This is a genomic window from Vibrio anguillarum (genome assembly GCF_003390515.1).
GTDB lineage: Bacteria > Pseudomonadota > Gammaproteobacteria > Enterobacterales > Vibrionaceae > Vibrio > Vibrio anguillarum.
Map to the genome: position 1 here is coordinate 1,392,983 of NZ_CP031479.1, position 57,671 is coordinate 1,450,653.

42 protein-coding genes and 2 pseudogenes (2 of these 44 running past the window's edge) are annotated in these 57,671 nt (G+C 45.6%); 24 read left to right on the forward strand and 20 right to left on the reverse strand.

Annotated elements, in window-relative coordinates; genetic code table 11:
• A protein-coding gene (locus tag DD616_RS10525; RefSeq protein WP_231140417.1) for a bifunctional diguanylate cyclase/phosphodiesterase crosses the window boundary here: on the forward strand, window positions 1-1,909 show its 3' portion. It extends 839 nt beyond the left edge of the window; the window shows 1,909 of its 2,748 coding nt (coding positions 840-2,748); its start codon lies beyond the left edge, outside the window; it ends in the stop codon at window positions 1,907-1,909.
• 58 nt (window positions 1,910-1,967) lie between these two features.
• Here DD616_RS10525 and cdd read toward each other — a convergent pair whose 3' ends face one another.
• The 6 genes from cdd to DD616_RS10555 all read right to left on the reverse strand — a co-directional run bounded on the left by cdd (window position 1,968) and on the right by DD616_RS10555 (window position 8,048).
• A complete protein-coding gene (cdd, locus tag DD616_RS10530; protein WP_047688268.1) occupies window positions 1,968-2,855 on the reverse strand; it encodes a cytidine deaminase in 888 nt (295 codons plus the stop codon).
• A 208-nt stretch (window positions 2,856-3,063) separates the two neighbouring features.
• On the reverse strand, window positions 3,064-3,744 hold the full coding sequence (locus tag DD616_RS10535) for a CidB/LrgB family autolysis modulator (RefSeq protein WP_010319624.1): 681 nt from the start codon (window positions 3,742-3,744) through the stop codon (window positions 3,064-3,066).
• Window positions 3,744-4,076: a CidA/LrgA family protein gene (locus tag DD616_RS10540; RefSeq protein WP_033197434.1), complete on the reverse strand. Its 333-nt coding sequence runs from the start codon at window positions 4,074-4,076 to the stop codon at window positions 3,744-3,746. Before DD616_RS10540 ends, DD616_RS10535 begins: the two co-directional genes overlap by 1 nt.
• Before the next feature lie 124 nt (window positions 4,077-4,200).
• A complete protein-coding gene (gene sbcB, locus DD616_RS10545) occupies window positions 4,201-5,625 on the reverse strand; it encodes an exodeoxyribonuclease I (RefSeq protein ID WP_208872265.1) in 1,425 nt (474 codons plus the stop codon).
• Window positions 5,626-5,776: 151 nt separating this feature from the next.
• Window positions 5,777-7,144 (reverse strand): L-cystine transporter, encoded by a 1,368-nt coding sequence (locus tag DD616_RS10550; RefSeq protein ID WP_026028454.1) that lies wholly within the window; start codon window positions 7,142-7,144, stop codon window positions 5,777-5,779.
• Window positions 7,145-7,364: 220 nt separating this feature from the next.
• Window positions 7,365-8,048 (reverse strand): NAD(P)H-binding protein, encoded by a 684-nt coding sequence (locus DD616_RS10555; RefSeq protein WP_013856632.1) that lies wholly within the window; start codon window positions 8,046-8,048, stop codon window positions 7,365-7,367.
• A gap of 217 nt (window positions 8,049-8,265) precedes the next feature.
• Here DD616_RS10555 and DD616_RS10560 point away from each other — a divergent pair, with 217 nt between their 5' ends.
• Window positions 8,266-10,224, forward strand: coding sequence for a methyl-accepting chemotaxis protein (locus DD616_RS10560; protein ID WP_013856634.1), 1,959 nt, complete (start codon window positions 8,266-8,268; stop codon window positions 10,222-10,224).
• A gap of 45 nt (window positions 10,225-10,269) precedes the next feature.
• On the opposite strand, the gene DD616_RS10565 is transcribed toward DD616_RS10560, so the two are convergent.
• Genes DD616_RS10565 through DD616_RS10575 form a run of 3 tightly spaced genes read right to left on the reverse strand, consistent with a single transcriptional unit; the run spans window position 10,270 to window position 15,864 of the window.
• Window positions 10,270-12,405 (reverse strand): type I secretion system permease/ATPase, encoded by a 2,136-nt coding sequence (locus tag DD616_RS10565; protein WP_208872266.1) that lies wholly within the window; start codon window positions 12,403-12,405, stop codon window positions 10,270-10,272.
• Between the two features lies 1 nt (window position 12,406).
• The gene (locus DD616_RS10570; RefSeq protein WP_094150530.1) at window positions 12,407-13,759 is read right to left on the reverse strand and encodes an HlyD family type I secretion periplasmic adaptor subunit; all 1,353 of its coding nucleotides are present in this window, start codon (window positions 13,757-13,759) and stop codon (window positions 12,407-12,409) included.
• A complete protein-coding gene (locus DD616_RS10575; RefSeq protein WP_208872267.1) occupies window positions 13,756-15,864 on the reverse strand; it encodes a peptidase domain-containing ABC transporter in 2,109 nt (702 codons plus the stop codon). The genes DD616_RS10570 and DD616_RS10575 overlap by 4 nt, the downstream gene beginning before the upstream one ends.
• 302 nt (window positions 15,865-16,166) lie before the next feature.
• Between DD616_RS10575 and rtxH the strand changes: the two genes are divergently transcribed.
• From rtxH to btuD, 12 genes and pseudogenes are all read left to right on the forward strand, one after another.
• On the forward strand, window positions 16,167-16,502 hold the full coding sequence (rtxH, locus tag DD616_RS10580; protein WP_013856638.1) for a protein RtxH: 336 nt from the start codon (window positions 16,167-16,169) through the stop codon (window positions 16,500-16,502).
• A gap of 15 nt (window positions 16,503-16,517) precedes the next feature.
• The gene (gene rtxC, locus DD616_RS10585) at window positions 16,518-16,979 is read left to right on the forward strand and encodes an RTX toxin-activating lysine-acyltransferase RtxC (protein WP_017044044.1); all 462 of its coding nucleotides are present in this window, start codon (window positions 16,518-16,520) and stop codon (window positions 16,977-16,979) included.
• A 22-nt stretch (window positions 16,980-17,001) separates the two neighbouring features.
• Window positions 17,002-25,336, forward strand: a pseudogene (gene rtxA, locus DD616_RS17500) (MARTX multifunctional-autoprocessing repeats-in-toxin holotoxin RtxA); the annotation flags it as partial.
• Between the two features lie 236 nt (window positions 25,337-25,572).
• Window positions 25,573-26,955, forward strand: a pseudogene (locus tag DD616_RS17505) (anthrax toxin-like adenylyl cyclase domain-containing protein); the annotation flags it as partial.
• A 189-nt stretch (window positions 26,956-27,144) separates the two neighbouring features.
• Window positions 27,145-31,611, forward strand: a complete 4,467-nt coding sequence (locus tag DD616_RS17510) for a C80 family cysteine peptidase (protein ID WP_370685858.1) — start codon at window positions 27,145-27,147, stop codon at window positions 31,609-31,611.
• Between the two features lie 192 nt (window positions 31,612-31,803).
• Window positions 31,804-32,832, forward strand: a complete 1,029-nt coding sequence (cobT, locus tag DD616_RS10605) for a nicotinate-nucleotide--dimethylbenzimidazole phosphoribosyltransferase (protein WP_208872268.1) — start codon at window positions 31,804-31,806, stop codon at window positions 32,830-32,832.
• A complete protein-coding gene (locus DD616_RS10610; RefSeq protein ID WP_088728912.1) occupies window positions 32,832-33,632 on the forward strand; it encodes an adenosylcobinamide-GDP ribazoletransferase in 801 nt (266 codons plus the stop codon). Before cobT ends, DD616_RS10610 begins: the two co-directional genes overlap by 1 nt.
• Window positions 33,632-34,231 carry a bifunctional adenosylcobinamide kinase/adenosylcobinamide-phosphate guanylyltransferase gene (gene cobU, locus DD616_RS10615; RefSeq protein ID WP_094151088.1) on the forward strand — a complete coding sequence of 200 codons (600 nt, stop codon included), beginning with the start codon at window positions 33,632-33,634 and terminating at the stop codon, window positions 34,229-34,231. Before DD616_RS10610 ends, cobU begins: the two co-directional genes overlap by 1 nt.
• Window positions 34,228-34,830 carry a histidine phosphatase family protein gene (locus DD616_RS10620; protein ID WP_208872269.1) on the forward strand — a complete coding sequence of 201 codons (603 nt, stop codon included), beginning with the start codon at window positions 34,228-34,230 and terminating at the stop codon, window positions 34,828-34,830. The genes cobU and DD616_RS10620 overlap by 4 nt, the downstream gene beginning before the upstream one ends.
• 223 nt (window positions 34,831-35,053) lie before the next feature.
• Window positions 35,054-36,082: a succinylglutamate desuccinylase gene (locus tag DD616_RS10625; protein WP_047691738.1), complete on the forward strand. Its 1,029-nt coding sequence runs from the start codon at window positions 35,054-35,056 to the stop codon at window positions 36,080-36,082.
• A 139-nt stretch (window positions 36,083-36,221) separates the two neighbouring features.
• Complete coding sequence (btuC, locus tag DD616_RS10630; protein ID WP_176428660.1) at window positions 36,222-37,217, forward strand: vitamin B12 ABC transporter permease BtuC; 996 nt, start codon at window positions 36,222-36,224, stop codon at window positions 37,215-37,217.
• Entirely contained in the window at window positions 37,204-37,959 is a 756-nt protein-coding gene (gene btuD / locus DD616_RS10635; RefSeq protein ID WP_010318604.1) for a vitamin B12 ABC transporter ATP-binding protein BtuD, read from the forward strand. The genes btuC and btuD overlap by 14 nt, the downstream gene beginning before the upstream one ends.
• Before the next feature lie 228 nt (window positions 37,960-38,187).
• On the opposite strand, the gene DD616_RS10640 is transcribed toward btuD, so the two are convergent.
• The 3 genes from DD616_RS10640 to DD616_RS10650 all read right to left on the reverse strand — a co-directional run bounded on the left by DD616_RS10640 (window position 38,188) and on the right by DD616_RS10650 (window position 40,757).
• The gene (locus DD616_RS10640) at window positions 38,188-38,763 is read right to left on the reverse strand and encodes a nucleoside triphosphate pyrophosphohydrolase family protein (protein ID WP_208872270.1); all 576 of its coding nucleotides are present in this window, start codon (window positions 38,761-38,763) and stop codon (window positions 38,188-38,190) included.
• A gap of 143 nt (window positions 38,764-38,906) precedes the next feature.
• Window positions 38,907-39,473: a DUF1415 domain-containing protein gene (locus tag DD616_RS10645; RefSeq protein WP_026028307.1), complete on the reverse strand. Its 567-nt coding sequence runs from the start codon at window positions 39,471-39,473 to the stop codon at window positions 38,907-38,909.
• 69 nt (window positions 39,474-39,542) lie between these two features.
• Entirely contained in the window at window positions 39,543-40,757 is a 1,215-nt protein-coding gene (locus DD616_RS10650; protein WP_208872271.1) for an MFS transporter, read from the reverse strand.
• 154 nt (window positions 40,758-40,911) lie between these two features.
• Here DD616_RS10650 and DD616_RS10655 point away from each other — a divergent pair, with 154 nt between their 5' ends.
• Window positions 40,912-41,781: a LysR family transcriptional regulator gene (locus DD616_RS10655; protein WP_026027359.1), complete on the forward strand. Its 870-nt coding sequence runs from the start codon at window positions 40,912-40,914 to the stop codon at window positions 41,779-41,781.
• A 23-nt stretch (window positions 41,782-41,804) separates the two neighbouring features.
• Here DD616_RS10655 and DD616_RS10660 read toward each other — a convergent pair whose 3' ends face one another.
• A complete protein-coding gene (locus tag DD616_RS10660; protein WP_010318599.1) occupies window positions 41,805-42,032 on the reverse strand; it encodes a glutaredoxin family protein in 228 nt (75 codons plus the stop codon).
• A gap of 165 nt (window positions 42,033-42,197) precedes the next feature.
• Here DD616_RS10660 and DD616_RS10665 point away from each other — a divergent pair, with 165 nt between their 5' ends.
• From DD616_RS10665 to DD616_RS10675, 3 genes are all read left to right on the forward strand, one after another.
• Window positions 42,198-42,701: a M48 metallopeptidase family protein gene (locus DD616_RS10665; protein WP_010318598.1), complete on the forward strand. Its 504-nt coding sequence runs from the start codon at window positions 42,198-42,200 to the stop codon at window positions 42,699-42,701.
• Window positions 42,701-43,735 carry a 23S rRNA (adenine(1618)-N(6))-methyltransferase RlmF gene (gene rlmF, locus DD616_RS10670; RefSeq protein WP_208872272.1) on the forward strand — a complete coding sequence of 345 codons (1,035 nt, stop codon included), beginning with the start codon at window positions 42,701-42,703 and terminating at the stop codon, window positions 43,733-43,735. The genes DD616_RS10665 and rlmF overlap by 1 nt, the downstream gene beginning before the upstream one ends.
• 62 nt (window positions 43,736-43,797) lie before the next feature.
• Complete coding sequence (locus DD616_RS10675; RefSeq protein WP_013856654.1) at window positions 43,798-44,019, forward strand: hypothetical protein; 222 nt, start codon at window positions 43,798-43,800, stop codon at window positions 44,017-44,019.
• A 22-nt stretch (window positions 44,020-44,041) separates the two neighbouring features.
• Here DD616_RS10675 and pilW read toward each other — a convergent pair whose 3' ends face one another.
• Both pilW and metA read right to left on the reverse strand, forming a co-directional pair.
• On the reverse strand, window positions 44,042-44,755 hold the full coding sequence (pilW, locus tag DD616_RS10680) for a type IV pilus biogenesis/stability protein PilW (protein ID WP_019280938.1): 714 nt from the start codon (window positions 44,753-44,755) through the stop codon (window positions 44,042-44,044).
• 145 nt (window positions 44,756-44,900) lie between these two features.
• Window positions 44,901-45,842, reverse strand: a complete 942-nt coding sequence (gene metA / locus DD616_RS10685; protein ID WP_013856656.1) for a homoserine O-acetyltransferase MetA — start codon at window positions 45,840-45,842, stop codon at window positions 44,901-44,903.
• A 137-nt stretch (window positions 45,843-45,979) separates the two neighbouring features.
• Here metA and DD616_RS10690 point away from each other — a divergent pair, with 137 nt between their 5' ends.
• Window positions 45,980-46,354, forward strand: coding sequence for an ATP-binding protein (locus tag DD616_RS10690; protein ID WP_029388298.1), 375 nt, complete (start codon window positions 45,980-45,982; stop codon window positions 46,352-46,354).
• Between the two features lie 4 nt (window positions 46,355-46,358).
• Here DD616_RS10690 and DD616_RS10695 read toward each other — a convergent pair whose 3' ends face one another.
• From DD616_RS10695 to DD616_RS10715, 5 genes are all read right to left on the reverse strand, one after another.
• Window positions 46,359-47,495, reverse strand: coding sequence for an ABC transporter permease (locus DD616_RS10695; RefSeq protein WP_013856658.1), 1,137 nt, complete (start codon window positions 47,493-47,495; stop codon window positions 46,359-46,361).
• Window positions 47,488-48,636: an ABC transporter permease gene (locus DD616_RS10700; RefSeq protein WP_208872273.1), complete on the reverse strand. Its 1,149-nt coding sequence runs from the start codon at window positions 48,634-48,636 to the stop codon at window positions 47,488-47,490. Before DD616_RS10700 ends, DD616_RS10695 begins: the two co-directional genes overlap by 8 nt.
• A gap of 5 nt (window positions 48,637-48,641) precedes the next feature.
• Entirely contained in the window at window positions 48,642-49,616 is a 975-nt protein-coding gene (locus DD616_RS10705) for an HlyD family secretion protein (RefSeq protein WP_017042989.1), read from the reverse strand.
• Entirely contained in the window at window positions 49,613-51,049 is a 1,437-nt protein-coding gene (locus DD616_RS10710) for a TolC family protein (protein ID WP_094127064.1), read from the reverse strand. Before DD616_RS10710 ends, DD616_RS10705 begins: the two co-directional genes overlap by 4 nt.
• Before the next feature lie 144 nt (window positions 51,050-51,193).
• Window positions 51,194-51,448 carry a hypothetical protein gene (locus DD616_RS10715; RefSeq protein WP_013856662.1) on the reverse strand — a complete coding sequence of 85 codons (255 nt, stop codon included), beginning with the start codon at window positions 51,446-51,448 and terminating at the stop codon, window positions 51,194-51,196.
• 360 nt (window positions 51,449-51,808) lie between these two features.
• On the opposite strand from DD616_RS10715, the gene DD616_RS10720 reads away from it, so the two are divergent.
• The 5 genes from DD616_RS10720 to pulA all read left to right on the forward strand — a co-directional run.
• A complete protein-coding gene (locus tag DD616_RS10720; protein ID WP_017044817.1) occupies window positions 51,809-53,428 on the forward strand; it encodes an ATP-binding protein in 1,620 nt (539 codons plus the stop codon).
• Window positions 53,425-54,105: a response regulator gene (locus DD616_RS10725; protein WP_013856664.1), complete on the forward strand. Its 681-nt coding sequence runs from the start codon at window positions 53,425-53,427 to the stop codon at window positions 54,103-54,105. Before DD616_RS10720 ends, DD616_RS10725 begins: the two co-directional genes overlap by 4 nt.
• A gap of 157 nt (window positions 54,106-54,262) precedes the next feature.
• Complete coding sequence (locus tag DD616_RS10730; protein WP_013856665.1) at window positions 54,263-55,042, forward strand: substrate-binding periplasmic protein; 780 nt, start codon at window positions 54,263-54,265, stop codon at window positions 55,040-55,042.
• A gap of 24 nt (window positions 55,043-55,066) precedes the next feature.
• A complete protein-coding gene (locus DD616_RS10735; protein WP_026027355.1) occupies window positions 55,067-56,041 on the forward strand; it encodes a chemotaxis protein in 975 nt (324 codons plus the stop codon).
• A 488-nt stretch (window positions 56,042-56,529) separates the two neighbouring features.
• On the forward strand, window positions 56,530-57,671 hold the 5' portion of the coding sequence (gene pulA, locus DD616_RS10740) for a pullulanase-type alpha-1,6-glucosidase (protein WP_208872274.1). It continues 4,900 nt past the right edge of the window; 1,142 of the gene's 6,042 nt are visible here — the first part of the coding sequence; it begins with the start codon at window positions 56,530-56,532; its stop codon lies off the right edge, out of view.

Sequence of the window (57,671 nt, forward strand, 5' to 3'; positions counted from 1 at the left end):
TTATTTGATTTTGGCGATCATCATTGCGGCCGGCTTTGTCGCCGTGGCTACTTTTGCTCTGTTTCGCAGCAAGGTAGCCAAACGGTTTGAGAATTTTGAGCGTGGGATCAATCAGCTGATTGAAGAGAGTGCATTCTCTTCACAATCGAATGATAAACAAGATGAGTTTGAACGAATTACCGAACTTGTCCGTTCACTTGCTGCCTCATCCTCCTTGGCGGAAGATAGGCTTAAAGAGACGTTACAGAAATTTGATGCACTCTATCAAAGCCAAAATCTCGGAATGTTGCTGGTGGTTGATCGCTTCATTGTCGATGTGAACCAAGCCTTGTTGGATATGCTTTCTTATTCTAGAGATGAGTTGGTTGGAAAGGTTTTAGATGAGTTTTGTATTATACAAAATGATGTGGTGTGCAGCAGTGAATTACTCTACCAAAATATAGAACAAGGGATGCGTGAATTTGAGGGACATGTTGTTACAAAGGGTCAGCAGCGTTTAGAGTGTCTTATCGAAGCTACATTGATAGAACAACGTGGGCATCGCTCTATCATGCTATCGATTACTGATATCAGCGAGCAAAAGCAGCAAGAGCAGCTTATTTACGACCTTACCCATTCTGACCCAGTTTCAGGTTTACTTAATCGTCCAACGATGATGAGACAAGTCCAGCCTTTGATTGACAATCCGACCGAATGTGGTGGGTTTTCCGTGCTCTATCTACGGGTTAAAAGACTAAAAGAAATTTCAGAAGTGTACGGACACAGTGCTTACGATATGGCCGTTAAACATTTTTCGGCTACGCTTAGAAACCGTTTCAATACGTCCATAATGGGACGAATTAGTGAATATGAATTTATGGTGTGTGAGTTGGGTAACGGGGCAACCTCTTTTTTGATTCACAGAGGCACTAAGCTTATCGATAGTTACAAGAGGAAGACTGACATTGGCGGCTTGGAACTCGATTTGAGTGTGGAAGGTGCTGTGATTGATTCACAATTGACTATCGATTCTTTTGAAACTTTGGTTCAAAGTGGTTTTTATGCCATTCAACAAACAGAGAAAGCTGGAGCCAGCCTGGTTGTTTCAGTGACACAAGAATTGTTTGTTCATGCCCAGAAGTCGTTAGCGATCAATCGAGATCTTATCTCTGCCGTGAAAGATGGTCATATTATTGCTTACTATCAGCCGATTGTTCGTGCAGACAGTGCTGAAATCATTGGCTTTGAAGCTCTAGCTCGCTGGGAACACCCTCAACTTGGTATGGTTTCGCCAGCCGTATTTATCCCTTTGGCTGAGCAACGTAAAGTGATCATTGAATTGGGAGAGCAGATACTAGGCCAAGCCTGCCAATTTATTAACGAACTGCAAACGCGGTCGCAATTTTCGTTGGGTAAACGGCTAAGTATTCACGTCAATCTTTCTAGCCCGCATTTCTACAGTAAAAAATTGGTCGGGTACTTATCAGTATTGATTGAAAAATATCAAATTGAACCGGGACAATTAGTGCTCGAATTGACGGAAAGTATGTTGTTGGGGGCTGAAGAAGAGACGATCAAACGCATGGATGCGATAAAAAAACTCGGTATACAGTTGGCGCTTGATGATTTTGGTACGGGGTATTCCTCGTTTAGTACATTGTGTGATTTTCCATTAGATATAGTGAAGTTAGACCAGTCTTATATTTCCACATTGGAATCCAATGACAAAGCCAAAACCTTGGTGCGCAGTATTATCAATATGTCGCAAGAGCTAGGCTTAACTACCGTGGCTGAAGGGGTTGAAACTGCTTCGCAACTGCGCAAACTCAAAGTCTGGAATATTGATGAGATCCAAGGCTTCTATTTTTACAAGCCGATGAGTAAACAAGAGGTGTTCGATAATTTGTTGGGCGGAAAGGATATGCGGTAAAACCTGCACCATCAAAAGGAAAAAATCCCCATGCGTTGGGGATTTTTCACTAGAGCGCCTAAACCACAAGATAGGAAAGAGGAATGTCTGGGTTAATTACTTCCAAGGTGGCTTGAGTATCGGCTAAATGGCTAATACTGCCATCAGACATCTCAACTAATGCGGCTGCGACAATATTATCAAAGCGTTGGCCATCCATCATTAACTGAACAAGAGCAACTTGCAATGGTGGTAAGCTTGGGTTGAATGCGGCATTTTCAGCATACGCACCGACGTAGGTTTTACCATTCTCAACTTGCAGGGCAACACCACTGAGATTGTTGGTATAGGGTGCGTAACTGTGGTTTAGGCCATTAAGGGCTAAGCCAATGAGTGGGTCATCTTCGCTAGTTGTTTTGCCGTGGTTAGCGTCTGCCATTAGACCAGAATCAACACCTAAATCAGCAGGACCAAATGATTCAGGTAGGTACTCTTGCAGTGACTTCTCATCACGCTGTGGTAGCTGAATGACAAGCGAGTCTGCGGTCGTAAGCTCATTCATAAACTGACGGCAGTGCCCACAAGGGCTGAAGTTGATGGTAATGTCAGCAACGCCTTGTTCACCTTTCATCCACGCATGGCTGATGGCACATTGCTCGGCGTGTACGGTTTGGCCTAATTGTGCACCGGAAAACTCCATATTCGCGCCAAAGTACAAACGGCCCGATAAACCTCTGACGATGGCTCCCACGTAAAAGTTTGAAAGCGGTACATAAGCATAGGCGGCCGCAAAAGGCAGCAGTGCAACGCGCAATTCCGCATCGTCTAAGCCAGAAAGAGAAAGCAGTTGGTTGAACTGTTCTGGTGATAGGGTTGCGTCAAAATCATCGCACAGCAGAATGGGCGACAAAAATTCTGCAACGGTTTTTGGCGTATCAGCTAGCGCCTGTTCAATACGGCTTTTCATAATGAGTCCTTATCTATGTATTGACGAATATTCTAGGCGAAGAATGAAATTTTACTGAGATTTAAGTCACGTAATGCAATGTAACGTAATTTTGGTTTTCACATTTAGAGTGAGGTCACACATGAAATCGATTACAGTCAGCCTTAGAGTGAGACACGTCTACAATCAAAATCCATGAGTAGACGTATCTTTGATTTCTGTTGGCACTCTATAGCGTGGATAACCACATTGAAAAAGCAAAAAAACTTGGAGCAAGTATCGATGTGATTACGCCGCACACGACTAATGCAAGTGAACTAAATGCTGCGTCACGTGGATCTTTTTCAGCGCAGGTTGCTGTGCCCAGCGCATGAGATACGGTGCCCATGGTTAAGCCTTTAGCAATGGGATGCGTGATGTTGAGAAGGTTATAGATAGGGTAGGCGAGAATCGCGCCAAACAGCCCTACAATGACCACTAAAACGGCGGCAATGGCTGGCTCCCCACCGAGGTTACTGGAAACTTCCATCGCAATCGGTGTGGTAACTGATTTACCCAGTAGGCTGGCGATTAAATGTATATCCGTTTGAAGATAAACAGCAATTAAGCTGGCTGTGAGCATTGACATAGCACTGCCCACCCCGCAGGCGAGGGCAATGATGCGCCAATTTGAGCGGATCTGAGGCAGTTGTTCATAGAGAGGATAAGCCAGCGCCACCACGGCCGGTTGCAACAGAAAGCTCAGCCACTGGTTATCAGCATAGTAACTGGCATAAGGGATGTTAAAAAATAGCAAGATAGGAATGATGATCACAAGGCTGAGCAGTAACGGATTCATTATGGCCGTTTTGCATTTTTTACTGATCCAACGTGTCAGGAAAAAGACCGCAATCGTGAGCAATAACCACATCACTTATTCCCCTTTTTCAAAAAACGATCCAGCCCTAAACCCAGACAAACTAATACGATCAGCGTACCGCCCACCGCGCTGGCAAGAATCGGGATGGCGTTACTCATCAATAAATCAAAATGCTCGATTAATCCGACACTGATAGGGACAAATAAAATGACCATATAACGGATAAAAAGACTGGCACTGGGTTTTACCCATTCGACAGGCACGAGCCCACTTGCCAATAAACTAAACAGAATTAGCATTCCGATAATACTGCCCGGAATGGTGATGCCAAGCCAATGTTGAAGATTGATACCTGCCATCAGGCAAAGGAAAATCAGCCCCATAGAGACCAAATATTTTGCAATGGTATTCACAATAAAAGTCGGTGCCTTGTTGTGCCTAAACTATTTTCGGAAATGGAATCGCAGCGTGTTGGTTTGAAACCTGACAGCGCGAAAACCTCGTACATTAACTCGCGATGTCTTCGACATAACGGTAAACGGATTTTAAAATAGCCATTTTCTTTTCGTCACTGCTGTGGGTGTGAACTAAGTTCTCTAAATTGAGCATGTACTCTTCAAGGTGGCTTTCGAAATAATCACGACAGTGAGTTGCCCAACGCCTTTGCTCTTCGTCACTTAATGTCAATGGGTAATGGCGAGCGCGGTAGCGAAACAGCAAGGGTTCGATGCGCTTATCGCTAAAACTAATGTCTAATGCGGCGAGATTGACTGGGTCAGCTTGGCGAATGATCTCCATCGCCGCTTTGTCGGCTGGAGAGAAGAAACCGTCGTAGAGTTGAGTATCGACATCGTCACTGTGCTTATATTCTCGCTCAATTGTGTAGAGGCCAATCAGCTTTTCTCTGATCTCAGGGTACTGCTTGATGAGCGCTAAGTGTTCAAGGCACAGGTTTCTATCGACCCCGATATGGTCTGCATTTTCGGCCGTTAATGTTTTGGCCGGCGCAAGGATAGGGCATTTATTGAGATGCACTAATTTGATGGGCACTGGCAATTCATCTTCTGCCAACTCTTCGCGTTTGGTATATAGACGTTGATGCAGTTCTTCGCTGCTTAAATCGATCAGGGGTTGAGGGTTTTTGGCAAGGTCCACCACAATAACCGCATTTTGATTGGTGGGATGCCAAGCAATCGGCACGATCCAACTGGTATATTGGCATTCTCGGCCTAACATACCCGATACGTGCATTAAAGGTGTCATGTTGACGATATCAATCAGATCATTGAGTTTGCGTTTATGGCGCATGTTAAAAAAGTAATCAAACAACTTGGGTTGGGCGGCTTTTACTTTTTTGGCTAGCTCAATGGTGGCGATAACATCGGCCATAGCATCGTGGGCATTCGCATGTTCGATGCCATTGGCAACTGAGAGATGCTCCAGCTTAAAACTGGTAAAGCCTTCGTCATTTTCGGGCCAGTTGATGCCTTCTGGGCGTAGCGCATGGCAGGCGCGCATCACATCAAGTAAATCCCAGCGTGAATTGCCGTTTTGCCAGCTCCAAGCATACGGATCAATGAAATTACGATAGCAAGTGTAACGCGTTACTTCATCATCAAAACGAATACTGTTGTAACCAAGACTGGTGGTGTTGGGTGTGGCGAGTTGTAGATGAATTTTGGCGATAAATTCAGGCTCTGGCAAGCCTTGGGCCACCGCTTTTTGTGGTGTGATACCCGTAATAAGCGCCGCTTCTGGAGAAGGCAAATAGTCCGCTGGTGGTTGACAATAGATAACCAGTGGTTCGCCAATAATATTAAAATCCATATCGGTGCGAACGCCCGCAAATTGGCTCGGACGATCTTTCGCAGGGTTGACTCCCCACGTCTCATAGTCGAGGAAAAAGAAAGTAGGCGGGTGCTCTTGTCGCATTCGATAGTATCCAGTCGCTGAAATTTAAGGTTTATTAGACCATTGCCCGTGTGACATAGCAATGTGCGAAGCATGTTCTGATGAGGATTTGAAATGAAAAAGCCGGCGCATTGGCACCGGCTTGGAGAAAAACGAGAACGTTCGATACTTTCTAGGCTTGCTGTTCTTGAACTTGTACCTGTTTACCGTTCAGTAATCGGCTGGTAATGGTACCTGCCGTCATTGAGCCTGAAACGTTCAACGCGGTGCGGGCCATATCAATCAAGGGTTCAATGGAGATAAGCAGTGCTGCAATCGTCACTGGTAGGCCCATCGCTGGTAGCACGATTAAGGCTGCAAAAGTGGCACCGCCACCGACGCCAGCAATACCAAATGAGCTGATTGCGATAATAGCCACTAGCGACAAAATAAAGTGCACGTCCATTGGATTAATACCGACGGTAGGAGCAACCATCACTGCGAGCATGGCTGGGTAAATACCAGCACAGCCGTTTTGACCAATAGTGGCACCGAATGAAGCCGATAGGTTGGCAATTGCTGGTGGTACGTTCAGCTTAGTGATTTGCGCTTCTACATTAAGAGGAATGGTTGCCGCTGAGCTACGTGAGGTGAACGCGAAGGTCAACACTGGCCAAATTTTTTGGAAATACTCTTTAGGGCTAACGCCTACAAAAGAAACCAATATACCGTGCACCACAAACATCAATGCAATGGCGACATAAGAGGCGACAATAAAACCGAGCAAACTCAGAATATCGCCCGCACTTGATGTAGCGACAACTTTCGCCATCAACGCCGCAATACCGTAAGGGGTTAGTGCCATCACCATTTTCACGAGGCGCATCACAATCGACTGTATCGCTTCGACAAAGGTGCGGATTGGCGTTTCTAGCTCGGCTTTCTCTGACATTACTTTACGCGCCGCAATACCCGTTAGTACGCCAAAAATAACCACAGCGATGATCGAGGTTGAGCGAGCACCGGTTAAGTCGGCAAAAGGATTGGTCGGAATAAAGCTTAATAGCATTTGAGGAATAGTTAAATCACTCACAGTAGCGGCGCGGCTTTCTAGTACAGCAATACGCGCCGTTTCACGGCTGCCTTCAACGAGGCCGTCTGCTGTTAAACCAAAAGCTTGGGTGACAAAAATACCGATCAATGCCGAGACAGCGGTCGTCAGCAGTAAGATAGAAATGGTCAGGCCAGAGATTTTACCCAGCGAGCCACCTTTATCGAGCTTCACAACCGCAGCGATCATCGACACCAGCACCAAAGGCATAATCACCATTTTTAGCAAACCAACATAACCGTTACCGACGACGTTGACCCAGCCTAATGTTTCCTTGATGGCCACATGTCCTTCACCAAGAACCACTTGTAGAGCAAGGCCAAATGCGCTGCCTAGGATCAACCCAAGTAGCACTAAGCGTGAAAGAGTGTGAGACTTTTTCTGCTGTCCGAAGAGAAAAAACAGAATGCCAATAAATACTGCGAGTGCGGCAATGGCTGCAACTGACATGATGCGACACCTTAAAAGTTGTGTACCCATGATTACGTTGATCGCCGATGAGCGATGTAGTCGATAATGCTAGGTAAAAGGAGAATAAAAGCGATGAAACGCAACAATATCTTTTAACGTAGGTTAATCCAAAGACAAAATCAGCATGATTTAGAACAAATGGTTATCAATCTTTCTATTGTGCTGGTAAATGAACCGATCGGTGAGTTATTTAAGCAAGTCATTGATACTTCTTGAGCAAGGCAAGCATGTCGCTAGAGTGCAAAATATCTATGGCGTGTGGTTGTATCTGAAAGAGGCAATAGAGCATAGCGCTTGCAACATCTTGCGCGGAAATGGGGATAAAATTGCGTAAGCGCCCTAGTAGCAGAGGGTGCAATAGAGTCAGAATCACTCGTACCCATTTTTCATCCGTTCGCTTGTTTTTCCGAATGCCAGTTAGAGGCCCAGGCCTGACGAAGGTCACTTGTTCAAAACCCATTCGGCGAATGGTTTCTTCCATTCTCCCTTTGCATTGTAAGTAATGAGATCGAGAGCGAGCTTTGGCACCTAAGCTCGAAACGATGGCAATGCGCTTGACACCCAATGTCTTCATTGTTTGAGCGACTTGACAAACCAACTCATAGTCTACTTTCTCCAGCCCCTGCTTTGAACCCGCTTGCTTACGGGTAGTCCCTAGTGCGATGAGACCAAGCTGGGGAGGGACAAAACTTTCATCCCAGTGCGTGATTTGCAACTGCGGATGAATGATTTCTTGCAACTTTGGGTGTTGGATTTCGGTGCTTTTTCTGACTAAAGAATAGATTTGAGAGACGGCTTGCTCTTCTAGCATGATGGCTAAAGCATGCTGCCCAACGAGACCGGAAGCGCCAGCAATAATCACAGTTTTGTGTCGCTTATCCATCGTTTTCTCCTTTTTTACCTTGCAGTGATTGTATGCAGTGCTGCTTACTTATGGCAGTTTATTCTTTCGCTTTCATCGTATTCAACCATTTATAAGCACCTATTTTAGAAATAACGCTTTAGTGACATTGCATCTTTATCGCTATTAACTAAATTTTTAGTGTAGGTAACTAAAAGAAATGAGCTGCTGTCAAATACAGAGATAAGGCGTAATAACAATGAAAATAAAATCTAAACTGTTGCTCAGCTTGATTTCGGCGACCATTATCCCTGTTGCTATTGTTTCAACGGTAATGGTGACGAATTTACGTTCACAAGCCGTTAGTGATTTTATTGAACAAAGTCATGGAGAAATGAGTCAGGTTGATAATGCTATCGCCATCTATTTTTCTGGCATTGAACAAAATGTGAAAATGTTAGCCAACTCACCCGCGTTGCAAAAAGTGGACAGTTCCATTACCCGTTATATCGACAAAATAGCTGAACCGATGACCCCAGATAGCAATGGAATGGTGGAGCGTGGAATTTATGAAGCGCTTTACCTTATGGGTGAGGCGCACAAAGGTTATTCGTACGTTTACATGGGAACCAAAGAGGGCGGATATATACAATGGCCGACGGGTAAGGCGTCAGACAATTATGATCCTAGAGCTCGCCCGTGGTACAAAACGGCGATGTCTAGCCCAGGCGAGATAAAACGCACTCAAGCCTATTATTGGGAGCCTGATGACGCCACGATTGTGAGCAATGTTTTGTCCTTTAATGCTGCTGGTACCCAAAATGCTGGGGTGGTTGCGATTGATGTTTCGCTAAAAACACTGACGGATATCGTGAAGAAGATAAAACTAGGCGAAACCGGATACATTATGATGGTTGAGGATAGCGGTAACGTCTTGGTGGATGCTAAGTACCCAGAGAACAATTTTCAACCCCTTGACTCCTTAGCTGCTGCATACAAAACGATAGGTCAAACATCCTCTGGTTTTATCAATATCGAAATTGGCGGTGTGGAATATATGGCTAATGTCATGAATTCCGAAAAGTTAGGTTGGAAGTTCGTTGGCCTGATTACTACCGAAGAAGTTATGGCAGAAAGCAATAGCTTGATCAAATACATTTTAGCGATTGTTTTTGTGTTGACAGTGATTTTCATCATTGGCGCACTTTTTTTAGCGGGGTTGATCGCCAAGCCGCTTAGTTTAGTTTCAAACGGCTTACAAGAGATAGCTGAAGGTGAAGGTGATTTAACCAAGGAATTGATCATTCGTTCGAACGATGAAACGGGTCAATTGGCTGTGTATTTCAACGCATTTTTGAAAGCCATTCGATTACTTGTACAGCAAATAGGCCATGCAGGAGAACAGATGGGGGAATCGGCGCAAAGAGCGGCAACAATATCGGAAGACTTGTCAGCCGTTTCTCAACGACAGAAACAAGCGGTTGAGATGGTATCAACGGCGTTTAATGAAATGGTGTCTACTGCCAATGAAGTAGCAACGCTATGCAGCTCGGCAGCCCAGGCTGCTGATGACAGTCAGCAATTAGTGAGTCAAGGCCAGCAAAATATCCACACCGCGGTTTCTAGTGTCAATCAGTTAGCTGATTATATTTCAACGTCTTCAACCACGATTCAAGAGTTAGAAAATGATAGCCAAGGTATTACTGCAATTTTAGATACCATTCGCGGCATTGCTGAACAGACCAACCTGTTGGCTTTAAACGCTGCGATTGAAGCGGCTCGTGCAGGGGAGCAGGGAAGAGGTTTTGCTGTTGTTGCGGATGAGGTTCGTGCGCTCGCAAAACGTACGCAAGATTCAACCGAAGAAATCAACGGCTTAGTGGTACGTTTGCAAAATAGGACCAAAGAAGTCGCAGAACAGATGACCGTGAGTTTAAATGCGTCACGGAAAACCGTGACAACGACTGAGTCGGTCAACGATAGCTTTACTGGCATCTATCAGTCAGTATTGTCGATTCACGATATGAATACTCAAATCGCAACGGCTGCCGAAGAGCAGCACCTAGTCGCAGAAGAAATTAATCGTAATATTCATCAAGTACAAGAAGATACTCAGAAAGTTGATGATGTATCGAGCCGAGCTCTACTTAACTCACAAAATCTCGCGAGTTCAGCTGATGATCTGAATAATTTAGTGAGTAAGTTTAAGACCCAGTAATTTCTGGGGAGATTTTTATACCTAACCCATTTGAAGGAGAGAAAGTTAACCACTGACTTGCTGTTTCCATAAGCGTGCGTAAAGTCCTGCATGTGCGAGCAACGCTTCGTGAGTACCTTGCTCGGCCACTTGCCCATCTTCGATGACGATAATGTTATCGGCATGACGAATCGTCGATAACCGATGTGCAATACTGATCACCGTTCGATCATGGCAAATGGTTTCCATGTTGCTCATGATGGCCGCCTCTGACTGATAATCGAGCGCTGAAGTCGCTTCATCAAGCAGTAAGATTTTTGGGTTAACTAACAATGCGCGAGCCAGTGCAATGCGTTGACGTTGCCCGCCAGATAAGTTGGCACCTCTTTCTCCTACTTGTTGTTCAAACCCTTGTGGCAGCGCTTCAATAAAGCTTAACGCACCAGCAAGCTTTGCAACGTTTATCAGCTCTGCATCGCTTGCATCGGGTTTACAAAGACGAATATTGTCGGCAACGCTGCCTGCAAATAGCATGCTTTCTTGCAGCACCACACTCATGCTGCTCCTTAACGAGACCGGATCTGCAATGGCGAGATCCATACCATCGACTAAGACTTGCCCATGCAAAGGTACATAAAGACGCTGTAGCAGTTTCGTTAATGTACTTTTTCCAGATCCAGAAGGCCCAGTAATACCAATAAATTGCCCCGGAGCGATGGTCAACGAGAGATTCGCTAAGACTTCCGGTGCATCGATATGATAACGGAAGCGAACATTTTTAAACTCAATGCCTCCTTGAACAGAAGGGATGGAAGCAAGGCCATCTTTACTATTTTCAGCCGGTTCGTTAAGAATGTCGCCAACGCGACGCAAGGCTACTAAGGTGTGCTGGAAATCTTGCCATACTTGCGCAAGTCGCAAAACGGGTTGAGTAACATGCCCTGCTAGCATATTGAAGGCAACCAATTCACCGGGGGTGAGCTGCCCATTGAGCACTAAGTTGACTCCCCACCAAAGTAAAATGGCAGCGGCTATTTTTTGCACTAAGGCAATCAATTGTCCAGCAATTAAACTGGCTTTTTGGGCTGAAAACGCGCATTCAATTTGTCGACTGAGTATTTGCTGCCACCGTTCTAAAAATCGAGCTTCCGTTGCGGTTGTCTTGATTGTTTCTATACCCGTTATAGATTCAGTCAGGAAGGTGGTTGTCTCTGCTTCTGCGTCATACTCTGTCGTTACCTTGTGACGAACCCAAGGTCCAATACCTAACCACAGCAGAAAATAAATCACTAATGAACCGATAATCAGCCCGGTGAGCGCTGGCGCATAATGAAACATCACACCAATAAAGAGGGTGATAAAAATGAGATCCAAGAGCAGCATTAAGGTTGAGCCCGTCAAAAACTGACGTATTTGCCCCATTTCCCGTACGCGGGCGATGATTTGCCCCGTTTGACGCTGCTTGAAATAACTTAATGGAAGATTAATCAAATGCCGATACAATCGCCCTGATAGTTCTGCATTGACTTGACTAGAAAGATGACCAAAAACCGTATTGCGCAAATAACTGTAAAGAGGTTCAGCAATAGCCAGCGCAAGCATAGCCAGCGCTAAAACGTGCAAACTCGACAAACTTCGCCCCACAAGAACCTTATCAATAACGGTTTCAAAAAGTTTGGGACCAAACAGGGCAAACAGTTGCAGCACAATCGAATACAGAAACACATCACGTAGCTGTTTTGACTGACGGAGTACCGAAGGCATAAACCAGCGGAGGCCAAAAGCGACATCGCTTGGCTCTATACTCTGCTCAATCAGTAATAAGACCTCATAACAGGAACTTGAAGATCCTTGCGCCAACGGAAACTCGAAATAGCGCTGTTTAATGGGATCGTACAAGGTCCAACCATACTCGTTTAGCGCATGAATGACATGCCATTGCTGACGGATTTTGACCAATGCAGGTAGCGGGATCGGCTCGCTTCCTCTGACGGTGATCATTCGGCTTTTCAGACCAATAGATTGAGCGGCTCGCTGAATGTCGAGAGCACTGAGCTCATTTTCGGCAACGCCTAGTGTATGAATCAGTTGTGATGGCGTGACTTTCTTATCAAATGAAAGGCTGGCAAACGAGAGGGCCGCTAATGCGCCATGGCTTTCTTGATCATGAACCGTTGAGACGGTGTTGGTTAAGGTATCCACTCTATTTTTCTCGCAATGCTTCAGCTTGATATTCTCGGATTGGGCTGAGTAGATAATCGATGATCCGACGTTGGTCGGTTTTAATCTCAGCCACGACAGACATACCGGGCAATAAGGCAACAGAGGCACCATCGACCTCAATTGTGTGGTTTAACAATTGCACTTGAGCGGGAAAAACCAACCCAAGTTGCTCATCCATTGTCGAGTCTCTAGAGACGTGGACCAATGTTGCCGATAAGGTGCCGTAACGCGTATAGGGAAAGGCATCAATTTTCAACGTCACGGGTTGGCCAGCATAAATAAAGCCAATGTCTTTATTGAGAATTTTAACTTCGGCGACTTGTACCGAATCGTCAGGCACAATAATCATCAAATTTTGTGCTGGTTGTAAGACTGCCCCAAGGGTGTGAACACTCAATTGCTGTACAGTGCCAGTGACAGGAGAGCGAACCACTTGTAATCCTTCATGTTCGCGTACTTTGTCCAGTTCATGTTGCAGCGCTGAGAGTTGTAGGTGTGCTTGCTGACTTTTGTCTTGCCACTCTCTGGCTTTTTGCGCACGCAGCGCTTTTAAACGCTCTTCTAGGTTGAGATATTGCTTTTGCAGCACATGTTGTTGTGATGTTTGCTGGGCTAACGCTCGTTCGGATTCTAATAACTCTTTTTCCTGCTCCAGATACTGCACTTGACCTATTAAACGCTGTTGCTTGAGCTTTTTTTGAGCATCAAGGCGCTGAGTAATATTACTCACTAACTGTTTTAAGCCTCTGATGTCGACTTCAAGTGAGGACTGGGAAGCAAGATTGACCTGCATTTCAGCACGCAAGTTTTCCAACACCGATGTGAATTCGTTCTTTTCAGTATCAAAGCTGTCGATGACCTCTTGTTGTGCCGAAGGTGCCAATGCCAAATACAGGGGATGTTGAGCTAGATCAGCCTTACCACGCAAAGCTTGATACTTGAGAAATTCATGGGTTTGATAGCGTATTTGATGACGCAAACGTTCAATATCTTGGCTAACGCCTAACGTGTCCAGAGTCAGTAAGGGCATCCCTTTTTCGACACGTTCGCCGTCTGCTATATGGATTTGTGCTACTCGGCTTTGTTCGTAAGACTGAATCACTTGCGAGCGCCCAGGGACTAACAGCCGCCCGTTTGCGGTCGCTTGGATATCCAATTTCCCCCAATAGGTCCAAAGTAAGGTGAGCAGTAACCCTACACTTAGCGTGATGGCGGTGATGCGAGCAAACGGAGAGGGTGGGCTCTGCTGTAGAGCAAGATGGCCGGGTAAAAACTCAAAGTAGCCGTTCGTTTTCGGGCGCTTAGAGCGAAGCTTCTTTAACTGAGAGATCATACTCGCTCATCCTCTTGTTTTAATGCTTGTTGCAGTTGCCACAGCTGGAAATATTTGCCTTGCTCTGCGAGAAGTTGTAGATGCGTGCCTTGCTCTGCAATCTCGCCTTTTTCCAGTACGATAATCCGGTCACACTCTCTTACCGTAGAGAGGCGGTGTGCGATGGTAATAACGGTACGCCCGGCGGCAATTTGCTCCATATTGGTTTGAATGATGGCTTGTGATTCATCATCTAAAGCGCTGGTGGCTTCATCAAGAATCAAAATCTTAGGGTCTGCAAGCAGTGTGCGGGCAATGGCTAAACGTTGTCGTTGTCCGCCTGAAAGTGACTGCCCCCCTTCAGCTAAAATCGTGTCGTAACCCAGTGGCAGCTTTAAAATGAACTCATGAGCGCCCGCTAATTTTGCCGCTTGCACAATCTCATCCAAGTTGGCTTGTGGCTTTGAATGGGCAATGTTGTCACTAACACTTTTACTAAAGAGAAAGTTCTCTTGTGATACCACCCCCAACTGGCGACGCAATTCATGAACACCGATCTGTTTGAGTGAGGTGTTATCGAACATGATTTGGCCTGATTCAGGGCTGTACAGCTTGAGTAAAAGCCGAGCCAAGGTGCTTTTTCCCGACCCCGAGCCACCGACCACACCAATTTTCTCACCCGCTTGGATATTGAGTGAAAGCTGATTGATGGTCAGCGGCAAATCGGGTTGATAACGGAAACTCACTTTACTGAGAGTGATCGCACCTTGCAGTTGTAGGGAATGGCTGGCTTGCTGCTGCTCGGTGGGCAAATTGAGTAGGTCGGAAAGTTTATCGACTGCAATTTGCGCTTGTATAAATTGCCCCCACAGCTCGACGAGCCGGGCAAGAGTTTGTGCAACATGACTGGCGAGCATGTTAAAAGCGATCAGTTGACCTATGGTCATTTGTAACGCGAGCACTTCGGATGCACCAATCCATAGTAGAAAGACGCTCGTTATTTTTTGGATGAACTGCACTGCGTGGCTAGAGCGGTTATTCCACTGCTGAACCACATAGTTGCTCGATATCATCTGTTCGGTTTGAGTATCCCAACGTCGAATAAAGCGAGGTTCAGTCGCTAAGCTTTTAATGGTATCACTCCCCGCGACGGTTTCAGTTAGAAACGAAGTGTTGTGCGCTATATGGGTAAATTGTTGTTCAATCGCTTGTTGCAGCCTTGGGGTTAGCCACCAAGCCAAAAAGAGATAACACGGCAGTGTGGCCAATACCAATAAGGTTAGCCCGCCAGAAAGTAAGCTCATCACATAGAAAAAGATCACGAGAAAAACGAGATCAATCGTGAGGGTAAACATCGAACCTGTGATGAACTCGCGTATGGTATCGAGCTCTCTTACTCGAGTCACAATCGCCCCAACTTGCCTTGATTTGAAAAACAGCAGCGGCAAACCAAACAGATGGTGAACCAATTTAATGCCAAGCTTAATATCAATGCGGTTAGCGGTATGAGCATATTGATATTCGCGTAAACCGCGTAGCAATACCTCAGCTATTCCAGAAATAACTAAGACGAACACTAAAACATCGAGTGTCGAGTGGGCTTGATGCACTAATACTTTGTCCATCACGACTTGGAAAAATAGCGGTGTAATAAGTGCAATAACTTGCAGTACGAAAGAGAATAAAACAATCTCAGCGATTAAATGTTTATGTTGCGATAATTCAGGTAAGAACCAACGAATATCAAAAGAGGATTGCTTTTTTTTGATATCTAGCGTTTTTCCATTCCAATTCTGTTTTAAATAGCTTGTATCTACTACTTTTGGGGTATCTGAATTACATGGATGAATTAAACATTTATCCTGTTCAACTTTAGCTAAAATAAATGGGTGATTATTTTTGTTAAATAAAATAATCGGTTTCTTTATTTTAGTAATTCCAGTAAAAGACTTCGCTTTATTAGCAGTGACTAAATAATTTCTTCCTTTTAAATCTTTTATTATTGAATCAATTGCATTGGATGGCGTTTCATTAGAGATATCTAATTTTATCTCACGAATTCCGATCAGCGGTAAGTAGACTGATAAGCAATGTAGCATGGCTTTTTTTTCATTTAAATCAGTCATATATTTGATTCTTCAAGGGCCAGAAAAAGAAAGGGGGCGGATCATATCATTAATATCAATAGATGCTCAAATATTATCTGGTCTGATTAGTTAATTGCGGTTTTTAAAGGTTTTAATTATCAGTTGCTTGTATTCGGTAATATTTTGGTTTTGTTAATTTATTCATGACTTAGCGTTATTGTATGGTTGCATGCCATTGAAATGCTGTATAACATTAAAAATCATTTTTGGGTTATCGCTACTTTTTTATAAGTGGCTTTAATCTTTTTTATTTTCTTTTTAAATTATGAGGTGAGTTATTTATGTCTGAGAAATTCGTTCAAACTGTATCGAGTGTTAATTATAATAAAGGTGTTTTTTCTCTCTATTTTGTTGGACAGAATCAATCCAACATGGCAAACGGTATTATGGCGGAAAGTGATACGGACTTAGAGCTAAAAGAAGTGATTCATATGCCTGCTTCTGGTTTTATGTATATGGTTTCGATGGTTAAGAATATGCTTGAAGATCCTCGTATGAACGAAGAGTTAGAAAAATTAATTGCCGCAGGTTTTCTACCATCACCGAGTGAAGCACCTCAAGAGAACGAGAGTGGTATTGAGCCAGCTAAAAAACGCGTGACACGCACGAAAAAATAAAAGGTGGCTTAGCGTATGTTGATTCAACATCACGCGGCGAAACTGGATCGTGCAATGATGCAGAAAATGATGGGTGGGATTCTTCTGCTCAGCCAATATTCTCCTCTGCATCAGCGGTATCTTATCAGTGAATGGCAGCAACGGATTATGCCATCATTTGAGTTAAATCAGTTTTGCTATTACGAAGATGAACAAGGACGTCCAATTGCATTTTGTAATTGGGCGTTTTTGTCTGAGCAAGTGAGAGAGTTGCTATTGTCCGGTGAGCGAGAAATCGAAGCCGCTGACTGGCGCTCTGGTGATCATATCTACATTCCTGAAATGCTTGCTCCTTTTGGTCACGGACGTCAAATCGTCAATGACTTACGACAGCGTGTTTTTTTGCCGTGGAAAGGGCAAAAAGTGTGTACTGTCCGCGGCAAAATCGACACGCAAAACGACCGCTGTATCCGTAAGGTACAGTGGTTTTCTATTTAAATAATAATAAGAGCCACAGTCTATGGGAAAACCATTTTGGAGAAGTGTCGAATACTTCTTCACCGGAAATTATTCCGCCGACGATGGAAATAACGACATTGTTGCCATCGGTTTTGGCGGCGAAATTCATGCTTATGGCGGAGATGATCATATCCATCTGGGGTCGATCGGAGCCACGGTATATACCGGTTCAGGTAACGATACGGTATCGGCGGGGGCCGGCTATCTAAAAGTTGAAGATACAACGGGGAACCTGAGCGTTCGAGGCGCTGCGGGTTATGCTGATATCAAGAAAAACGGAGACGGTAATCTCTCATTTTCAGGTGCTGCTGGTGGTGTAGACATTGGTCATGACGGCCAGCATGGCAACATCAGCTACGCAGGTGCTGCGGCTTACAACCACATTAAGCGTCAAGGGTCATCAGGCCATGTTTCTTTCCAAGGTGCTGGTGGCTACAACGCTATCTGGCATGAAACTAATCATGGAAACTTGAGTTTCGAAGGTGCAGGTGCGGGCAATAAAATCGATCGTACTTGGTTTAACCAGTATCAAGGATCTCAAGGTGATGTGCGTTTTGTCGGCGCGGGGGTTGCTAACAGTATTAGCTCACGTGTTGAAAGCGGTAACCTGCACTTTAGTGGAGCTGGTGCGGATAACCATTTGGTTCGCAAAGGCAAGGTTGGGGATATTACCCTAGAGGGTGCCGGGGCATCCAATCGAATTGAGCGTACGCACAATGCGAACGATGTGTATACCGAAACACGCGGTAATATTCGCTTCGAAGGTGTGGGTGGTTACAACAGCCTTTACTCTGATGTGGCACATGGTGATATTCATTTCTCGGGCGCCGGTGCTTATAACACCATTACTCGTAAAGGTTCTGGGGATGACTTTGCGAAAGAAGGAATGGCCAATGCCAAGGCTGATAAAGTTGTATTAACTAAGGCGGTGATGAGTGGTTCATGGATAGGACAAAATCATCAAGTCACGGCAGTAAAATCAGCTAACGAGCCTAATACTTATCTTTTTGCTTTCGCAGACTCCTCGTATACCAAAATTAACAAAGTACAGTTGCGTAATGATCCTCAAACCGGAGAACTGAGATATTACTCTTCGGCTTGGTATAAAGAGGGTAACCATTTAAACAACTTAGCGAATCAAGATATTTCCAACAACGGTGGTTTCACAGCCGTTAATATCAATGGTGCTTACACGTTATCTGATCTCAAAGTTGAACATCAACAATCTGTCACCGTTCATGCCGTTGAAAAAAGCCTGACTGAATATGAGTGGGTGACTTACGCCAATGGTGCGGTGATTGATGCGAAAGATGTGTCATTGTCGGATGCAAAAATGGGTGGTCACGCCATTTTTGCTGATGGTACTAAGGTTGATGTCAAAGCGGTAAAATCAAACCGCAAACCCAACACTTATGTTTACGCTAAAATGCTGGGACAACACACGAAAATCGTTGTGGTTGAACTGGCGAACGATGCCGAAACTGGCGCGCTGAAATATCAAGCTCGTTCTTGGTATAAAGAAGGTGATCACACGGCCAATTTAGCTAACCAAGATATTTCGTCTGCGTATGGATATCACGCAATGGGCAAAGGGGGTTACTCGCTCAGCGACTTGCATTACAGCGTTAACGCGGTAAGAAGTACCAGCGAAACCGTGGCTGATATCGACGAATACACGGATCAAACCCTATTCAAACCCGTAAGCGATAGCGGCGAAAGCTCTGGCGATATTCATTTCAATGGTGTCGGTGGCGGTAACGTTATTAAATCCAACGTAACACGCGGTCATGTTTACTTTAACGGTGGCGGTCTTGCCAACGTGATCCTGCATAGCTCTCAGTTCGGTAACACTGAATTTAACGGTGCAGGCGCGGCTAACGTGATTGTCAAAAGTGGCGAAGAAGGGGATCTCACCTTCCGCGGCGCAGGTTTGGCAAACGTATTAGTGCACCAAAGTCAGCAAGGCAAGATGGATGTTTACGCGGGTGGTGCGTTGAACGTGCTGGTTCGTGTTGGTAACGGCGACTATCTGGCTCACTTATTGGCTTACGGCAACATCTCGGTACAGAAAGGCCAAGGCAATAGTCGAGTTACTCTACTGGGCGGCTATAACACGCACACGCAAATCGGTAGTGGTGATGCACTATGGCTAGCGGCTGGCGGTTTCAATGTCATGACACAAGTCGGTCAAGGCGATGTGGCTTCGGTACTGGCTGGTGGCGCAAACGTACTGACCAAAATGGGTGATGGTGAACTCACGGCGGGCATGCTGGGTGGTGCGAACGTGATTACCCATATCAGCAGTGATGATCAATTATCGAATACCACGGCGGTGGCACTCGGCGGCGCAAATATTCTCACCAAAAAAGGCAAAGGCAACACCCTTGCTGTGATGGGCGGAGGCGCTAACGTACTCACCCATGTGGGTGATGGCACCACAACTGGCGTCATGGTAGGCGGCGCGAACATCCTAACGAAAGTCGGGAATGGCGATACGACCGGCATTATGCTTGGTCTTGGCAACGTGCTAACGCATGTTGGTGATGGCCAAACCCTTGGCGTAATGGGCGCCGCAGGCAACATATTCACTAAAGTGGGCGATGGAACATCCATTGCAGTCATGATTGGTGCGGGCAATATCTTTACCCATGTGGGCGAAGGGAATGCTTGGGCATTGATGGGCGGCCTTGGTAACGTCTTTACCAAAGTGGGCAACGGTGATGCTCTCGCGTTAATGGTGGCCGAAGCTAACGTCTTCACCCATATCGGTGATGGCATGTCGGTGGCGCTTATGTTAGCCAAAGGCAACATAGCAACTAAAGTCGGTAATGGAACCACACTTGCGGCTATGGTGGGTAACGCCAACATCTTCACTCACGTAGGCAGTGGCAGCACGTTTGCTGCAATGATCGGTCAAGCCAACATTATGACCAAAGTGGGCGATGATCTCACCGCTGCGCTGATGGTCGGTAAAGCTAACATCTACACCCATGTCGGTGATGGAACCAGCTTAGGAATATTTGCGGGCGAAGTGAACGTGATGACCAAAGTCGGCAACGGCACAACGCTGGCGGCGATGTTCGGTAAAGCCAACATCATGACGCATGTCGGCGATGGTCTAACGGGCGTGTTAGCACTGGGCGAAGCCAATATCGCCACCAAAGTGGGTGATGATTTCATGGGTGTTGTGGCCGCGGCGAAAGCCAACGTCGTGACTCATGTCGGTGATGCAACCACCGCCGCTGTATTGGCGGGTAAAGGCAATATCCTCACCAAAGTGGGCGAAGGCACCACGGTAGGTTTGTTGATTTCCGATATCGGCAACGTGATGACCCATGTTGGAGATGGCACGACTATCGGTATTGCTAAGGGCAAGGCAAACATCGTTACCAAAGTCGGTGATGGCTTGGGTGTTAACGTGGCTTGGGGTCAAGCCAACGTGTTTACTCATGTAGGTGATGGAGATCGCTATAATTTTGCCAAAGGCGAAGCCAACGTCATCAGCAAGGTGGGCGATGGTCAAGAAGTCTCTGTCGTGCAAGGTCAAGCCAATATCATTACCCATGTGGGTGATGGTGATGATTATACCGGTGCTTGGGGCAAAGCCAACGTTATCACCAAAGTGGGTAATGGCCGAAATGTTGTGCTAGCCAAAGGTGAAGCCAACATCGTGACTCAAGTGGGTGATGGCGATAGCTTTAACGCACTTTGGAGTAAGGGCAACATCGTCACCAAAGTCGGTGATGGTATGCAGGTGACCGCCGCGAAAGGTAAAGCGAACGTAACGACTCGAGTGGGAGATGGCCTAAACGTCACCGCCGCTTATGGTGATGCCAATATTAACACCGTGGTTGGTGACGGTATTTCGGTCAATGTTGCTTGGGGCCAATACAACGTCAATACCAAAATCGGCGATGGTTTGAACGTCGCGGTCATGAAAGGTAAAGCCAACGCTAATATTCATGTTGGTGATGGTTTAGGGGTTAATGCTTCTTACGCTCAAAACAACGTGGCGATCAAAATCGGTAATGGTGATTTCTACAGTTTGGCGGTCGCGTCGAGCAACACCAGTAGCAACAAGCTCTCCGCCCTGTTTGATAACATCAAGCAAACCGTACTTGGTGTAGGTGGTAGCCAAGCAATCAACTACTTAGTGCAAGGCGATGAAGCATCATCATCCGGCACGCATAAAGGCCGTGGTGCGATTGCGACACCTGAAATCACCAAGCTGGATGGCTTCCAAATGGAGGCGATTGAAGAAGTGGGCTCTGATTTGGGAGACAGCCTAACAGGTAGTGTGACCAAGGTAGACGCACCTGATCTCAATCAAATGCAAAATGCGCTCAGCGTTGACGACTCTTCGGACCAAGTTCAAGGGCCAAATCTCATTGTTAATGGCGATTTTGAGCAGGGGGAGTACGGTTGGAGGGCCTCTAACGGTATTGAAGCAGGTTTTTCTGCCAACGGTTATGGCGTTGCAAGTGAAGGACACGGCAACCGAGTCAGTGAGCTTGACACCTACATCAACACGACCATTTTTCAAGATCTGAATGATCTCAATCATGGCGAAGTTATTACGCTGAGCTTTGATTTTGCAAAACGTGCAGGCATTTCTAATAACGAAGGCATTGACGTTCTCTGGAACGGCGAAGTGGTTTTCTCATCGTCTGGTGACGCCTCTGCTTGGCAGCAAAAAACCTTAAAGCTGACCGCTCATGCCGGCAGTAATCGTATCGAATTCAAAGGCACAGGCCACGATGATGGGTTGGGCTATATCTTAGATAACGTAGTTGCGAAATCAGAAACGCCACAGCAAACTAATGCGGTGAGTGAGCATGCAACGCAAAATCAAGCGTCGCAGAATGCCCTATCAGATAAAGAGCGCGCAGAAGCGGATCGCCAGCGTCTAGAACAAGAAAAGCAGAAACAGCTCGATGCTGTCGCAGGTTCGCAAAGCCAGCTGGAATCTACCGACCAACAAGCCTTGGAAAATAATGGTCAAGCTCAACGCGATGCAGTGAAAGAAGAGTCGGAAGCCGTGACGGCTGAGTTGACCGAACTGGCACAAGGTCTCGATGTGCTCGATGACAAAGCCACGCATACGGGTGAGTCGGGCGACCAATGGCGCAACGATTTTGCCGGTGGCTTGCTTGATGGTGTTCAAACCCAATTGGACAATGCAAAACAGGTTTCTGGTGAGCAGATTGCTGCCGCGAAACAGACGCACGCGGACAATCAAAACAAAGTCAAAGATTCGGTTGCACAATCGGAAGTAGGCGTCGCAAAAGGTGAGCAAAACCTGGCGGGTGCAGAGCAAGGCATTGCTGATGCTAAAGCCGATGCAGAAACACGCAAAGCCGATGCTGTAGCGAAAAGTAACGACGCGAAACAGGCCGAATCTGACGCACACAGCGCAGCAAACGACGCGCAATCGCGTGGTGATCGCGATGCGATGAACGCGGAACATAAAGCCAACCAAGTGCAGAATGATGCGAAAGGGGCTAAGCAAAACGAAAGCGATCGCCCTGATCGTCAAGGTGTTGCGGGCAGCGGCCTTGTGGGTCAAGCACATAGCGTCGAAGCCGCTGGTGCTGCGGGCCATATCAACGCTGATAGTCAAACAAACGCTGATGGCCGCTTTAGCGAAGGCTTGAGCGAGCAAGAGCTGGAAGCCTTAGAAGGTGCGACCAATGCAGTCAACCGCCTGCAAATTAACGCAGGAATTCGAGCGAAAAATACGGGTAGTTCTGTCACTTCGATGTTCAATGAGACAAACGCCGACAGCATTGTTGTGTCAACAACGGCCTCTCAGGATGTGAGCCGAAAAGAGATTCACATTTCAGGGGTGAACCTAGAAGGGCTAAGCGCTGTTAAGGGAAATCAACCGACTGGTCAACTTGGTTCTAAAAGCGTTCCCGGGTTTAAAAGCCATTTTGCATCGACATCTATTGGTATAGAAAATGAGCTATCTGGCCTAGTTGTTGTTTTACCTAAGAACTCAGCACAGACGTTTGGATATGTGCATGATTCACAAGGTAACCCATTGTTTATGTTGACCAAAGATATGAATCAAGGTGGTTACAGTAACCCAGTTGGTATCACTGATATCAAAGGGGTGAACAACTGGCAGACTCATACCATTGAATTGGTTACATATCCTAGTGAAACCAGTGATATGGTTGCGATTGAAAGTCGCAAAGAGGCAATGTTATGGCTAGCGAAAGAATTTACAGGCCATATCAATCAATCGAACCACCATAGCTTACCTAGTTTGGTTAGTGATGACGGGCGTTTTACGCTGGTTATATCGAATTCGAAGCATTTCATCGCGGCGGGTAACGGTACTTCTATTGAAGCTCAAGGGCAGACAATAGGAATGACCCCTAGTGGGCAACAAGCCACGATGGCCATCAGTGCGAAAGAATTTGGTTCAAGCTCGTCATTGGAAGTGAGACTTCTAGAATCTGCGCCTTGGTATCAGTCAGGACTGAGAGATGAATTTTTAGTAAATGCGAACGAAGCTAAATTAGATGATCCAGTGGCAGCGCAAAATGTGTATGCCTATCTAACATCGGTGTATTCAAAAACAGCAAATCTGGCGAAAGAGTACGGTATCTATATTAATGATTGGGATCCTGCATCTGAAGGCTTCTCGCCGAATGCTCAAGGATTAACCGATCCGAAAGTGAAAAATGCTTGGGAGATTTTGCCGAGAACTAAGCCAGTAAAAATGCTGGAGCTTCTGAGCGCAGACGACTCACGATACGTGCGACAACAAATTATTGAGAAGCTGAAAGGTTCACATTCAGAAAGCCTTGCTAAGAACGTGTTTGAATACTTCCAGTATGGCGGAGAAGTGGCGGGGCATGGAATCAACAATGCAACGACAGGAAGTTCGCAGCAGCCTGAACCCGCGATTTTGTTTGAGTTTCGCAGTGTGCCGAGTGTTTTAAGTAAATTTGTGCCTAAAACAGAGTCCACCGCAAAAATTGATGTTAAGGCACTCGATCATTTTGACTCTGCTAGCCGCAAAGCCATCATTACTGAAGTGAATGCTCTGGTGAGCGATAGTGATGATTTCGATGCCTGGTATCAGGAGTATCGGGCAAGCAAAGGCCAGCCTCCAGTTAAAAACCCTAAATCCAGTGCTTCTGCAAATCATAAAGCAGAATGGTTGATGACGCAGTATGCCGAGCAATGGGCGCAAATTACGGCTCCTTATATTGATAGCCATGAGACGAGCACGTCAACACAAACGACGGTAGAAACGGGCGAAGTGCTTAAAGGACTCGAGAAAGATTTCAAACTTTATGGCGAAGCGCTGCAACCGGATACTCGCGTACCGGGCAAATTGAAAGACATTCGGACAACCGAAGATTTCTTGAATGGTTATAAAAACGACCATGCGAAGGATATCGTTGACGGCTTCCGTTCAAACATGAACATCAAGCAACTGGTGGATCTGTTTGTTAAAGGAAACTGGAGTGCAGAGCAAAAAGGTGCGCTTGCTTGGGAAATTGAAAGTCGTGCACTGAAAGTGACGTTCCAGAACAAGTCTGAGAAGTACAACCGACTGTTCCGTGAGATTGCCTCTGCTGGCGTCGTGGATGCGAAAGCGACCGAGCAACTTGCGCCACAGTTAATGCTGTTGAACCTATCGAACGACGGTTTTGGTGGTCGTTGTGATCCACTTTCTAAACTCGTTCTGGTTGCAAAGCAGCTCGAAAACGATGGCCAAATTGGCGTTGCAAGACAACTGCTAGAGAAGATGTACTCTGCGGCAGCAGTGCTGAGCAATCCAACGCTTTACTCAGACAGTGAAAAAGCCAACGCTAGCAAACTGCTCAGCAGCTTAGCGGCCATTCATGCAAAGAACCCAATGCATGATACGTCGATGAAAGTGTGGCAGGAAAAGCTGGAAGGGAAGCAAGCGCTGACCGTAAACAGTGTGGTTGAGAAAATCACTGATGCATCGGCTAACGGTAAATCGGTGTTGCTGGAACTTGATGCTCCGGGACATGCGATGGCGGCTTGGGCAAAAGGCTCAGGTGACGAGCGAGTTTACGGCTTCTACGATCCAAATGCTGGCATCGTTGAGTTCTCGTCAGCAGAGAAGTTTGGCGCCTACCTAACGCGTTTCTTCGGCAAGTCCGATCTGAACATGGCTCAAAGCTATAAGCTGGCTAAAAACGACGCAGGTGAAGCAATCTTCAACCGCGTGGTGGTAATGGATGGCAACACGTTAGCAAGCTACAAGCCAACCTTCGGCGACAAAACCACTATGCAGGGGATCCTCGATTTACCTGTGTTTGACGCAACGCCGATTAAAAAACCAGGTACTTCAGATGTCGATGCAAAAGTTGTAGATGACACGAAAGAAGCATTGGCTGATGGAAAGATACTTCACAACCAAGATGTGAATGATCACGATGAAATCACCACATTACTGAAAAACAAGCCTGTATTGGATAATGCGGAGACGATATCAAACGCAGATTCTCGCCATAAGAATTATCAATCCCGAGATTTAGTTCTCGAGCCAATCGTGCAACCAGAAACCATCGAGCTTGGTATGCCTGATATCGATCAGAAAATATTGGCGGAGGTTGCTGAGCGTGAAAATGTCATTATCGGTGTTCGACCAGTTGATGAGAAGTCGAAGTCACTGATTGATTCTAAGCTCTATAGCAGTAAAGGTTTATTCGTTAAGGCGAAAAGCTCTGATTGGGGGCCAATGTCTGGTTTTATTCCTGTAGATCAGTCATTTGCCAAAGCATCTGCGAGAAGAGATCTCGATAAATTTAACGGCTATGCTGAACAATCCATTGAGTCTGGTAATGCGGTAAGTGCCGATTTGTATCTGAATCAGGTTCGAATGGATGAGTTGGTGTCTAAATATCAGTCACTGACAGCTCTTGAGTTTGATGCAGAAAGCGGTATGTACAAAACAACGGCAACCAATGGTGATCAAACAGTCACTTTCTTCCTGAATAAAGTGACTGTTGAGAGTAAAGATCTGTGGCAGGTTCATTACATGAAAGATGGCGAGCTAGCGCCGTTCAAAGTGATTGGTGATCCTGTATCTAAACAGCCGATGACAGCAGACTATGATTTGTTGACGGTGATGTATTCCTACGCTGATCTAGGGCCGCAAGATAAGGTCAAGCAACCATTAACTTGGGAACAGTGGAAAGAGTCTGTTACTTACGAAGACTTAACGCCTAAGTATCAAGAGTTATACGACAGTGAGGTGCTTTATAACAAGAAAGATGGGGCGAGCCTTGGCGTTGTGAGCGATCGCTTAAAAACTCTGAAAGATGTGATCAATACCAGCTTGGGCAGAACCGATGGCCTAGAGATGGTGCATCATGGTGCAGACGACGCAAACCCTTATGCGGTAATGGCGGACAATTTCCCTGCGACTTTCTTTGTACCTAAAAGCTTCTTTATGGAAGATGGTTTAGGCGAAGGAAAGGGCTCTATCCAAACGTATTTCAATGTGAATGAGCAAGGTGCGGTGGTGATTCGTGATCCGCAGGAGTTTTCTAATTTCCAGCAGGTAGCGATTAATGTCAGTTACCGAGCATCACTCAATGATAAGTGGAATGCTGGCCTTGATGACCCACTCTTTACACCAGAGCGCAAATTGTCTCATGATTTCCTAAATGCAAGGGAAGATGTGATTAGAAAGCTTAGCGGTGAAATTGAGACAAACGTAAGCACTACGCGGTCAGAAGTAACAGAAAATACGGTGATGCAGCCACTAGATTTTTCGAAGGTATTCACCAGAGAAGAATTAGTAAAAAGTGCGAATGTGTTTGGCAAGCGAATCGGTTCTTCTTATCAAGCCATCTTAGAGCAGGTTGATTTGGTTCATAGGGCTGTTGACCGTGATCTGGTATTAGAAAGCTTTAAGCTTAACAAGAAGATCAATGCCTACATCGCTGAACATCCAACCTCTGGGCGTAATCAAGCGCTAACGCAGTTGAAAGAGCAGGTCACCAGTGCGTTGTTTATCGGCAAGATGCAAGTTGCCCAAGCGGGTATTAATGCAATCGCACAAACAAGACTAGAGCTTGCCGCTCGTATCTTTATGGTCGCGATTGAAGAAGCCAACGGTAAACACGTAGGTTTGACGGATATGATGGTTCGTTGGGCCAATGAAGACCCGTACTTGGCGCCGAAGCAAGGCTACAAAGGCGGAACGCCAAGTGACCTTGCCTTTGATGCGAAGTACCACGTTGACCTAGGCGAGCATTACGCTGATTTCAAACAGTGGCTAGAAACGTCTCAGGCGAATGGTCTACTGAGTAAAGCGCTCTTAGATGAGGCAACCCAAACTGTTCATCTTGGTTATAGCTATCAAGAGCTTCAGGATTTGACTGGTGTTGAATCGGTACAAATGGCGTTCTACTTTTTGAAAGAAGCGGCGAAGAAAGCGGATCCCGTTTCTGGCGATTCAGCTGAAATGATACTGCTGAAGAAATTCGCTGATCAAAGCTATCTGACTCAACTTAATTTAGACCGTATGGATCAAATTGAAGGTATCTACCGCAGTAGCCATGAGACGGACGTTGACGCTTGGGATAGTCGTTACTCTGGTGTTGGGTATGATGAGTTAAGCAATAAACTTGCAGAAAAAAATAGTATAGAGGAGCAGCTTTCTGTTCTTCTGGATGAGCGCAAAGGTTTATTAATTGGTGAAGTACATGGCAGTGATGTTAATGGCTTACGCTTTGTCAATGAACAGATGGATGCACTGAAAAAACAGGGTATTAGTGTGATTGGTCTTGAGCACTTACGCTCGGATCTCGCGCAGCCGCTGATTGATAGCTACCTTGCTACTGGTGTGATGTCGAGTGAGTTAAGCGCAATGCTGAAAACTAAGCATCTCGATGTCACTCTGTTTGAAAATGCACGTGCCAATGGCATGCGTGTTGTTGCGTTGGATGCAAACAGTTCTGCACGTCCAAATGTTCAAGGGACAGAACACGGTTTGATGTACCGTGCTGGTGCCGCGAACAATATTGCAGTGGAAATATTACAAAACTTGCCTGATGGTGAAAAGTTTGTCGCTATTTATGGTAAAGCGCATTTGCAATCGCATAAAGGAATTGAAGGTTTTGTTCCGGGTATCACGCACCGTCTTGATCTCCCTGCGCTTAAAGTCAGCGACTCGAACCAGTTCACTATCGAGCAAGATGATGTGAGTCTGCGTGTTGTCTACGATGATGTTGCTAATAAACCGAAGATTACCTTCAAAGAAAGTTTAAGTAGCACAAACAACGCACTTCATAATCAAGACGTGGACGGTTGGAAACGTGTTGTCGTCACATCGACAGCGGACGGCGGTGAAACGCGCTTTGACGGCCAAGTGATTGTTCAAATGGAAAACGATTCAGTAGTTGCAAAAGCGGCGGCAAATCTAGCTGGCAAGCATCCTGAAAACAGTGTGGTCGTTCAGCTAGATTCTGAAGGGAATTATCGCGTGGTGTATGGTGACCCATCGAAACTGGATGGAAAGCTGCGCTGGCAATTGGTTGGCCATGGGCGTGATGATTCAGAATACAACAACAGTCGCTTAAGTGGCTACAGTGCCGATGAACTTGCAGTGAAATTGGCGAAGTTCCAGCAGGCATTCGGCCAAGCGGAAAATATCAGCAACAAGCCTGACCATATCAGTATTGTCGGTTGCTCTTTAGTGAGTGATGACAAGCAGAAAGGCTTTGGTCATCAATTTATCAATGCCATGGATGCCAATGGTCTTCGCGTGGATGTGTCTGTTCGCAACTCTGATGTAGCGGTAGACACAACAGGGCGCAAACATACTCAAGATGCCAATGGAAATTGGGTAAAAAAGGCTGCAAACAATAAAGTCTCACTGACTTGGAATACGCAAGGCGAAGTTACCGCACGTGACGAGATCATTCGTAACGGTGTGGCGGAAGGGGATATCCATCTTTCTCGTGTTGGTGCGAGTGAGGTTAATGAGCCAGCACGTGGTGCCATCGGCGACAACAGTGAGGTGTTTGAAGCACCTGAAAAGCGTAAAACGGAAACGGATACTACGGCATCGGCGGGCAGTGACAATAAGCTCAGCTACTCGGGCAATATTCAGGTCAACGTCGGTGATGGTGAGTTCACCGCAGTTAACTGGGGTACGTCAAATGTTGGTATTAAAGTGGGTACGGGAGGCTTTAAGTCGCTGGCCTTTGGTGACAACAATGTCATGGTTCATATTGGTAATGGTGACAGCAAACATAGTGTCGACATCGCTGGTTATCAGGCGCTTGAAGGTGCTCAAATGTTTATGGGTAACCGCAACGTAAGTTTCAATATGGGTCGCAGTAATGACCTTATCATGATGATGGATAAGTCGATCCCAACACCGCCACTGGTCAATCCATTTGATGGTGCATCACGTATTTCAGGAGTATTACAAAGCATCGCACAAGCAGGAAAGGGTGCCGATTGGTTAGCGGCTCAAGAACAGCAGTGGACACTCTCTGGTGCGAAAAAATTTGTCAAAGAGATGTCCGGTCTCGATCAAACTAGCAGTGTTGACTACAGCAGTTTGGTTGATTTGGACTCTCAGAATGAGCGCAGCAGCCGCGGCTTGAAGTCTGACGCTGAAGCAACGTTGAATAAAAAGTACAACCAGTGGCTAAGTGGCAATAGTAATCATGATACTGGCAAGATGAGCCGTGCGGATAAGTTCCGTCAAATGAACGAGAAGTTGGCCTTTAACTTCGCGGTCGGTGGTCAAGGAGCCGATATCCAGGTCACCACGGGCAACTGGAACTTTATGTTCGGAGACAACATCCAAGCGATTTTGGATACCAATCTCGGTTCATTGTTTGGCGTGTTAACCCAGCAATTCTCAGCAACGGGAATGGCTCAAACGACCTTTACCTATAATCCGCAAGACTTGCCTCGTCAGCTTAAGAATAAGCTGCTGGGTAAATTTGCTGAGGTCGGTGCAGAGACGACTTTAGGTGATATCTTCGGTGTCAATTACACCGCTGATGGTAAAATAGTCTCTCGTACTGATGAAGCGGTAGATGGCGTTGCCATTTTAAAAGAGATGCTAGAAGTGATAGGCGAGTTTGGTGGTGAGCAGCTCAGCGCATTTACTGACCCAGAAAAATTGCTAGATAGCCTCAAAGCGGGAATCGATATGGGGGCTGATGGTCTTCAATCCTTTGCTGAAAGTCATGGACTGAAAGAGAAAGCACCAGAGGAAAACGATACAGCGCAAGTGACTCTCAATGGCGCGCCTGCGGCAACGGAAAACGTATCAGCCACTGTTGAAGAAACCAAACCAGAGCGCGCATTTGGTTTTAATGCGCTCAATTTGCCCAATTTATTTGCCACCATGTTTAGCAAAGATAAGCAGGCAGAGATGGCATCATTGGTCAGTAATCTGAAGCAGAATCTCACCGCCGATTTGCTCAATATGAAGGATAAAACGTTTGATTTCCTTCGTAACAGTGGGCATTTGCAAGGGGATGGCGATATGAACGTTTCTCTGGGTAATTACAACTTCAACTGGGGTGGTGACGGTAAAGATCTCGGCGCTTATCTAGGCGACAATAATAACTTCTGGGGAGGACGTGGAGACGATGTGTTCTACGCAACGGGAGTCTCCAATATTTTCACCGGCGGTGAAGGCCACGATATGGGCGTTTTAATGGGTCGCGAGAACATGATGTTCGGCGGTGATGGTAATGATACGGCAGTTGTGGCCGGACGCATTAACCACGTCTTTATGGGCGCGGGTGATGATCAATCCTTTGTCTTTGGCGAAGGTGGTGAGATCACCATGGGGTCAGGTAATGACTATGCGGTCACTTCAGGTAACTTCAACCGTGTGGACATGGGAGACGATCAAGACTTTGCTGTAACCATCGGTAATAACAACCAACTTGATCTTGGTGCAGGCAATGACTTTGCGAGAGTCTTTGGCAATCACAACCGAATTGATGCTGGCCAAGGAAACGATGAAGTCAAACTGATGGGTTACCATGCTTCGATTAATGCTGGCGAGGGCGAGGATTACTTAATTGCCGCCGCCATCTCAAAATTCAGCACATTAAACGGTGGTGAAGGTAGCGATGTCATGGTGCTTGGGGGTTACCAAAATACGTTCAAAGGCGGTGCTGGCGTAGACAGTTTTGTGGTCAGTGGTGAGGTGATCGATAACGTGGTTGAAGATATTCGCCAAGGTGAAAACATCATCTTCAACGGTATTGATTGGAACCGTTTATGGTTTGAGCGTAGTGGTTACGATCTGAAAATCTCTATGGCACGCCATACTGATACCTCTTCCGATCAAACGCTATTTGATGCGTTAGGTTGTGTGACTTTCAATGATTATTTTGCAAATAATCGAGCCAAACTTATTATCGGTTTAGGTGAAAAAGACGCTCAAGGCGAGCAGGAATATACCTGTTTGACTGATAATGTGTTAGACAACCTCATTCAAGCGATGAGTTCCTTCGCGCCTAAGGTGGGAGAAAGCAACTTTATGGATGGATTAGCTTCTCAGCCTCAGCAAGCGATTATGGCCGCATGGTCGGATGTGAATACCGGGAAGTTTAGCTTGTCGTAATCATGTCTTTCATGGGTTAAAACCAGCCTTTGTGGGCGTGTCTGTTTGACAATAGCGCCCATATAAACCTAAAAACGCCTCCTGATTTTATAGAAAACAGGGGGTGTTTTTTTAGGCTCAAATAGGCAAAACCTAGCCGATACTAGCGAATACGAGTAAACTCTTCTCTTTTCATGGAAGAGCCCAGAAGCAATGTTAAAACAAGATCATAGCCAAGCGATACAACAAAGAATCGATCAAAAAACCAAACCGTTGGGAGCGCTGGGCCAACTTGAGTCATTAGCACACCAGCTCGCCTTAATCCAAAGTCAAAATCAGCCTCAGCCCACTCAGCAGATCACCATTCATAAGCCTACAGTACTGGTCTTTGCTGGCGATCACGGCATTGCAGATGAAGGCATTAGCATTGCGCCAAGCGCGGTGACTCAGCAAATGGTGCTTAACTTTCTGGCGGGTGGTGCGGCCATCAACTGTTTTTGTCGCAGCAATCAAGTCGAGATGAAAGTAATAGATTGCGGGATTTTACTCCCTGTAGAAAGCGACAATCCGCACTTTCTTGTGCAGCGCTTAGGTAGCCGAACGGAGAACTTTGCTCGCCAAGCGGCGATGTCTGTAGAGCAAGTGAAGCAAGGGCTACTGCTAGGCAATCAGGCCGTGCAGCAGGTCATCCGTGCGGGGTCCAATATAGTGATGTTTGGTGAAATGGGCATTGGCAATACCAGTAGCGCTTCTGCGATATTAGCGGCGCTTTCTAAACATTCTGTTGAGCAGTGTGTTGGTTACGGCACTGGCATTTCAACACAGCAATATCAGAAAAAAATACAATTGGTGAAGCAAGGCGTAACACGCTGCCGTGGTTTGGATCCAGAAACGGTCCTTGCGGAAGTAGGCGGCTTTGAAATTGTGCAAATGGTCGGAGCATTTTTAGGCGCTTACCAGCAGCAAACGCCGATTCTGGTGGATGGATTTATCGTCACGGTAGCCGCGTATGTGGCCACACTTATTGAACCGGATTGCCGCGAGTTGATGGTTTTTGCTCATCAGTCCCATGAATCGGGCCACCAACGCGTACTTGAACAGTTAAACGCGACACCACTGCTTAATTTAGGGTTGAGATTGGGTGAGGGAACGGGTGCTGTATTAGCCGTACCTTTGGTCAAAGCGGCCGCCGAGTTCTACAACACCATGGCCAGTTTTGCCGACGCAGGAGTGACAGTGTAATGCTGCGCGTTTTCGCTTATCAATTAGAGCTGTTCTGGTTGGCGTTGAGTTTTTTCTCGCGCCTTCCTATTCCTAACAATACGCCCTATTGCAGTGAACGAATGAACCGATCTGGGCGCTATTTTTCCTTGGTTGGTCTATTACTCGGCGCGATCTGCGGTGCCATCTACAGTGTGCTGATCCTGATTTTACCGAACGAGGTAAGCATCGCACTGACGATGGTGGCCAGTTTGCTATTAACAGGGGCGTTTCATGAAGATGGCTTAACTGACATGGCGGACGGCATTGGCGGAGGAATGACGGCTGAGCGCCGTTTGAGCATCATGAAAGATAGCCGCATTGGCACTTATGGTGCGGCCAGTTTAGTGATGGCGCTACTGTGTAAGTTTCTCTTTTTAGAGGCGCTACTTGGTTATGGCAACGTATTGATGGTGTGGGTGCTAGGCTACAGTTTTAGCCGTGCGATAGCGGCATCGTTGATTTTCGACATGCCGTATGTGAGCGATCTCGATAGCAGCAAAAGTAAGCCGCTAGCCAATAAACAAACCCTTCCAGAGCTCATTTTTCTACTGCTGTGCGGCTTAGCGCCTGCGTTATGGTTTGGTTGGCAGGTAAGCTTAAGTTTGGTATTGGTTGCTGTAGTTTTTCGTATTTTCTTCAAAGCTTGGTTGATGGCGCGTATTGGTGGCTTCACTGGAGATTGCCTTGGCGCTGCACAACAGATTATGGAACTGCTGATCTATCTGCTGCTTATTGTATTCGCTGGGTTGGGTTATTTGAGCATGGGACTGATTGAATAATGGTGCATTTGATTTTGGGTGGTGCGCGTAGCGGTAAGTCTTGTTTCGCTGAACAGGCCGCAAAGCAAGAATACCAAGTCCTGTTAATGCGGCTGCCGCAGGCTCAGCTTAACTATGTTGCCACCGCGATTGCGTTTGATGATGAAATGCAGGCAAGGATTGCTCACCATCAGCAGCAAAGAACGTCGGAATGGCAAGAGCACGAATGCCCTGAACAACTGCCTGAGTTAATTGCCACTTTTTCGGCACATGATGTGGTATTGGTGGACTGCTTAACGCTGTGGCTGAATAACGTTATCTATAACCATGGCCAGCAAGCTCACGAAGCGGAGATAAAAAAGCGAGTCGAGCAACTCTGTTTTGCCGTTGAGCAAACGCCCGCCACTTTGGTTATCGTCGCTAACGAAGTGGGCCTTGGCGTGATCCCGATGGGGGAGGTTTCGCGCTTATTTGTCGATAACGCGGGCTGGCTTAACCAAGCGCTAGCCAAGTTAGCAACCCGAGTGAGCTTTATTGCGGCGGGCTTACCGATTGTTTTAAAAGACATCGCTTTAAAAAACACTGCTCTAAACGACATCGCTTTAAAAGGCTCACAATGATCAATCTCTATTTGATGCGCCACGGTAAAACCGTCGGTCGGCCTGCGCTCAATGGTAAAACAGATGTGCTCGTTGAAGCGCATCAGCAAGAGCAGATCGCTCACACTTTGCTGAGATCCCCTTACTCCTTCTCAAACATCATTACTTCGCCGCTACGCCGTTGCCGTGATTTAGCGCAGCAACTGGTTTTACAGCAGCCGAAATTGGATTACCAAATTGAGCCTGATTTCCAAGAGATGGATTTTGGTGACGTCGATGGCGTGGCCTTTGATGAACTGCAATCGATGTGGCCAGTAGTGGAAACTTTGTGGACCAATCCGGCCCAACATCAACTACCTAATGCAGAAAACTTGGCCGATTTTCATCAGCGTGTAACTCGTGCTTGGGAGGCTCAGATTAAAGAGATCAAGCAAGACACTTTAATCATCGCTCATGGTGGAACAATCAGAATGATACTTGCCAATGTTCTAGGCACTGATTGGCAAAACCGCCATTGGTATAGTGTGTTGAATATCGACTATCAATCATTAACTCATATCCAAATAGGAAAAGATAACGCTAAGAATGTGAGTGTGAAGAGCATCGGAATTCAAATTTAGCATCGGGTGAGCATGCAGTAGAGTATGGAGTAACTATCAGATTTAATGATAGAATTCCCGGCAATTAACGCCGGCCTCTGGTTAAGCGTATTTTTGTATAAGGTATTGAGACGATCGTTGATGAGTTAAGTTTACCCTTATCCATCTTGATAAGTGGGATCGCCTCAACATAAATTGCTTCTACAATTCATTAACATACCGCTGTGCAATAAAGGAGTAACGCATGACGAAGTCCCTTTTCCGCCAATCTTTCCTATTTGATAGTTTGGATTTAGACCAAGAAATGGTCACTGGCGAAATCAAAACGGCAGCTGGTATTACGCTTAAAGTGCTCTCGCGTGGAGTGCTCGAAGTGATCCCCGCTCATCTCAACGATGAGAGTAAGCACATCATTATTTCTTGCGGTATTCATGGTGACGAAACTGCGCCAATGGAATTAGTAAATAAGCTGGTGGATGATATTCAGTCAGGTTTTCAAGCGGTCCAACACCGCTGCTTATTTATTGTGGCTCATCCTCAGGCGACGAATCAACATACCCGTTTCGTGCAAGAAAATTTGAACCGTTTATTTGATGATAAAAAGGGCAATACCTCCCTAGAAAGAGAGATTGCGCAGCATCTCAAACAGACAGTGAAAGACTTTTTCGAACACACTGCTGAGCAAAACCGGTGGCATCTTGATTTGCACTGTGCGATTCGTCACTCCAAACATTATTCGTTTGCCGTCAGCCCCAAATCTCGTCATCCTGTCCGCAGCCGCGCACTGATGGCATTGATTGAAAGTGCGCATATCGAAGCGGTGCTGCTTTCAAATTCACCCTCGAGTACCTTCAGTTGGTACAGTGCAGAGAATTTTGCCGCGCAAGCTTTAACGCTTGAGCTGGGGCAAGTCGCACCTCTTGGTCAAAACAACCTAGAGCGATTAGTCGCGTTTGACTTAGCCATGCGCGATTTGGTAGCCAATGCGACACCTGAACACTTGCCAAGAAAGCCAACCATTTATCGTGTCAGCCGTACCATCGTCCGTTTGCATGACGATTTTGATTTCATGTTTGATGATAACGTCGAAAACTTCACCGCGTTTAAACATGGTGAGGTATTTGGTCATGATGGTGAAAAGCCACTCATGGCGAAAAATGAAGATGAAGCGATCGTATTTCCTAACCGAAAAGTGGCATTAGGCCAGCGCGCCGCGTTAATGGTGTGCAAAGTGGCGACACGCTATGAAGACGATCAATTGGTATACGATTAACCGATGGTACTTTTGGCTTGTTAATCTTTTGACCTGTTGACAAGGTTAACAGGCGATTGCTTTGGTATATCACTTTCTATTTAAATGGCTTAACGGTAAGGTTAGGCCATTATTGTTTCTCTTATTTACATATAAGCGCATGACGTTCAATCAGTTACTCTTAAAAAAACAGCGTCGCTGGCATTACGCCCTCTATGCTATGCTGGCATTGTTGATTACGATGAGTGCGTTTTATTTGATGGTGGGTGAACTCTTTATCAGCCCATTTCACACTTGGTCACCACTGGAATGGCAGTTAGTGACTGAACTTCGTGCTCCTCGTCTGCTCTCTGCCGTCATCATTGGTGCTTCACTAGCCGTATCAGGCGCGGCGCTGCAAGTGCTATTAGGGAATGTTTTGGCAGAGCCGGGCGTGCTTGGTATTTCTGGTGGCGCCAGTGTGGCGATGGTAGTGGTGCTGTTTTTCTTCCCTGCTTTGGCCTCACCTGAAATTTTCATGCTTTGTGCCGTAGCCGGTGCGATGGTGTTTACTCTTTTACTGGTCAGCATGGCTAAAGCGATGCGTTTAAGCACAACTCGCTTACTGTTGGTCGGTGTGGCGCTGGGTATTTTATCTGGTGCTGTGGTGACATGGGCGTTTTATTTCAGTAATGATCTCAGTTTAAGGCAACTGGTTTACTGGTTGATGGGCAGTATTGGTGGTGCAAGCTGGTATCAACATACGCTTTCATTAGCTGCGCTTCCGGTGATCATCTGGCTTGCTCTGCAAGGAAAAACGTTAGACAAACTGATGTTGGGCGAAACTCATGCAAAGCAGTTAGGTGTGGATGTGCATCGACTACGTTGGAAATTGATTTTTTCCGTGTCGCTGCTGGTAGGAGCTGCGGTGGCATTGGGCGGTGTGATCAGTTTTGTTGGGTTGGTTGTTCCGCATTTATTGCGCTTGGCGTTTGGTTCTGAAAACCGCTACCTTTTACCTATGTCGGCTCTGTTCGGCGCACTCTTACTGGTTTGCGCGGATACCGTTGCCAGAACGGCGCTTAATGCTGCTGAGCTTCCACTTGGTGTCGTCACTACCACCATTGGTGCGCCGATTTTTATTTGGATGTTGTTGAAAAACCATGATTCACGTTAATAGCCTGCAGGTTTCATCACGCTTATTACCACTCTCTTTTACCTGCCAAGCGGGAGAGGTGCTGCATGTTATTGGGCCTAATGGCAGCGGAAAAAGCACTTTACTGTCGGCGTTAGCTGGCGTGACAGAGAGCCAAGGTGAGGTCTACATTGGTGATCTTCAGCTTTCAAGCGCATCGTTAGAGGCGCTGTCACTGCACCGAGCTTATCTGTCGCAAAACGACAAGCCTGTTTTTAATGTCGATGTTTATCAATATCTTGCCTTAGCGATCCCCAGTTGCGCCGATTTACATTCTCAGGTTGTTAATCAAGCCGTGGTTCATCTCACTCAACGATTGAATATTCAAGACAAATTGCATCGATCCATTCACCAACTGTCAGGCGGCGAATGGCAACGTGTCCGCTTGGCCGGTATTTGCTTGCAAATTTGGCCAACCTTAAACCCTTACGCGCAGTTATTGATATTAGATGAACCTGCGGCGCCTCTTGATATTGCTCAAGAAGGGTTGCTTTATCGTTTGATTGAAGAGGTTGCACAGCAAGGGATAGCGGTAGTGATGGCCAATCACGATCTCAATCGAACATTGCGCCATGCCGATCGCGCTCTGTTACTGCAAGATGGCGTATTGCAAAGTTCCGGCTCGGTTGAACAAGTATTAGAGAGCCAAGCGTTAAGTGCAGCGTTTCAGACTCAGGTGAAGCAGGTTGTTGTTGAAGGAAAGCCTTACCTTATCTTTGATTAAAAGCACAACTGTCGTGCAGTAAGCACACTTTTAGCGCATCAATGTGCTAGAGATATAATAGTAAAAATAATAAGTCTATTAAAAACAAATGGTTAGATTTTATACAAAAGTTGGCACGCCAATCGCATTAATAGAATCGATACATTCTCGTTCTTGTTAGGCTTTTTATAAGTCTCTTAACCACCTTGCTCCCACAAGGTGGTTTTTTTTATCTGAGTCTTTGCAAGGTTATTGCGTCAATGAAGCAAGGTCAGCAGGACGGTAATAGACTGATTTGAGCACTTTACCTTGGCGAATCGTTTTGCCTTCAGAGACAAAATCTTGTGCGCATTTAGCAATAATGTAGTCGCCTTTTTGTACGGCCATCAGCTCAATACCTTGTTCAGCATAGTAGGCTTGAGTATCGGCATACTCTTTTTCATTGCGACACACTTTACTCATGTTCGAGCTGTGTACTTCATCCCAGCATGGAATAAATTCGATGCCACGATTCACGGCAACATTGAGCAGAAGATCAATCAAATAGCTGATCGCTAAGTTGTCACTCACTTGGCTATGTCCAAGGTGGACTAAACGACCCATCAAAACGTACACAGTATCGATGATCGCATCCGCTTGTTCCGTTTTATTGTTAGCTTCAGCAAGTTCAGTCAACTCTTCAATCGCGAGCGAAGTATGCAACGTGTCAGCTTTATCGTTTAAGCTGCTGGCATCAGCAACGGGGAGATCAAAGGTGCTACGAAACTCGGTAATATCGCGGTAAAGATGATCGTAAATCTCTTGAGTAAGCTTGGATAAATGCATTATCTCGGTCCATTGGTTTGGTTAACAGGGATTGTGACGCGTAGTAACAAATTGATAGTAATAAACTGATAGTAAGAAAATGGATAGTAACAAACTGATGGCAAAGCTGCGACCCATGCCATCAGTTTGGTCAAAGAACAGGGTTACTTATTGAGAAATAAATAAGGAAACAGTTGGCGGCGTTCTTGGTCACTTAGAGCACTAACACGAGCGATATTGGTATCGGGAATCGCTTCTGGGTTAGGGTAGTGCTTGAGTACTTTTTCCATGCTCTCTTCGCGAATAAGATGGAAAATCGGGTACGGCGAACGGTTAGTTAGGTTTTCGTCATCTTCGGGGCGTGTGCCGCCAAAACAGTAGTGAGGGTGAAAGGTAGCGACTTGGAAGATGCCTTGCCAATCTTGTTGCGTAATTAATGCTTCGACCCAATCGATAAAAAAGTTGTACTCAAAAAAATCTTCGAGCATGTTTGGCACCACCACTAAGGTGGTCTCAAGAGACTGTGCCGAGCTGGCTTCTAGCTCTAGCAATTGTTGCAAAATGTCTTGCAGCAATTGTTCTTCAGTATCGGCTTCACTGACGAAAATTTTGATCTGTTGGTTACGTTGTGGTTTTGCGGCGAAAGGGCAGAGATTTAAGCCAATCACCACATCGTTAAGCCACTGTTCGACTTCAGTTGTGATGGCGGTTTTATTTATCGTTACGCTCATAGTGCTTATTAAAACAGTCAATTTGGCGCAAGCATAACATGAGTCTTTTGATAAAGTGAGTGGATAACACTACTTGATCAATTCATGCAGCGGTTTGCGGTGCGCAAGGGCGCGGTCATCATGGCGCAATTTCCAACAGAGAAAAAACATCGCCACATACAACACCATTCCACCCGAAACCACCACCGGCCAACCGCCATTTTGCCAGCAATAGAGTAGGAAAAACCCGCCGAGGCTGCCACCTACATAGTAATGAACCAAATATAGAGCGGTCGCGGTTGCTTTTGCGCTGCTGGCCTTTTGGCTCACCCATGAGTAGGCGAGCGTATGGGTAAAAAACGCGCCGAAACTGATCAACATTAAACCGATCAGCATAAACGGGATTGATTCAACCAAGGCTAGCCACATCCCCGATAAACTGAGCAAGGCTCCCAGCATCATGCCCGAAATGGCATTGTAGCGTTTTGTCCAGTTGGCGGTCAGTTTCGAGCTGAGTGTTCCCGCCAAATAACATAGGAAGATCAATGATGCTAAGCCAATCGGTAGCGAGTAGGGTTCGGCGACAAGCCGAAAGCCCATCACTGAGTAGAGATTAACAAACAGCGCGAAGTTAGTACCACCAATCAGCATCGCAAGCCACAGTGTGCGGTTAGAAAGATGTTTTACTAGCGCACGGTTGTGGTGAAAGAACAAGCCTCGTTGCGGCGTGAAATTGCGTTGAATGGGCAGTAACCACAGCACAATGATGGCGCATACGAAAGTGAGTATGGCAATCACAATCACGGCTTGTTGCCAGCCAAAGGCATCGGTCAATATACCGCCTAAAATTCGGCCACTAATGCCACCTAATGAATTCGCAGCAATATAACCGCCAATCGCTTGGCTAAATGCTTGAGGCGAAAGCTCCTCAGCCATGTAAGCCACGGCAACCGAAGCAAAGGCGGCCAATGCGACACCCATTAGTGCACGTGTTAAAACCAGCACCCATAGCTGTTGGCTGATCAACATTAAGCTGCCGATTAATGGCATCATGAATAGCCCTAATAACATCACTTTGCGGCGGCCAAAGGATTCAGAGCTGATTGCCCAAGGGACTAAACTGACGGAGAGTGCGAGGGTTGATGCGGCAAATAACCAGTTAATTTGGGTTTCTGAAACCGCAAAATGCGTAGCAAGGTAGGGCAACATTGGCTGAAAAAGATAGAGATTACAAAAGACTAAGAACGAGCCGAGCGCAAGTCCCCAAGTGACTTTTCGGTATTCTTTACTGCCAATTTCGATCATGATTACGCTTCACTTACGTTATGTATCTGTGATCACAGTAGCAGTGGCTTGGTGATTAATAAAATATATTAAAAATATCGTCGTGATATATAAAATATATCCAAACCTCGTTGGACGAATATCGCTTCGTTTGATTTTGTGGAACCATAAAGCTATGGATACTCGCCATCTAAAACATTTTTCGGCTGTGGTTCAGTGCGGCAGCTTTACTTTAGCAGCCCAGCAATTGCACATTGCGCAGCCAGCGCTTAGCATTTCGATTAAAAAATTTGAGCAGCAATTAGGGGTTGTTTTGCTAAAAAGAGATGAGCGAAAAGTGACGCTGACCCATGAAGGGCAAGTGTTATATGAACACGCCACTCGTATTTTGCAGCAACTTGAAGATGCACAATTGGCGATGGATGAGCTTAAAGGGCTCGTCAAAGGCGAAGTGAGGCTCGGCGCGCCGAGCATGATGGGATCCTATTTCTTTCCAGAAATTGTAATGGCTTTTAAAAGTCACTTTCCCTTGCTAAAAATGACGGTGATAGAAGCGGGAACTCAGTCGATTAGAAAAATGTTGCTCAGTGGTGAGCTAGATATTGGTGTGATCCTCAATCATGATCTTCCTCCGGATTTAGAGGTTGATCCCCTCTTATCATCGCAAATGGTGGCGGTAGTGGGGAAAGAACATGAGTTAGCACAACGAGAATCGATAGATTTTAAGACCTTTTTTGAGCATGAATTGGTAATGTTTAAGCCCGGTTATTTCCACCGCGACTTCATTGATAAAGTGTGTAAAGAGCATAAGCTCAGCGCACATTTCTCTTTTGAAACCAATCTGTTGCCAATGATTTTAAGTATTGTCAAACATGAGTACGCAGTGACTGCGTTATTAGAGCTTGTAACGGAGCATGAACCGGATGTACGAGCGATCCCTTTTGAACCGCCAGTCTGGTTAGATTTAGCCCTCGCATGGCGCAAAGAGGGCTATTTGTCTAATGCCGACCGTACTTTTATTGAATTTGTGAAACAGTACGTGTGAAAGGGGCTATGTGTATCGTTCGATTAACTTTGATAGATTTTTTCAAAGTTGTTTGGGTTCCAGCCAATCATAATTCGATCACCAATTTTTAAAGCCGGTACACTGCGCGCGCCGATCGCATCCAGTTCCTTCCGGCCGCGTTGCATTTTTGCGTTACATAAGCGGTAGGGGATCTGTTTGGCGTCAAGATAGCGCTGAGCATCTTTACAGTGCGGGCATTTATCTTTGACGTAGAGCACAATACGTTTCATCCAATTCACTCATTAACCGAACATAAAGGGCGGCAAGTTTACCCACCGAGGCGCTGAGTTTCAACTCTCTCGGATGCGAAGCCTTGCTCCTTGTGATTGGAAAGATGAAACGCAGGCTTGATTCAGTTACACTTAGCGCCTTTTTTATGAGTCAGTTGCTGGGCTATGCATCCATCTTTTCGTTACATACAAAACTATCCGCCTCATCTCGTGTCACAAGTTGAACAGTTGATCACGGCCGGTAAATTCGTTAGTTGGTTTGAGCAACGCTACCCACAGCGCCATTCGATTCAAAGTGAAAAAGCGTTGTTTAACTACGCGATTGATCTCAAAAATCAATATATGAAGAAAACGGCGCCGATCAGTAAAGTGGTGTACGACAATAAAATCCACATTATCAATAACGCACTAGGGTTGCACAGTTATGTTGCCAAAGTGCATGGTGGGAAAATCAAATCTAAAAATGAGATCCGCATAGCGAGCATGTTTAAAGAAGCACCGGAGCCGCTGCTGCGCATGCTAGTGGTACATGAGCTGGCTCACATCAAAGAGAAAGAACACAACAAGGCTTTCTATCAACTGTGTTGCCATATGGAACCGAATTATCATCAGCTCGAGTTTGATGCACGATTGTTTATGATGTATCTCGATTTAAAAGAGGAGCAGTAATGTCAGCCAAAGCGAAGCCGCAGAAAAGCCAACCAGAAGCGAGCCATAAAAAACCTGCGTTAAAAGCAAAGCAGGGGTTACATCCTCGTAATCAGCATCAAGGACAATACGATTTCCCCGCGCTGATTAATACACTGCCTGCTTTGAAGCCCTTTGTTATTCGCAACCCGAGTGGTGAACCGAGCATCAATTTCTCCGATGCGATGGCGGTGAAAATGCTCAACAAAGCGTTATTGGCACATCATTATCATGTGACACATTGGGATATTCCCGCTGGGTATTTGTGCCCGCCGATCCCCGGTCGAGCTGATTATATTCATCGCGTGGCCGATCTGCTGCTAGATGAGTGCTCAGCAATCAAGCATGAAAAGGTTCAAGCACTTGATATTGGGGTCGGAGCGAACTGTATTTATCCGATCGTGGGTGTGGCAGAGTACGGCTGGCGCTATGTTGGTAGCGATATTGATCCTATCTCTATTAAATCCGCCAATCTGGTGGTTAATAGCAACGCTTCACTCAATGGGCGTATTGAATGCCGTTTGCAGAGTGATGCAAAACACATTTTTAAGCAGATTATTCAAGAAAATGAGCGTTACGATCTCACAACGTGCAACCCGCCTTTCCACGCGTCACAAGTAGAGGCGCAGCAAGGCAGCGAACGTAAGTTGAAAAATTTACAGCGTAATCGAGTCAAAAAAGGTCAAGAAATTGCGGGGCAAGACGCTAACAGAAGTAAGGCGGTCACGCTCAACTTTGGTGGACAAAAAGCTGAGTTATGGTGCCCCGGTGGTGAAGCTGCTTTTATTAAAAACATGGCCTTTGAAAGTCAACACTACGCTCAGCAAGTGCTGTGGTTCACCACATTGATCTCTAAAAAAGAGAATGTACGTTGGATGCAAAAACAGTTAGATAAAGTGGGTGCTGCAGTGGTGAAGGTTGTTGAAATGCAACAAGGGCAAAAAGTGAGTCGATTCATCGCATGGAGTTTCCAAAATGACAGTCAACGCAAACAATGGTTAGCGGCAAAGTGCTAGGCTGACTTCGTTGATTGACTATATTGGTCAGTGAGTTGAGATAGCAATAGAAGGAGTAAGGTATGGACTTTGACCTTTATTTACCTTGCCAACCTGACTGGATCTGCCAGCCCTTCGCTTATCTGTTTGCCTTGCTTGCGATGATTGGGCTTGGGTTTTTTATTCGTATTATCTATCGCGAATATCAAAAAATTCAGCGCGCTCAGAAAGTCAGACGTCTTCGCCGTATCCACTATCGTGATCGTCCTGGTGGCAAAGACGGTAGACCCACCAATATCAAATAACCCTTGCCCTAGTAATACGATGTTAGGAAAAGGTATCGAGCGCCGCTTGATATTTTTTCTCTAACGCTTTATTTCCTGCCTTTTTCTCTAACTCTACCAATAATTGAAGCGATGTTTTTTGGTTACCGTAGCGCTGATTAAATTGCATCAAGCGGATGCGAGCTTGCGTGTATTGTTGAGCGTCAATTTCCAATTTAGCTAATTGCAGCAATGAACGAGCTCGATTAGGGTCATGGTCTAATGTTTTTGCAAAATAGTAGTGCGCTTGTTCTTTATCGCCAGATTTTAACGCGCAAAAGGCTGCGTTCTCATAGCTTGCTGGGACAAGGTAATAATAGGGTTGAGCAATGGCGCGGTTAAAATATTCATCGGCTTTTTGATATTCGCCCTGCTTGCACAAAAATGTGCCGTAGTTATTGAGAATATTGCCGTTTTTGGGATGAGCGCGAAGCGCGGCTTGATAGGTTTTACGTGCGGCCTCTGTTTCACCGACAGTTTCGTAGTAGTGAGCCATCGCAAGTTGCGAGCGATAGTAAGTCGGCGCATGTTGTGTGGCTTTTTCTAGGTTCTCACGCGCTTTGCTCATGTTGCCATTTTCTAAATAGCCTAGGCCGAGCGCAATGCGAGATTCGGCCATTTCAACCGGATCCGCTTTTACTTCAGGCTCACCTTTTTCGTTCACGGTGACACAGGCCGATAACGTGAACATTATCAATATCATCAGTATTTTTTTCATTATCTGCAGCTCCTAAATGGCTTAGACGCATGATAAGGAAATCAGAAGATTGAGGGAGAAAGAGCAGAGAAGAATGCGAGTCAGTATGCACTATGTTTGATGAAAACCTGAACACCTCATTACTGAGATGATCAGGCATGAAACACTAATCGTCTTTGGTAAATTTATCTTCGCTAAAGTGTTCAAGGTCGTAAGGTGTTTGTTGGTAAACACAGTAGTTTAACCAGTTTGCAAACAGCAAGTGACCGTGGCTTCGCCAACTGGCGACTGGCTTATTATCTGGGTTGTCATTGGGGTAGTAGTTGACTGGGATTGCGGGTTCCATCCCTTCACCTAAATCTCGAATATATTCACCATGCAGTGTATGTGCGTCGTACTCAGGGTGACCTGTGACAAACACGTTACGTTTGTCTTTGGTTGAGGCTAAGTACACACCCGCCACATCAGAGGTGGCGAGAATATCTAAATTCGTATGTTCGGCTAAGTATTCTGGTGAGAAATCAGCATAACGAGAATGGGGCGCTAAAAAGGTGTCGTCAAAGCCGCGTAATATCGGATGAAAGGGATGGTGGATTTCATGATGATAAACGCCCGATAATTTTTCTTTGCGAGTTCGTTTGGGCAGATTGTAGAGCAGTTTTAGCCCCGCTTGCGCTGCCCAGCAAACGTAGAGTGTGGAAGTGACGTGATTTTTAGCCCATTCCATCACGCTTTTTAAGTGTTCCCAATAAATCACATCTTCAAATTGGACCAACCCCAAAGGTGCTCCAGTGATGATGAGCCCGTCGAAGTTGCGATTTTTTACCATCTCAAATTGACGGTAAAAGTTCTCCAAATGCTCAGTGGGGGTATTTTTACTTGGGCGCTCATCAATTCTCAGTAATTCAATATCCACTTGCAGCGGAGTATTGGATAACAGGCGCAAAAACTGAGTCTCGGTTTCGATTTTCTTCGGCATTAAATTCAAAATCAAAACTTTCAGTGGACGGATGCCCTGTGTGGCGGCACGTGTTTCTGACATCACGAAAATGTTCTCATGACGCAGTACATCACCGGCTGGCAGTTGGTCGGGGATCTTAATCGGCACAGCTTTCTCCCTAAGCTATTTTTGGACGTCTATACTGCCGAACTTAACTCAATCAAAACCAGATGTCGATAGCAAAATGAATCTTGCTGTGAAATTGGTTACTATTGGATATCCGTTTACTTACCTGTTGGATACACATGGCGCTAACCTTAACTTTGATCAGGGGATTACCCGGCTCAGGCAAAAGCACCTTAGCAAGGACGCTACATGCAAAACATTTTGAAGCGGATATGTATTTTATCAATGAGAAAGGCAACTATTGTTATCAGCCAGATAAAATCGAGCAAGCTCATCGGTGGTGTCAACAGCAAGTGGAGCGCTGTTTAGCGCAAGGTGAGGACGTTGTTGTGGCGAATACTTTTGTTCGACATTGGGAGATGCGAGCTTACCAGCAGTTGGCTAAACGTTACCATGCAACCTTAGTGATTAATGTTTGCCGTGCGCAATACCAGAATGTTCATGGTATCGATGATGCCACTGTTGAGCGTATGCGTCAGCAGTGGCAGGAATGATTAATTAACGCTTCCGCTGGAGTTGGTAAAAAGCAAGGGCTCCCCAACCAAACACTTGCACCCACAAGATCCCCCACTGAGTGCTGATTTGATCCCATGATGCGCCCATTTGGTTCAAACTGAGAAAACTCTGAATGGCAGGCGTACTTGGAAAGAGGTTGGATATCCAAATGATAGGGCGTGGAATTGCTTCTAACGGCCAAATAAAACCAGCTGAAAAAATCAGTGGCATTGAGCTGATTAATACCACTAACGTCACCAATTCTCGCCGCGGTGTAACTGAACCAAGCCAAATGCCACATAGGCAAGAGGCCAGTAAGAAAGGCAGTAGAAGTAGCAATAAATGCCCCGCACTGGCGAGGGTGTTGACACCATGTGAGGTAAAACTGGCACCAAAGTAGTACATGCTGAGTAGATAATAAACAGCAACAAGGACAATGCTGCGTACCAATATTAATCGTAGCGGTGTGGTATGGCTCCAGTAGCCATTTCCGTGCTTTTGTGTTCCGCCCATTAATCCTGCCGCCATGATCATGGTTTGTTGTAAGATCAAAACAAATACCGCTGGGACAACGTAATCAACATAACCCATGCGTGGGTTAAAGGTCGGTTTTAGGTTGATGCTTGTGGCGGAATAGTGCTGAGCGGCCAGAGAAAGCGGTTCTCCTTCCATCACTAAACGTGACACTTTACTTTTCGCGGCTAAGGTTCCACCAGCTTGCGATAAGCCCTCAACGATGGTGCCGTACACTAGAAAGTAAGAGGCATCGCCAGCGTAGGCCAGTGTTGGACTTTTTCCAAGTAGTAGGTCTTTATAAAAATGTTCAGGAATCACTAAAATACCGCTAACTTTGCGGTTAAGAAAAGCCTGCTTGGCATCTTCAATGGTACTGTCTCGTTGAATCACTTTGACTTGTGGCGTTGCGTCAACCATGCGTTCTAGTTGGTAACTAGCTTGGCTTTTATCGAGATTGACAATCGAGAGTGTCTGCTCGCGTGGAGTTTGCTGCGTATAAGGCAAAGGGTATAAAAAGGAGTAAAAAACCACGCCACCAAAGACAGTCAACAGCACCACAGGGTTAGTGAATAGCGCTTTTAGCTCTGCTTTAAGTAGAGCAATGAATCGCGTAGTTTCAGTCATGGTTGATTCGCTCGGCTTGCTTGTGTTTACGGATAAGAATCAAAGTGAGCAGCAGCGGCAATGCATAGCCCAGCATTGGCACTAAATACTTAAGTGATGACAGCAATTCAGCGTTATAACTCACTTGGCTTACTTGCACTTCAATGTAGTGACTCACTGGTAGCAGGCTTCGCCACCACTGCGCTAGAGTATTCATATCCGTCACTGGGAACGTAATGCCCATAAACGCAAAACTTGGTGCGGTAAAAGCGCCAGCAAAACTCATCGCTCTTGCCGGATCGAGTGTTAGAAAGAAAAAGAGTGCGCCCATGATCATACAGGCGAGCGTCATTGCAAGTTGTGCGATAATCAATAGAGCAAAACTGCCGTGCATTGGCCACATTAATATTTGATAAAACCAGATTAAAAAACCAATCCCTTGCAACATAAAAATCGGCAGATAACGCATCAATGTTAGCGTTAAAATGCGTAATGGCTTTTCTCCAAGCCACGTTTGCAAACCAAAGTGACGATGGTTTGCTGCCAAAATCATAATGGTACTGACCACGACAACGATTTGCCAAAGAGCGGGTATAACCGCCGAGACTAAAAATTGCGCATAGTTTGTATTGAGATTAAACAGGGGCGTAATCTGTGTCCTGATTGGTACGGCTCGCCCCATCGCACTCAATGTGGTTTGTTGGCTAGTCGCTAGGTTTTTTACGACATCCACTTGGGCATTGAACGTACTTTGTGCTTGAACAATAGCAGAGTTGATCAATCGTCCAACCAAAATGTATTGGCTATTGAAGAAGGTCGATACTTGTGGCTGCTCACCACGAAATATTGATTTATCAAATTGATATGGAATGACAACGTACGCGTAAATGTCACTTTCAATTAACGCAGTTTTGGCTTGATTGACATCTTGGAACTGGTGCGTGACTGCCATGGTCGAGGTTGCATCGAAATCTCTTATCAATTGATGTGACAATTGGCTGTGAGACAAATCGACCACGCCAATCGGCAGATCGCGCACTATCCCTTGTGAGAAAATCCACCAAATACTGAATGCCAATACTATTGGTATCCAGCTTAGGCTAGACAATAGCCAAGGATCATGGCGCAGCAGAGGCCATTGAGGGCGAACCTGAATCGACATAAGGCTTATAGCTCAACCACTAAACTCATTCCCATGCGCAAACCTTCGACAGGTGTGGTAGGGCGAGCTTCGATTTCAAAGGTGCGTAAATCAAACCCTTGTGAGGCGTCTGTTGATCGCCATGTGGCGAAATCACCCATCACTGCGATGTGGGAAACGATAAATTCTACTTTGGCTTCTAAAGCAGGTAAGTAAGCCGTAAATGTTGTGCCTTTCGTGAAATGCTTGAGTTGATCTTCGCGTACGTTGAGCACCGCCCATGAGTCTTGGGTATCCACGACAGTGACGACAGGGAAGCCCTGTGGAGCCAGTTCGCCGCTTTGCAGCAGTACTTGGGACACTTCACCGTCAAACCAACTCTCAATTTTAGTGTCCGCGGCATAAGCTTCAACTTCCGCTACGGCACCAGCAGCCATACGTTCTTTTTCCGCGGCAGCGAGTTTAGTTTCAGAGCGTGCGCCTTCTTTGGTCATTTGATACATCTGAAAAGCGGCGCTTTCAGTATATTTAGCGGCCTGCCATTGGGTATTCGCTTCATCACGCTTTTGTTCAGCGACGACACCATCACGGTAAAGATTATTGACACGCAAATAGGTTTTTTCCATTAAATCCGCTGCGGCTTTGGCTTTAAGCCATTGATCTTTTGCCGCTTGGATCTGCTGATCGCGTGCGCCTGTTTCTGCTTCTTTAGCCAGTGCGCCCGCCGCTTTTTGACCCGCAATAGCTTGATCTAATTTAGCTTCAATTTCAGGGCTGTGCAGCGTGAAAATGAGCTGACCACGTTCAACGCTATCGCCTTTGCGCACCAGTACCTGATCAATACGGCCGGGAACTTTTGAGGAAATACTGTATTGTTGAGATTCAATTTGACCTTGTAAGCGGACAGGTTTAGGTTGAGATGCTTGGTAAAAGCGATAGCCTACCCAAGAGATCGCCACCACAGCAGCAAGAGCAATCAGTGTTGGTTTTACGGCTTTCATAAGGCATCCTTTTGAGCAGGTGATTCGTGAGTCATTGATGAGTGCAACAAAATCGCTGATTGTGTGTAGATAGGGAAAGTATTCATTTCACTGGTCAATGCCAGTAACTTATTTAAAGAAAGTAAGTAGTTGAAGCTAGCTAATGACTGTTGCGTTTTTATACTAGCAAGGTAGAGCTCTGCATCCACTACATCTAAAGACGTTGCTAAACCCTGACTGAATGCCTTTTGGCGTAGGTTCAGGTTTTCATTAGCCAGTGTGAGACTTGAGTTTAGCCCCATCACTTCTTCCAATGCTTGTTCGGCTTCCAAATAGGTTTTTTCCACCAACACGCTCAAATCTTGCTTAGCTTGCGCCTTTAAGTAACGTACTTGTGAAACTGCGCTGTGCGCTGCTTTGACTTGATCGCTGCGACCCGATGTTTCAATTAACGGAATGTTGACCCCAACACCCACTAACCAATCCGGTTTCATTTGGCTGGCCAGCGAATCGTCTTCATGTAGGCTGTAATCACCGTAAAGGTAGACTTCTGGATAGTATTTGCCTTTTTCAGCTTTGATCAAGCTGCTTGCTTGCTTTTCTTTTGCTTCAAGTAGTGCCAAACCCGGATAGGTATTGAGCGTTTGCTCCACAAAAACAGAGAGCGGCGGTAAACGGTCATTGACAAACAGTGAACCACTTGGCTCGACTTTTTCTGTTTGACCTAGAATTTGGGTTAGTGCGCTTTGGGCAATATCTAAGGTTTTTTGTGCTTTTTTGCGTTCAACCGTTGCTTTATCTAATGAGGCTTCAGCTTGTAGCCGTTCCACATGGGCAATTTGTCCTTGTTGCTCTAACTTTAGTGCATTATCACGGTGCTTGGTTAACCCTTGCTCAACGGCTTGGCGAGTCACTAAAACCTCTTTTGCCAAAAGAACACTAAAGTAATATTTGCTCAAGTCTTCATAGCGCGCTTGTGTTTCCATTGCGAGCTGGCTTTGTGCTTCTTCTTTTTTACCTTCCGCAGCGGCTTGTGCGGCGCTGATCCGTCCGCCTGTAAAAATGGGCCAAATAGCGCGAATCGAAGAGCTGAAAATATCACGTTCGGTGATGGTTGATGTGATGGAGCCAGCACTGGCGAGTATTGGTCCTAAAACTGGCCCCAAAGATGATGGGATAGATTGCCCAGTGCTATCGAATATCTGCTTTCCTGACAAAGTAACATCTTGGTCTAAACGCGTGTAGTTTGCACCAATAGAAACAGCAGGCAAATTGAGACTGTCTGTGGAATTTTCAATATGCTGATAGCGTTCGACATTTGCCCGCCCAGCGGCAAGTGAATTATTGCTCTGTTGCAAAAGATCCCATGCTTGTTGAAAGGAAATCGGCGCGGCGAAAGAAGGGGCTGCACCAAGCAGAGTAAAGACGAATAGGCTGAGTGTTTTCGCTTTCATGCTAAGCTCGAGTAATAATAATTAGAGTTAATGCTCTAGTTTTTTGCTGCGGAAGTCAACAGTGAGATGGGTTGAAATGTCGAAACAACAGCAAGTGATATGCGCTAGCATGAAGCGCATATCATCAAAATTCAATATTTAAATTTAATACTTATGGTAAGAAGGGCAGAGATAATCGGCCCGCCAAACCAATTTTTTACTACCTCTCACGTTTGTACTACCTTGCATCGTGGTCAGCACATCCTTACCCGACATCTGCGGGAAAGCGAGTAGCACTCTCAGGTCATCATTTGACTCAGTCGCTATTTCTTCATAAGCCCGAACGTGAGTAAAGGTTGACTGTAAATGGTTAAACAGCATATCTCGGGAAAGGCAAATTCCAAAGGCATCGCGTTTCATTGTAAGTGTCCTTCTGACAATGTTATGAATGGAATCGATAGCAATTGGTATGGTTATTATAGGGCTATCTTTTTGTGAGGTTTCCTCATCATCTTCTTCACTGCACAATTAGTATACAAATGCTTTTGCATTATAAGATAAAATTTTTCTAAAATAGGCGTGATATAGATCACGAAATAACCATGATAATTTTTTATAAAACCTTGTGCATATTCTGCTTGGCAAGTCTTCGAAATAGATTGCAATAAAACGAACCAAAATGGTGCGTGGAATGCGTAGTATTGTTCACAGTTATTCGTTTCTCTCTTCGCTCAAATGTTAAATAAGTGTTAGCTTGTATGCAGAGTTAAAGAGGGATTTATGGTGTGGAGTAGTATCAGTTTTCGTAAGCGTATGCTGATCATAATGACCCTTTCAGGGTTGATTGAATTACTGCTGTTAGTTGCCGCTGGTTTTGTGTACATCAAACATTCTCAAGAAGAAGAGATGGGCTTAAAGGCCTTAGGGGTTGCTTCATTTCTTGCTCAAACTCCATCAGTGGTCGATATGCTTGAATCTGGTAGTGGGGTGGATCACCAACAGCGTTATCGAGAGTTAACAAAATTAATCGGTGCAACCTTCATTGTTATCGGCGATCAACATGGGATCCGCTTAGTCCATCCTGTTGATGAACGAATTGGTCTTCCCATGAAAGGGGGAGATAATGATCAAGCTTTGCTACATGGTGAGTCATACGTTTCTTTTGCTCAGGGTTCATTGGGTAAATCCGTGCGTGGAAAATCGGCGGTAAAAAATGCCCAAGGACAAATCGTTGGTGTGGTGTCAGTTGGTTACTTAATAGAACGGCTACAAGATAAAATTGAACCTTTTCTCATCTACCTAATTGGGATGGCACTGCTGGTGGTGCTGGCGAATGCTGTACTTTCCAGCTACGCCTCACGCCGTTTTCAGAAAGCGATACTCGGTTTTGAACCAGAAGAGATTGGCCGATTGTATGTCGAACTCGATGTCACCATGAGTACCTTAAAGGAAGGCATTTTAAGTATTGATGAGGCGGGTATTCTTCGTTCCATTAATAAAAGTGCGTGTGAGATTTTGGCGATTAACCGAGAGAAAGCACTGAATCAACCACTTTCTCTGTTTCTACCTGAAAGTGATCTCATGAGTGTTATTGAAAGTGGCACGCCTGATCACGACATCGAGCTGTACCTCAATCAACAGCGTCTGATCGCCAATCGAAGTCCGATTATTGTTGACGGTAAAGTGGTTGGGGCGGTGTCCAGCTTCCGCCTCCGAGATGAAATCAACGAGTTAACCGAGCAACTCTCCCAAACCAAAGAGTATGCTGAAATGCTGCGCTCTCAAACTCACGAACATCGCAACAAACTCAACACCATCAGTGGGCTTGTACAAATGGGAGAGCTGGAAGCGGTTCAGCATTTAATCGGCCAAGAAACGGCTCATTACCAATCGCTCATTGAATTTCTACGCGAGACAGTTAGAGATCCACTCATTGCCGGAATGCTGCTGGGTAAAACTGAGCGAGCTCGTGAACTTGGTTTGGAGTTAGTCGTTGAAGAGGGATCGCGTCTAGAACCTTTGCCGCAGCGTATTAATGCTGAAGATATCGTCACTATTTTGGGTAACCTGATTGACAATGCATTTGATGCGACACTCACGATGATCCGCAATGAAAAACGGGTGACACAAGAACGACGCATCATTGAAGTGTCACTCAGCGATTATGGTGCCGAAATTATTCTTGAAGTGGATGATAAAGGGTGTGGTTTACCCGAACAAATGTCGCCACAGCAATTATGGCAAAAGGGAGTATCTAGCAAAGCAAAACATAACCGAGGTGTGGGTTTACACCTGGTAAAACAGTTAGCTGATCGCTATCAAGGGCAGCTAGAAATGAAAAGTAATCAAGATGTTGGAACAAGAGTTACGGTTTATCTGCCTAAGGAAGAACAAGTATGAATACCCGTGTCATGATCATTGAAGATGATATCGCGATTGCGCAATTACATCATCGTTACCTGACACAAATTGAGGGATTTGAAGTCATTGGCATTGCAACGACTCACGCCGATGCCCAATTGCAGTTAGATATCCTCAAACCCGATTTAGTATTGCTGGATGTTTATCTACCGGATGGTACGGGGCTCGATCTCTTACAGAAAGTTCGAGGCAATAACCAAGGCTGTGATGTAATTTTGATTACTGCAGCGCGCGATGTTGAGACGCTACAACAGGCAATGCGTGGTGGCGTAGTTGATTACTTGCTCAAGCCAGTCATGTTTCCCCGTCTTGAATCGGCATTGAAGAAATACCAAACCCAACAATTAGAGCTGGGCTCCGTGGCTGATGTTGACCAAAACGTAGTTGATAAAATGTTGACAGCCAATACCAGTGAGCTTCCCACTCATCTGCGTCTTCCCAAAGGAATTGATGGGGTTACGCTAGACAAAATACGCCATCTTTTTAATACACCATGCAGTTTGACCGCGGACGAAGCGGGAGAAAAAATTGGCGCAAGTCGAACCACGGCAAGGCGTTATCTGGAATATTTAATCAGCAGTGGTGAGCTAACCGCCGACTTAAATTACGGCACGGTTGGTCGCCCGGAGCGTTGCTATAAAAAAGTTGTGCGTTAGGCCGAGAGATTTAATGGGTTAACCGCATGAAATTTAATGCTATTTAATCACGTCGTTCGTATTGTTGATGATGAATGCTTGCGATCAACTAGACGGCGTTTCAAACCCCATCTAAAGTTTAAGGACAAAAGGCAGATAACATCATGTAGGAGAGAGGATGAACGTAATCAAATATCTGCGTACTATTCTACCTATGTGGCTAATCAGTGTGTTGGCATCATCACCTGCTTATCCCGCTAGTCTTGAAACACTAACGTATTATACAGAGGCCTATCCCCCTTTTAATTTTATGAATCAGGGCAAAATCACTGGTATTTCGGTTGATTTACTTCAAGAAGCCGCTAAATTCTCAGGACATGACGTATTATTGAGCCAGATCGTATTGCAACCGTGGGCTCGTTCTTATCGCTCTACCATTTTGAAAAAAGACGGAGTACTTTTCTCGACAACAAGGACGTCACACAGAGAGGAATTATTTCATTGGGTAGGCCCAATTGATGACATCAAAGTTTCGGTAATTGCACGTAAAGGCAGTAATATCAAACTTGGGGAACCTTTAGAAATCACCTCCTATAAGATCGGGGTGATAAAAGATGACGTCGGCGAACAAATGCTATTGCAATATGGTGTTCCTAGAGACTCAATGCAAGAAGCAACGGATGTCACGATGTTGGCAGAGCAGTTAGTGAAAAAGCGTATTGATTTGATTGCATACGATGAACGGTCAGCCCATTGGTGGATAAAACAAGCAGGATATGCCCCCGATCAATTTGAAACACTTTATGTGTTAAAGCAGGGATTACTTTACTATGCTTTTAATAAAAATATAGACCAAACACTATTAGACGATTTACAAATGGGTATTGATAAAGTAAAGAACACGGTTAATGAAGACGGTGTTAATCGATATCAAGCCATATTAAACAAATACCAATAACCATTCTTAAGATTAGTGACCAGTATGAGCAACCCAAGTAGTACAATTTTGACAGAGAGTGGTACCAACGAACTTGAGATTATTGAGTTCCATTTAGAAAAGGTACTGCCAGATGGACGCACGAAAACCTGCTATTACGGCATTAACGTTGCGAAAGTTAGGGAAGTGATACAAGTTCCTGATACCACCGATTATCCCAATGCTCAGCCGCATATGATCGGTGTATTTTCGTCACGTGATGTACTGACTCCGTTAGTTGATCTTGCCGGTTGGCTTGGTGTGCCTACTAATCCAAGCCTTGATCGAAAGTTTGTTATCGTGACGGATTTTAACCGCATGACCAATGGCTTTTTGATTGACAGCATTAGTCGTATTCACCGTATTTCTTGGAACGATGTTGAATCGCCGAGTCAGTTTTTAGAAGCGGGTGAGCAAGATTGCGTCGTGGCGGTTGTTCGCAAAGACGGCAACCTGATCATGATTTTGGATTTTGAGAAAATCATCGCTGACATCAACCCTGAATTGAGTATGGAAAAATACGATGTCACGGTGGACAGATCGGTCGACCTCAACCAAAAAATGATCAGCAAACGTAATGCGAAAACCATCATGGTAGTGGATGATTCGGCGTTTATCCGCAGTTTAATACAAGACACATTAAGCTCTGCAGGCTACAACATTATTGCGTGTAAAGACGGTGGTGAAGCCTATGAGAAATTAATGGAAATTGAGAAAGTAGCCAAGTCCGAAAACGTACCCGTGACAGAGTTAGTGAATGCGATAGTAACGGATGTAGAAATGCCGCGCATGGATGGTATGCACTTGTTGAAGCGCTTGCGTGACAGCGAAACTTATAAAACAACGCCGATAGTGATGTTCTCCTCGATCATGAGTGATGATAACCGAGCAAAAGCCTTAGCACTGGGTGCTGATGATACCTTGACCAAACCCGAAATTGGCAAAATGGTCACCCTGATGGATAAATATGTATTTGCTTAACCTTTATACTCTTCCCACTTAGAGTTGTTTGGGTATAGCGGTCAGTCTGTGACCAATTAAGGAGAGTCTCATTTGAGGCTCTTTTTGTTTTATCACAATTTTGAACGCTAAGCTCAGCGGCGCGAATAGCGAGTGATGAGTAAGGAGAGATGGGAGGAAGATCAAACTCTATTAGATTGGTCAAAATGTAATATTCTTTCACACTTTATCATTCCTCATTCTACGCTTTGTCTTTCCGATCACGTTTTTATCTTGCTCTCTCTGCTTTCCTTTCATCTCATTTACCCTGAGCGTGAGTGAACTCTGTGTTTTTCTTCTCCTCCCTTGGCTCTACGCCCTGAGAGCAAAATGGCAAGGGGGAGGTAATTGGCGGTGTCAAAATTATAACGTTAGCTTAGGTAGATATAGACATATGTCTACTGATTTATAGGTTTTCTGCCAGCAGTGAGAGCAGGACGAGCACTAACGTTATAAAACGGATTACAACAATGAAAACAAACCTAACGAGAATGACTTTAGCGTTTGCTTCAATTGGTATGCTAGCGGGTTGTAATGACTCGTTAGACGTTCAAGTCATGGATGGGTATTTAACCAATGCCCAAGTTTGGCTGGATGTGAACGGCAATCGTCAATTTGAACAAAACGAACCTCAAGCGTATACCGACCAAAAAGGTATCGCAAAAATTAACGTGGCGGGGCTGCGTGGTGACGTAAAAAATTATTATCTGATGGCTTCTGCTATCAAGGGAAAAACCGTTGACCAAGATATTCCCACCGTCAAAACGGCGCGCAATTATTTAATGATGGCGCCAGCAAATTATCCGGTGATCAGCCCTTTTACGACTTACCTCAGCGTGCAGATGCAAAATGGTAAGCGAGAGAGTAAAGCGTTGGCTGAGCTGAAAAAGGCGCTGCGTATTCCAACTTTGGATGTCAAAGCGGATTATGTCGATAACCACATCTTGGTTGCTCAATCTGCTAAAGCGCTAGCGCAACTGCTACCTGCTACTATCGATGACTCCAGCTTGCCTGAATTGGCCAATACCTTGAAAAAAGCCAGTAAACGGTTTGGCGATGAGATCAAAAAAGCACAGCGAGAAAAGAGCGATATTCGCGATAAAACACTGATGCTTGAAAATGGTGAGCCTGTTATTGGCTTTGATAGCGATAGAGATGGCGTAGCCGATTTGATTGACCACTTTCCTTACGACATCCAAGAGAGTATTGACTCCGATGATGATGGCATTGGTGATCACGCAGACCTAGACGATGACAACGATGGCTGGCCTGATGAAACTGAATGGCGATTAGGGACAGATCCTTATGACGCCTTAAGCTTTGCTGCCGATCTCGATGGCGATGGCATTGCGGATGTCGAAGATGATGATATTGATGGTGATGGGTGGAGCAATGCCGATGAAGCGCGTTTAGGAACGGACGCCAATGATGTTTCAAGCGTTCCTGCTGACCTTGATAGTGACGGTATTGCCGATAGCGAAGATGACGATATTGATGGTGACGGTGTGAGCAACGCGCAGGATGTATTCCCACGAGATCGCTTAGAAAGCCTTGATACCAATAATGATGGGCTAGGGGATTTTGCCTCAAGCGACGATGACGGTGATGGCAT

Coding starts and splice junctions, on each gene's coding strand:
- cdd (WP_047688268.1), bottom strand. CDS start 2,855: ATGAAAAGCCGTATTGAACAGGCGCTAGCTGATACGCCAAAAACCGTT.
- DD616_RS10535 (WP_010319624.1), bottom strand. CDS start 3,744: ATGTGGTTATTGCTCACGATTGCGGTCTTTTTCCTGACACGTTGGATC.
- DD616_RS10540 (WP_033197434.1), bottom strand. CDS start 4,076: ATGGGGCTGATTTTCCTTTGCCTGATGGCAGGTATCAATCTTCAACAT.
- sbcB (WP_208872265.1), bottom strand. CDS start 5,625: ATGCGACAAGAGCACCCGCCTACTTTCTTTTTCCTCGACTATGAGACG.
- DD616_RS10550 (WP_026028454.1), bottom strand. CDS start 7,144: ATGTCAGTTGCAGCCATTGCCGCACTCGCAGTATTTATTGGCATTCTG.
- DD616_RS10555 (WP_013856632.1), bottom strand. CDS start 8,048: ATGGATAAGCGACACAAAACTGTGATTATTGCTGGCGCTTCCGGTCTC.
- DD616_RS10560 (WP_013856634.1), top strand. CDS start 8,266: ATGAAAATAAAATCTAAACTGTTGCTCAGCTTGATTTCGGCGACCATT.
- DD616_RS10570 (WP_094150530.1), bottom strand. CDS start 13,759: ATGATCTCTCAGTTAAAGAAGCTTCGCTCTAAGCGCCCGAAAACGAAC.
- DD616_RS10575 (WP_208872267.1), bottom strand. CDS start 15,864: ATGACTGATTTAAATGAAAAAAAAGCCATGCTACATTGCTTATCAGTC.
- rtxH (WP_013856638.1), top strand. CDS start 16,167: ATGTCTGAGAAATTCGTTCAAACTGTATCGAGTGTTAATTATAATAAA.
- rtxC (WP_017044044.1), top strand. CDS start 16,518: ATGTTGATTCAACATCACGCGGCGAAACTGGATCGTGCAATGATGCAG.
- DD616_RS17510 (WP_370685858.1), top strand. CDS start 27,145: ATGGTTCGTTGGGCCAATGAAGACCCGTACTTGGCGCCGAAGCAAGGC.
- cobT (WP_208872268.1), top strand. CDS start 31,804: ATGTTAAAACAAGATCATAGCCAAGCGATACAACAAAGAATCGATCAA.
- DD616_RS10610 (WP_088728912.1), top strand. CDS start 32,832: ATGCTGCGCGTTTTCGCTTATCAATTAGAGCTGTTCTGGTTGGCGTTG.
- cobU (WP_094151088.1), top strand. CDS start 33,632: ATGGTGCATTTGATTTTGGGTGGTGCGCGTAGCGGTAAGTCTTGTTTC.
- DD616_RS10620 (WP_208872269.1), top strand. CDS start 34,228: ATGATCAATCTCTATTTGATGCGCCACGGTAAAACCGTCGGTCGGCCT.
- DD616_RS10625 (WP_047691738.1), top strand. CDS start 35,054: ATGACGAAGTCCCTTTTCCGCCAATCTTTCCTATTTGATAGTTTGGAT.
- btuC (WP_176428660.1), top strand. CDS start 36,222: ATGACGTTCAATCAGTTACTCTTAAAAAAACAGCGTCGCTGGCATTAC.
- btuD (WP_010318604.1), top strand. CDS start 37,204: ATGATTCACGTTAATAGCCTGCAGGTTTCATCACGCTTATTACCACTC.
- DD616_RS10640 (WP_208872270.1), bottom strand. CDS start 38,763: ATGCATTTATCCAAGCTTACTCAAGAGATTTACGATCATCTTTACCGC.
- DD616_RS10645 (WP_026028307.1), bottom strand. CDS start 39,473: ATGAGCGTAACGATAAATAAAACCGCCATCACAACTGAAGTCGAACAG.
- DD616_RS10650 (WP_208872271.1), bottom strand. CDS start 40,757: ATGATCGAAATTGGCAGTAAAGAATACCGAAAAGTCACTTGGGGACTT.
- DD616_RS10655 (WP_026027359.1), top strand. CDS start 40,912: ATGGATACTCGCCATCTAAAACATTTTTCGGCTGTGGTTCAGTGCGGC.
- DD616_RS10660 (WP_010318599.1), bottom strand. CDS start 42,032: ATGAAACGTATTGTGCTCTACGTCAAAGATAAATGCCCGCACTGTAAA.
- DD616_RS10665 (WP_010318598.1), top strand. CDS start 42,198: ATGCATCCATCTTTTCGTTACATACAAAACTATCCGCCTCATCTCGTG.
- rlmF (WP_208872272.1), top strand. CDS start 42,701: ATGTCAGCCAAAGCGAAGCCGCAGAAAAGCCAACCAGAAGCGAGCCAT.
- DD616_RS10675 (WP_013856654.1), top strand. CDS start 43,798: ATGGACTTTGACCTTTATTTACCTTGCCAACCTGACTGGATCTGCCAG.
- pilW (WP_019280938.1), bottom strand. CDS start 44,755: ATGAAAAAAATACTGATGATATTGATAATGTTCACGTTATCGGCCTGT.
- DD616_RS10690 (WP_029388298.1), top strand. CDS start 45,980: ATGGCGCTAACCTTAACTTTGATCAGGGGATTACCCGGCTCAGGCAAA.
- DD616_RS10695 (WP_013856658.1), bottom strand. CDS start 47,495: ATGACTGAAACTACGCGATTCATTGCTCTACTTAAAGCAGAGCTAAAA.
- DD616_RS10700 (WP_208872273.1), bottom strand. CDS start 48,636: ATGTCGATTCAGGTTCGCCCTCAATGGCCTCTGCTGCGCCATGATCCT.
- DD616_RS10705 (WP_017042989.1), bottom strand. CDS start 49,616: ATGAAAGCCGTAAAACCAACACTGATTGCTCTTGCTGCTGTGGTGGCG.
- DD616_RS10710 (WP_094127064.1), bottom strand. CDS start 51,049: ATGAAAGCGAAAACACTCAGCCTATTCGTCTTTACTCTGCTTGGTGCA.
- DD616_RS10715 (WP_013856662.1), bottom strand. CDS start 51,448: ATGAAACGCGATGCCTTTGGAATTTGCCTTTCCCGAGATATGCTGTTT.
- DD616_RS10720 (WP_017044817.1), top strand. CDS start 51,809: ATGGTGTGGAGTAGTATCAGTTTTCGTAAGCGTATGCTGATCATAATG.
- DD616_RS10725 (WP_013856664.1), top strand. CDS start 53,425: ATGAATACCCGTGTCATGATCATTGAAGATGATATCGCGATTGCGCAA.
- DD616_RS10730 (WP_013856665.1), top strand. CDS start 54,263: ATGAACGTAATCAAATATCTGCGTACTATTCTACCTATGTGGCTAATC.
- DD616_RS10735 (WP_026027355.1), top strand. CDS start 55,067: ATGAGCAACCCAAGTAGTACAATTTTGACAGAGAGTGGTACCAACGAA.